This is a genomic window from Actinoplanes sp. NPDC026670 (assembly GCF_040638175.1).
Classification (GTDB): Bacteria; Actinomycetota; Actinomycetes; order Mycobacteriales; family Micromonosporaceae; genus Actinoplanes.
Genome location: NZ_JBEZXU010000042.1, coordinates 1 through 57,671 on the forward strand (window position 1 = coordinate 1; position 57,671 = coordinate 57,671).

Genomic DNA, 57,671 nt, shown 5'->3' on the forward strand with positions numbered 1-57,671 from the left:
TATCTCTTCCCGTTCCGCCACACTCAACCGCGCCGCCATCACAGCATCCCATCAAGATCCATCGACAGTGATGCAACGAAGTATTGACTCCGCCCGGGACGTGGAAAGGGCTGCAAGATCGGCGCGAGGGTGAAGATTCGTGCAAGATCGGCGAGCGGCGAGCGGCGCGCCACGAGCCGGGACGACGAGCCGGGACGACGAGCCGTGGCGAGGCGTCGCGGGCGAGGGGATGTCCTCCGTCTGAGGGCTGTCCCTCTCAAGCTGAGGCGGCCGTCAAGAAGTCTCACGGGTGTGCCCGAAGTCAACAAGATCGCGGGCAGGCGGACGTGGCCATGCGGTGTCGCTGGCCGCGCGGTGGCGGGGCGGGGAAGGCCGAACCGGCCAGCCCTTGATTCCGGAAGGTGCCTAGCGGCTGTCGGTGAACCAGCGGGTGGCGATCATCGTGTGGATGCTGAAGCCCAGCTCGGTCGGGCCGTACAGCACCTCACGGCTCAACGTCTCGTCGTCGTCCGGTGGGGGCGGCAGATGCCCTGTGCTCGGCAACGGCGGCAACAACCCGAACACCAGGATCGTGCCGTCCGGGGCACTGATCGTGTCGTAAAGGCGTACCCCCGAGGGGTCTGCTTTGACCCCGGTCTCCTCGAACAGCTCGCGAACCGTGGCGGCCTGCCACGTCTCCCCGACGTCGATGAAGCCGCCCGGCAGGGCGAGTCGGCCGCGGGCCGGCGCGATGCCGCGCCGCACCGCGAGCAGGCCGTGACCGACCGGCTGGACGGCGACGGCGACCGGGCTGGGGTTGAGATAGCTGGTCTCGCCGCACGCCCCGCACCGGCGCGGCCAGGGCTGACCGGACGGGAACCGGGCGCCGCAGAACGTGCAGTGCGCGTAGCGGTCCTGCACGGGCGTCACGGGTGCAGCGGGGAGTTGCAGGCCGCGACCAGCGCCTGGCGGCACGCGGCGGTGAGCGGGCGGAGCGCCTCGTCGCGCTGCTGGGCCTCGTAGCCGTTGACGGCGCCGCCCGGCGCGTTCGTCCCGGCGAGGGCGAGCACCTGGTCGAGGACGCTGGCGCGGGCGAACAACCGGCGCGAACGCGGGTCGAAGCCCGGCGGCAGGGTCTCCGTGCTCTCCGGGCGGCGCAGCGCCTGCAACGCCCCGGCGAGCTCCGGTTTCCACTGGGCGACGTCCAGTTTGGTGAGCCGCGCGGTGGCCTCGCCGAGCGCGGCGGTCAGCTGTGCCTCGGCCTCGGCGGCACCCATCTGGAACACCGGCCGGTGCTCGGGGGCCGGCAGCACCCGCCACAGCACGGTCTCGAACTCCACACCGGAACCGGACGTGTGCCGCCGCACCTCGGGCACCACCCCGAACGTCGGCGTCATCACCGCCTCGCCGGCCAGCAGCGCCGCGCCGGTCAGGTCGCCGGGGCCGGGCAGGCCGCGCGGGTCGCCGGGCACCGGCAGCACCAGGCGGATCTCGTCGGGCCGCAGCTTCGCGAAGATCGGCAGCCCCTGACTGAGTGGAACGTCCGTCCAGGTGCCGGGGGCGTCGGCGACGAGGTGTTCCTCGTCCGCGGCGATCTCGTCGGCCAGCTCGTCGAACGGGACGAGGCCGGCACGCCAGGCGCGCACCCAGGTGACGAACCTGGTGGACCGGCGTGCGGTACGGGTGGCCGCATCGGCTGCGGGTGACATGCGAGCAAGGGTACGTGGCGGCACAGACAGTTGTCTCGGCTCGGAGAGTCACCGAGGGTGTGTCCGTGATCGCGCATACAGTGCGGGGCATGTATGGGGAGGATGTGATGGCGGGCAACTGGCGCCGCCGCAAGGTGATACCGGAGGTGGAGGCCGAACCGGATCTGGTCGTCGAGGACGCCGACTCCGGGTTCTGCGGCGCTGTCGTCGGGTTCGAGCTCGGCGCGGTGGTGCTGGAGGACCGGTTCGGGAAACGCCGTAACTTCCCGCTCGCGCCTGCTGCGTTCCTGCTCGACGGCGAGACGGTCACGCTGGTCCGGCCCGCGCCACGGCAGCAGCCGCAGCAGCGCCGGGTGACCGCGTCCGGATCGATCGCCGTCGACAACGTGCGGGCGCAGGTAGCGAAGGCCAGCCGGATCTGGGTGGAGGGCATCCACGACGCGGCGCTGGTCGAACGGATCTGGGGCGACGACCTGCGGATCGAGGGGATCGTCGTGGAACCGCTCGACGGCATCGACGACCTTGCCTCGGCGGTCGCGGAATTCCGTCCGAGTGGCCGTCGCAGACTGGGCGTTCTGGTGGATCATCTGGTCTCCGGGTCCAAGGAGAGCCGGATCGTCGCCGCCGTGACCGACCCGAACGTGCTGGTCACCGGTCATCCCTACGTGGACGTCTGGCAGGCGGTGAAGCCGGAACGGGTCGGCCTGCGGGCCTGGCCGGTGATCCCGCCGGGCCGCCCGTGGAAGGAGGGCGTCTGCGAGGCGGCCGGTGTCCGGGAGCCGGCCGACATGTGGCGGCGCATCCTCGCCTCGGTCAGCTCCTACAAGGATGTCGAGACCCCGCTGATCAACTCGATGGAGCGCCTGATCGACTTCGTGACGGTCCTGGACGACTGAGGGTGAGGGCGCGGCCGATCCGGGCGGCGGCCTCGGCGAGGCGGTCCGGCGGGTGCGCGGCGTAGCCGATCACCAGGCCGGGCGGTCCGGGACGGCGCCGATGCCAGGACAGCGGATGCACCTGTACGCCGGTGGCCGCGACCCGTTCGGCGAGGACGGTGTCGTCGGCCGGGCCGGGGAGCAGCACCAGCACGTGCAGCCCGGCCGCGACGCCGGCGATGCGGGCCTCCGGCAGATGCGCGCGCAGACCGGCGAGCAGGGCGTCCCGGCGGGACCGCTGGCGGGTACGGACGGCGCGCAGATGCCGGTCGTGGTCACCTGAGGACAGCAGTTCGGCCAGCACGAGCTGCGGCAGAGCCGGATTGCCCAGATCGGACGCGTGCTTGGCGGCGAGCAGCCCGGCCTGTAGCCGGCGGGGCGCGATCAGCCAGCCGGTCCGCATCGCCGGGGCCAGTGACTTCGACACGCTGCCCAGGTAGGCGACCCGCTCCGGGGCGGAACCCTGGAGCGCGGCGACGGGCGCCCGGTCGTACCTGTGCTCGGCGTCGTAGTCGTCCTCGATGACCAGCCCCGGCCAGGCCAGCAGTTCCCGCCGCCGCTCCGGGGACAGCACCACCCCGGTCGGGAACTGGTGCGCCGGCGTGAGCAGCGCCGCCTCCGCGCCGGTGGCGGCCAGGTCGGCGATCCGCATGCCGTGCTCGTCGACAGGCACGCCGGCCGGCCGCATCCCCCAGAACACCATCTGGTCGACGGCGCCCCGCGATCCCGGGTCCTCGACCGCGAGCAGGTCCCGGCCGTCGGCCCGCAACACCTGCGCGAGCAGGGCGAGCCCTTGCGCGACACCCGCGGTGACGACGACGTCGTCCGCTTCACATCGCACTCCGCGGGTACGCGCCAGCCAGCCGACCAGAGCCGCGCGCAGCTGTGGGGCGCCGCCGGGGTCGCCGTACCGCAGGTCGGCCGCGGTCACCCGGTCGAGGACGGCCCGTTCCGCCCGTAGCCACGCCGCCCGTGGGAACGCCGACAGGTCCGGCACGCCCGGCGACAGGTCGATGTCGACGCCGTCCGGCGTGGAGATGGGCAGCCGCAGCTCGTCGAGGGTCCGCCGCCGGTCGCCGGCCGGCCGGGCCGCCCGCCGCACCCCGCGCCCGGTGACCACCGTCCCCGACCCGGTCCGCGCCTCGGCCAGCCCTTCGTCGACGACCCGCTGGTAGGCCTGCACCACCACGCCCCGGGACACGCCGAGCTCGGCGGCGAGCTGCCGGGTGGCGGGCAGCCGTGAACCCGGGGCCAGCCGCCCGGCCGCGACCGCCGCCCGCAAGCCCTCGGCCAGCCACGTGGTCAGCCCTTTGGCCGGCGCCTCCTCGGCCCGGAGCTGGAGGAAGTCCGATCCGGAAATTGGTCCACCTCATCGCCGTCGAATTGGCCCTCGAACCGGACCATACTCCGTCCGAGCATCGACGTATGAAAGCTCTCCCGGTCCTCGCCGGCGCCACCGGCATGATCTTCGTGGGCGGCAGCGTCGCCGTCTCCGGTCACCTGGCCGACGCCCCGGTGCACACCGTCCAGGCGCTCCGCTATGCCGTGGCCTGCCTCCTGCTGCTGGCCTGGGCCCGGGCCGGTGGGTCGCCGGTGCGGCGGCCGCGCGGCCGGGAGTGGCTGTGGCTGCTCGGTGTCACGGTCACCGGCCTGGTGATCTTCAACGTGGCCCTGGTCCAGGGCTCGGAGCACGCCGAACCAGCGGTGATCGGCGTGGCCGTGGCGTGTGTCCCGATCCTGCTCGCGGCCGTCGGCCCGGTCCTCGAAGGACGCCGCCCGGCGGCCCGGGTGCTGGCCGCCGCGACGGTGGTGACGATCGGCGCGATGCTGGTGCAGGGCCTGGGCCGGACCGATGCGACAGGCCTGTTCTGGGCGGCCGTCACGTTCGGTTGCGAGGCCGCCTTCACCCTGCTGGCGGTCCCGGTGCTGGGCCGGCACGGTCCGCTCGGTGTCTCCGTGCACGCGACGTGGCTGGGCGCCGCGATGTTCGCCGTGCTGGCCCTGACCGTCGAGGGCCCGGCCGCGCTGAGCCGGATCCAGCTGGACGACCTGCTGGCCGGCGCCTACCTGGCGGTGCTGGTGACAGCCGTGGCGTTCCTGCTCTGGTACACGTGCGTGGCCCGTCTCGGCCCCGGCCGGGCGGGCCTGCTGACCGGCCTGACCCCGATCGCGGCCGCGGCGACGGGAGTGGCCCTGGGCGGCCCGCTCCCGTCCCCGGCGGTCTGGCTGGGCATCACCACGGTCGCCGCCGGCCTGGCCCTGGGCCTGACCACCCGCACCCCGGCCACCCACCCACGTCCCGAGGACCGCCAGCCGTCGCTGACCCCTGGAATCCCGGCCCGAAAACATCCGTGAGCGACGGCTCGCGGTCTGGCGGCGGCGACCGGGACCGCCGGCCGTCGCTGGCGGCGGGAATGGCGTGCGGATAACCGCGGTGGGCGACGGCTCGCGGTCTGGCGGCGGAGACCGGGACCGCCGGCCGTCGCTCACGGCGGGAATGGCAGGCGGATAACCGCGGTGGGCGACGGCTCGCGGTCTGCCGGCGGAGACCGGGACCGCCGGCCGTCGCTGGCGGCGGGAATGGCGGGTCGAATACCGCGGTGGGCGACGGCTCGCGGTCTGGCGGCGGAGACCGGGACCGCCGGCCGTCGCTGGCGGCGGGAATGGCAGGCGGATAACCGCCGTAGGCGACGGCCGGCGGTCTGCGGTGACCGGCGGATCAGCCCGGCGGGCGCTCTGGAGGCCGGGAGCGGGCAGCCACGTCGCGGTGTGACCACGGGAGGGGTGGTTGCGGTCGAGAGCGGCCCACGCCGTACCGAATGATCAGGCCAGATGCATGGGGTCGCGGCTGAAGCGGAAGGTCGCGATGTCCAGGCGTTCGGCCGTGCCGTCCGGATCGCGGAGGATGCGCAGGACCTCGCCCTCGTTGGGTCCGGAGAGGCCGCGCCAGCGGTCCGGGGCTTCCCGCGCGTAGCGCGTCTCGGCGAACGGCCCGGACATCAGCAGCGTGTCGCCGTCCGGGGTGATCGAGTGTTCGCGGCCCATCCACCACCAGCGGCCGCAGATCTCGGCGGCCTCACCGTGCGGCGCGGCGGCCGGGCGCCAGACCGGGACCGGAACCGGTTCGCTGTCCACGGCGGCGGTCAGCGCGTCCAGGCTGACCTGCTGGATGCTGGTGTTGTCGAGGCCGTAGGCGTTGGCGAAGACGACCGCGCCGAGCCGGCTGCCGCGATGCACCGCGACGTGCGCGAGATAACCGGGCATCGAACCGCCGTGCCCGACGTAGACGCGTTCGCCGACCCGGAACAGCTGCGGCCCGAGCCCGTGCCCGGCGGTCCACGACTCCAGGTCGCTGATCACCACCGGCGCGCACATCTCGTCGACGGTCTCCCGGGCCAGGACCGCGGGCGCCGGGTCGGCCAGGAACCCGGCCCACTTGGCCATGTCGGTGACCGTCGACCACAGCTGCCCGGCCGGGGCCATCGCGCCGGTGTCCGGGCGCGGCTCCTCGTGCAGGGCACCGGTGAGGGCGTGCACGACGTAACCGCGGGCGTACGGCTCCATCGGGTGGTAGCTGGTGCGTTTCATGCCGAGCGGGTCGAGGACCCGTTTGCCGGCGAGCTCGCTCCAGGTGGCGCCGGTGACGCGTTCCAGGACGGCGCCGAGCAGGCCGTAGGCGAGGTTCGAATAGCGATAGCGACGGTACGGCGCACCGGCCAGCTTCTCGTAGGTCAGCTCGGCCAGCAGCGCGTCCACGTCCCCGCCCGGGTGGCGTTCCCACCACGGGCCGTCGGGTTCGCGCTGGAGCCCGGACACGTGCCCGAGCAGCTGGCGCAGGGTGACGCCGCCGATCGGGGTGCCCGGCAGATGCCGGTAGAGCAGGTCGTCGAGGGCGAAGAACCCCTCGTCGCGCAATTGCATCACCATCGTCGCGGTGATCGTCTTGGTGATCGAGCCGAGCCGGTACTGGGTCTTCGGGTCCGGGTGCGGTTGTTCCCCGGCGCCCGCGAAGTGCAACACCACACGGTCGCGGACGACGGCGAGCGCGAGTGACGGCACCCGGCCGGTGGACTGCGCCCGGGTGGCTATCTCATCGATGCGGCGGCACGTCTCCGGAAGCAACGTCACGGTGTGTCCTCTCCTCCTGACGAACTCATGGGTCTAACTGTTCGGAGCGTGCGCGGACGTGCCACGATCGGGGAGTGGAAGCCGTGTTATGGGTCGTCCTCGCCATTGGTCTCGCGATCGCCGAGGCCTTCACCACCACGTTCCTCGTCATCTTCTTCGCCGCCGGCGCTCTCGCCGCGGCCGGTGCGGCGGCTCTCGGCGCGGGCCTGCTGGTGCAGTTGATCGTCTTCGCGGTGGTCTCCGGCATCTCGGTCGCGGCGCTGCGCCCGGTCATCCTGCGGCACGCGAAACCGGCGGTGGAGACGGGGGACCGGCCGTTCGGCATCGAGGCGATCGCGGGCTCACTGGGCACCGTGATCGACGAGGTGACGGCCGACCGCGGCATGATCAAGATCGACGGGGAGTTGTGGCAGGCCCGCTCCGCCGACGACAAGGAGACCTTCGCGCCGGGCGACCGTGTCCGGGTCGTGGAGATGCACGGCGCGACTCTCCTGGTGTGGCACGACGACCTGCCCAATATTTAGGAGCGACGTGATGGAAGTGGTTCTGGCGGTTCTAGGCATCGCGATCGTCCTGTTCGCGGTGATCACCCTGGCCAAGTCGGTCCGCATCATTCCGCAGCAGCGGATGGACGTGGTCGAGCGGCTCGGCAAATATCAGCGCACCCTGTCTCCCGGCCTCAATCTGCTGGTGCCGTTCATCGACTCGGTCCGGACCAAGGTCGACATGCGTGAGCAGGTCGTCTCGTTCCCGCCGCAGCCGGTGATCACCTCGGACAACCTGGTCGTCTCGATCGACACGGTGCTCTACTTCAAGGTCGTCGACCCGGTGCGGGCCACCTACGAGATCTCCAACTTCCTGCAGGCGATCGAGCAGCTCACCGTCACCACGCTGCGTAACGTGATCGGCTCCCTCGACCTGGAGCGTGCCCTGACCAGCCGTGACCAGATCAACAAGCACCTGTCCAGCGTGCTCGACGAGACCACCGGCCGCTGGGGCATCAAGGTCACCCGGGTGGAGATCAAGGCGATCGAGCCGCCGCCCAGCATCCGCGACTCGATGGAGAAGCAGATGCGCGCCGAGCGGGAGCGCCGGGCCACCATCCTGAACGCGGAGGGGCACAAGCAGGCGCAGATCCTCACCGCCGAGGGTGAGAAGCAGGCCGCCGTGCTGCGTGCCGACGGTGACCGGCAGGCCCGGATCCTGCAGGCGGAGGGCCAGGCCAAGGCGATCCGGACCGTCTTCGACGCCATCCACCAGGCCAACCCGTCGCAGAAGGTGCTGGCGTACCAGTACCTCCAGTCGCTGCCGCAGATCGCCAACGGCACCGCCAACAAGGTGTGGATCCTGCCGACCGAGCTGACCAAGGCCCTCGAGGGTCTCGGTGGCGCGCTCGGCGGCCTGGCCAACATGGCCGGCGACCTGCCACGCGAGGCGGAGCCCGTTGCGCCTTCCACCGAGGTGGAGACGCGGGCACTCGACGACGAGCCGGCCACCGAGGTCCTGACTGCTCCGGTTCCGCCGACCGCGGCTCTGGGCGGCGCCGACTACGACGGAGCGGAGCACATCGAGAAACGCTGAATATGTGAGATCGGCCGCAATCCAGGCGCGTCGTTTGGCATGCTCGCAGCAGGATTCCGACCGGTGCCCCCGGCCGCTCGGCTTGTTGCCCCTGCTACTGAGGCGGAGCCATGAGCATCAGCCATCGTCAGACGGCGAGCGGGCGGCCCCTGCGGGTCGCCCCAGCCTGGGTCGGCGCACCGACCCCGGCCGAGTCGGACGGGCATCCGCTGCCGGTCCGGGACGCGATCTGGATCTGGTCGGTCCGGCGGTACGCCAGGCTCGCCCTGTGGGCGCTGCCGGCCGCCGCGGTCCTCTACGGCTGGCTCACCCTCGGCGTGCAGAGCCAGCCCGGCCCGCTCGTGGTCGGGCTGCTCGCCGGCTGGCTCGCGGTGATCGCCGTGATCGCGCTGGCCGGTCTGCTCGCCGGTTCCCGGACCAGGCGGTGCGCGCTGGCCGGCCTGCTCGTCTCGCTGGCCGGCGGCACCATGCTGGTTCCGCTGGCCGGCCTGCCCGAGGGCGCCGTCGAGGAGAGCGCTCCGGTGGCCGCCGGCCGGGTTCCCGACCTGCTCACCGCGGCCGTGGTCATCTCGGCGGCGGGGCTGCTGCTGCTCGGCTGGGCGGTCTTCCGGTCGAAGCTGGTCAACCCGGCCGACGGGGTGCTGCTGATGCTGGCCGCCCTGGCGATGGGCGCCGGCACCACGATGGCCCAGCCGGTCCCGACCGTGGGCGCGTTGCTGCTGCTCGCCGCCGGGATGGGCCTGGCCTGGACCGGCGGCCGGCTAGTCCCGCGCTCCTAGTTCGTAAAACGCGACCGCGGCGGCGGTCGCCACGTTCAGCGAGTCGACGTTGTTGTGCATCGGGATGACCACCCGCACGTCCGAGGCTTCCAGCGCGCTCCGGGTCAGCCCCGGGCCCTCCGCGCCGAGCAGCAGGGCCGGACGCTTCCGCTGGGCCGGGGTGAGCGCGCGCAGCGACACCGCGTCCGGGGCGGGCGTCATCGCCAGCAGCGTGAACCCGGCCGCCCGGATCGCCTCCAGGGTGGCCGGCCAGTCCTCGGACTTCGCGTACGGAATGGCGAACACCTCACCCATGCTGACCCGGACCGCCCGCCGGTACAGCGGATCCGCGCAGTTCGGCGACAGCACCACGGCGTCGATGCCGAGAGCGGCCGCGCTCCGGAACAGCGCGCCCAGGTTGGTGTGCGTGTTCAGCCCCTCCAGCACCGCGATGCTGCGCGCTCTCGCCAGCAGATCCGTCATCTCCGGCAACGGCCGCCGGTGGAACGACGCCAGGATCCCCCGGTGCACGTGGAACCCGGTGATCGACTCCAGAACCCCGGGCGGCGCGGTGTAGAGCGGCGCGCCCTCCGGCAGCCCGGTCAGCTGGTCCACGCGTTTCTCGTCGACGAGCGCCGACCGCATCCGGTACCCGGCCCGCAACGCCCGCCCGATCACCAGCTCACCCTCGGCGATGAACAGGCCGTTCGGCGGCTCCCAGCGGGTCCGCAGTTCGACGTCGGTGAGGGCGCGGTAGTCGCCGATCCGCGGATCGTCCGGGTCGGTGATGGTCAGTGCTGGCACAACGGCATTATTCGCGGCGTGCCCGGTGGGGCCTGCGGGTAGGGTTCGGTTGTGTCGTCTGGTTCGGGTCCGGGGTCAGATCCGCATCTGCTGTCGCTGCTGCGCGCCATCCGGCTGCGCCAGAACGCTCCGGACGCTGCCGCCGCCGGTGCGTCCGACGCCGCCGCCGCGCTCTCCGAGATCGCCGCGAAGAAGAAGGAGAAAGAGGACCCTGAGCCGGAGAAACCCCGCCCCGCCGGTGCCGGTCTGCTCTGGGGCGACCCGGGTGGCTCTACGGGGCGTGCCCGCATGAGGGCCATTCCCCCGGTCGGCGGGGTCAACCCGTCCGGCCCCGCGACGCCGGTGCCGCACATCCCGCCGCTCGCCGGGGCCCGGCCGATCGGCCCGCCCGGCACCGAGTTCCCGTCCGCGCAGAACTATCCGTCGATCCCGCGCCGCTTCCCCGGCCGCACCCTGCCCGGCGCCGGTTCCGGCCCCGGCCGCGACGGGATGGACCCGGCCGACGACGCCGCCCTGCGCGACACCCAGCGCCTGCTCAGCACCAGCCTCACCTTCGCCGGCGGCCCCGACGAGGTCGCCGGCCGCCTGTGGCACGCCCTCCAGCAGGCCCAGCCGGCCCTGCTCGACTCGCTGCCCGGCGCGCCGGACGGCCAGCGCGCCCAGCTCGCCCGGGCGATCACCTGGCTGATCCACACCATGGACGATCCGCCGGCCCTGGTCACCGGCTGTTCCGCGGTCGGCGCCGCGCTCGCCGAGTGCGGCATCCAGTGGAACCAGCTGCACCTGGTCGGCGCGGCCCTCGCCGAGTCGATGCGCACCGGCATGGCCCCCGGCGCCTGGCGGCAGGACTTCGATCACGCGTGGCGCTGGACGTGGCAGCACACCTACGAGTGGATCGTGCACGGGGGGACGCTCACCGCCTACCAGCCGACCGTCTGGGACACCGAGGTCGTCGAGCACGACCTGCGCCGCGACGACCTGGCGGTGGTCCGGCTGCGCCCGTTCCTGCCGATGCCGTACCGGCCCGGCCAGTACGCCCGCTTCGAGGTCCCCGGCGTGCCCGGCATCTGGCGGCCGTACTCGCTGGCCGGCGCCCCGCACCGGGACGACGTCATCGAGCTGCACGTCCGCGCCAAGACCGAGACGGGCGTCAGCGGCACCCTGGTCCACCGCACCCGCCCCGGCGACCGGATCCGCGTCACCCGCGCCGAGGGCGAGATGGCTCTGCCCGCCGAACCCGGCCGCGGCATCCTGATGATCGCCGGCGACACCGGGGTGGCCCCGATGAAGGCGATGCTCGCCGAACTCGCCGCCACCGCCGACACCCGCCAGGCGGTGCTGTTCTGGGGCGTCCGCGACCTGACCGAGCTCTACGACATCGAGGCGCTCACCGCTCTCGCCGCCGAGTGCCCGCGCGCCACGGTCATCCCGATCGTCGCCGAGGGCGACCCCGGCCCGTACCCGTCGGGCCTGGTCACCGACGCGGTAGCCGCCTACGGCGAGTGGTCCCGCCACGAGATCTACCTGGCCGGCCCGCCGCTCATGATCGCCGGCACGAGCGCCGCCCTCCAGCAGCTGGGCGTTCCCCCCACCCGAATCCACCACGATCCGCCGGAGTGACCCCTCACGGTCTTTCCCAACCCCGCTGCGGTACGCCCCACAACCGCCCCGACCGCATCACCCGGTCCCGCCGGCGCCACGCGACGAGGCCGTACCCTCCCGGCCGAAACGCGCCCGCCGGGCCGAATCCGTCCCTCACCGCCCCGACCGCGAGCCGTCGTTCAGCGCGGGAATGCGGGCGGCTTTACCGTGCTGGGCGACGGCTGATGGGTGTTGGGTGGGTGGGGTTCCTGGCGGACGGCGTAGCCGGGGATCGACGGCCAGCGCACGGTCAGGACCACGGACTCCTCGGCGGCGAACCAGGAATGGTCGACTCCGCGCTGCCAGACCACGTAGTCGCCCTGCTTGTCGAGAACCACGGTGCGCTCCGGGAACTCCATGTGGAAACAGCCGCTGATCAGCACGAGCAGCGCGGTCCGGTCCTCACCGCGGACCCATTCGGCACGCCGGTCGCCCTTCGGGTGCCGCCCCCACTTGATCTCGACGTCGGTGCTGTGCCGCGGGTCGCCCGCCGGCTTGAAGTGCCCCAGCAGCCAGCCCCGGTCGGCCAGCGCGTCGGGATCAGCGTTCCCCACATAGATCTCGTCACCCATGCCGGTTCCTCTCCATGACCATATAGTCACCTATGTTGACTGTTACCATCTCGCGAATGCGGCGCAGTGAACGGAAACAGCAGGACCCGGACCTCGGGGTGCTCGCCAGCCGGCTCCTCTTCGCGGTGCAGGGTGAGCTGTTCGCCACGCTGGCCGAGCAGGGCCACGCGGGCCTCCGGCCGCAGCACGGGGCGGTCCTGGCGTACCTCGACGCCGAGGGCAGCCGGGCCACCGATCTGGCCCGGCAATCCGGCCAGCACAAGCAGGTCGTCGGGAAACTCATCGACGAGCTGGAGACCCTGGGGTACGTGGAACGCCGCCCCGACCCCAGCGACCGCCGCGCCAAACTGATCGTGCCGACCGCCCGCGGCCTGGATCAGATGGAGTGCTCCGACGCGATCGTGGCCGGCATCGAGGAACGCGTCGCCGCCACGGTGGGCGAGGCGGCGTACGCATCCTTCAAGGGCCTGTTGGGTCAGGTGGCCGCCGCGTCCAGCAGCTTGCGGTAGGCGGCCGGGATGTGGTTGGGCCCGCCGGGCGTGAAGACGTTCGAGTGGGAGGCGTCGGCCCACGCCGAGTCGGGGACGGCGGCCCGCAGCGCGACCAGCACCGGCGCGTCGTCGGTCAGCAGCGCGAGGGCGACCAGGCACTCCTCGGCCTCGCCGACGCACTCGAACGGCTTGTGCGCGTCGACCCCGAGCAGCTCCAGGAACCCGGGCGTCTGAGCCGGGTCGGCGAACAGGTCGTGCCCGAAGATGTGCGCCAGCCGCTCCCGGGACATGTGCGGCGCCATCGCCAGGAACACGAACCGGCACTTCGGACAGTCACCACACCAGCGGGCCGTCGGGTCGTGCAGCTTGAACGCCTTGTTACAGCTGGTGACGACGTCATCGTACGCAGTGTGACCGGCGAACAGCTGCGCGATGTGCAGCTCGGAGAGCGGCCGGAGCAGCGAGAAGTACGGGTCGGCGAGTCCCGCGCAGGCCGCCACGGCATCCCGGAGCAGCCCCTCCGCCTCGACTCCCTTGGACCACTGGTGGTTGACCTCGTGACCGTTCCAGATCAGGTTGGGGTCGGAGGCGGACCGCTCGTTCGACATCACCACCGGCCCGAGCCCGTGCCAGACCGCGGTGGCGATCGCGATCAGCGAGTTGATCGCGGTGACCGGGATGTGCCCGTTCAGCGCGCCGGCCTTGTTCAGCTCGAAGAGCCGCGGGTCGAGTCGGCGGCGGGCGGCCAGCGCGGGCAGGCCGGAGGCGGCGTTCACGTTCTCGATCACCGGGTTCGGGTTGACCGAGAACGGCACCGGGTCGAGCCCGGCGGCCCGCAGGATCTCCAGCGTGACGATCGAGTCCTTGCCGCCGCCGACGGCGGAGAGCGGCCGGCCGGTGGGCGCGTCGGACGGCGTGGCGGCGGGCAGCACCCCCGGCGTCTCGACGGTCAGCTCCAGCACGTGCGGCAGCTGGTTGCGGTACGCGTACTCCGCCATGCCCTTGGTGTAGACCGCGGTGAAGAAGGCGGCCGCCTCGGCCGGCACCGGTTTCGGCGCGACCACCCGGGCCGGCGCGCCGACCTTGAAGTAGCTCACCCCGGCCACCACGTGCAGCAGGTCGAGCACCCTGGTCAGCGCCTCCGGCACGGCCGGGTCGGCGGGGACCGGAAGGGTGATCGTCTCGGTGAACCGCAGCGGCGACGGCCCGTCCAGCAGGTAGTCGAACGTCGCCACCCCTGTCGCCGGATCGAACGCGTACGAGGGGAAGCGCATGACGTCGAACTGCACCCGGAACTCCTGTCGTGAAGGTCGAGGGGCAATATTAGTGCGTCCGAGGACGGCGCGACCCGAGGAGACTGACGTGCGCCTGGCAGACCTGCGGGGCCGATCGGTGGCGGTGTGGGGGACCGGCCGGGAGGGCCGGGCCGCGGTGATCGCGATCGCCCGCCACGAGCCGTCCCGCCTGATCGCGGTCGACGACAGCGCCAACTACCTGTCCGTCGAGTGGACCGGGGAGCTGTCCGAGCTGGCCCCACTGGCCGGTGGCGAGCATGCCTTCGCGGCTCTGGCCAGCGCGGACGTGGTGGTCCGCTCGCCCGGCGTGCCGTCCACCCACCCGTACATGATCAAGCTCCGCGAGCGCGGGATCCCGGTGACCGGCGGCAGCGCGCTGTGGATGGCCGAGCACGCCGCGACGACCGTCGGGGTGACCGGCAGCAAGGGCAAGAGCACCACGTCCAGCCTGATCAGCCACCTGCTGACCGCGGTCGGGCGGCCGAACGCCTACGGCGGCAACATCGGCGTCCCGCTGCTCGACATGCCCGAGGCCGAGCTCTACGTGCTCGAGCTGTCCAGCTATCAGTGCGCCGACCTGACCGATTCGCCCCGGGTGGCGGTGGTCACGTCGCTGTTCCCCGAGCATCTCGACGCGCACGGCGGCGAGCGCGAATATTACCGGGACAAACTAAACCTTCTCGGGTACGGACCTGAGCTGATCGTGGTGAACGGGACGGACCGGCGGCTGCGCGACGAGATCCGCGGGGTCCTCGACGCGAACCACTTCCCGCCGGTCGCCGCGGCCGCTGCCGACTCCCGGTTCCGGGTCGAGGACGGGCGGGTCTGGTGCGGTGACGAGGCGCTGTTCGAGCGGGCCGCGCTGCGCCTGAAGGGCCGGCACAACGAGGGCAACCTGTGTGTGGCGCTGGCCGTGCTGGACGGCATGGGCGTCGACGTGCCGGGGGAGCGGGCGGTCCTGGAGGCGGCCGTGCGCGACTTCGCGGGGCTGCCGCACCGGCTCGCCGAGATCGAGGACCCGTCCGGGCTGACGTTCGTCGACGACACGCTGTCGACCAGCCCCTACGCGGCGATGCACGCCATCGAGGCGTACGAGAACCGGCCACTCACCGTACTGGTCGGCGGCACCGATCGCGGCCTCGACTACTCACCGTTACGCGAGTTCCTCGCCGATCGGGAACTCACCGTGATCGGCCTGCCGGACAGCGGCCCGCGGATCCTGGAGGCGCTGGCCCGGCTCCCGCGGGTCCGCACCGAACCGGCCGAGGACCTGGTCGACGCGGTCCGCCTGGCCCGCAAGGTCACCCCGGCCGGCGGCGTGGTGCTGCTGTCCCCGGCCGCCCCGAGCTACGGCCGTTTCCGCAACTTCGAACACCGCTCCGAGGTCTTCGCCCAGGCCGTCCGCGAAACCGCCGAGTAACCCGCCCCGCAGGTCACCACGTTCGGGTGGGGGAAGTAGGCCTGGATGGAGCCGAACTCGGCGGACAGGCCGGTGGTCACGGTGGTGTTCAGGTACTTCGCTGAACGGATGTCGCCGCCTCTCTCGTCGGGGCAGGGCAGGCCGGGCTCCGGGGCCACGTCGATGCTGGAAATGCCGCTGCTGGCGCCGGTGATCCGGAAACCGGCGACGGTGCTGGTGGCGCGAGTTCGGGTGACCACGGCGGTCAGGCCGGTGCTGGTGCTGCCGGGGTTGTGGCCGGCTTCCACGTGGATGCCCTTCTCGCAGGTCACGGCATAGGTCGCGGTCTTGCCGACGTGGTAGGTGAACCTGACCTCGGGCGCGTTGCGGGCCAGGTCGGCCGTGTTCCAGCCGAACGCCTTGCGGACGTCCTCGCCGTCGATGAACCCGGTGTTGGTGGCCGGGTCGAACCGGATCGCCGCGTGGGCCGCGGCCGGGGCGAGGACGCTACCGGCGACGATCGCGCCGATGAATACGGGAAGCAGTCGCATGCCCTTTTCTCCTGATTTGTGAAGCGATCATTCGATGCTTTCACGGCCCTCCGCAAGCACTGACCAAAGGGCAGAATTCCGGCCATTCGGATGAGCCGGATCGCCTCTTTCGTGGGCTGAGCAGCGCGTAGCCCGTACCGGAAATTTTTTTGATCTTGTTTCGTGCGTGACGACGAGGTTTCGCCGCGTCATGGAGATCGGCTGAATGGCCTACCTCGCGTTGGCCGAATGGCCATCTCGCGCTCAACCAACGGATGGGTCGAAAACGGCCGTAAATCGGACATGTGATGGCGGTCACGTCGTAACGGCCATTTGTGGATCGATGGCTGTCATCCGCCTGCGCCGAAACATCCGGTCATTCGGCCTGGCTGGTAACGGTTTTGAAAACTTCCTTCACAGTCTTGACAGTGGGGGCCTCTTAGTAAGAACTTTTACCGCGACAGTAAACAGTCCTTCCTGAAAGGGTGACCGATGGCTGAGCCGGAGATGGACGGCACCGCGAGTACCGCGGTCGCCGACTCGCTGGTTCGCGGCGCCGCCCGGATCGGGAGTGACCACGGGAGCGAGCGAATCACCACGAACGGCGTGAACCGTGCACCGGTCGACGGTGTGCTCGCTCGGGTCAGGACGCTGCTGCCGGACTTCACCGGGGCGCTGCAACGGGTCGCCGAGCAGGTGCTCGCCGATCCGGCCGCGGCCTCCCGGGCCACCATCGTCGAACTGGCCGAGCGCAGCGGAACCTCGCCGGCCACGATCACCCGGTTCTGCCGGGCGGTCGGCTTCGACGGCTACGCGGACCTCCGCCTCGGCATCGCGGCGGAGACCGGCCGGGCCCGCTCGGCCGGCTGGACCGTGGACATCGGCCGCGAGATCCAGCCGAACGATCCGCTGGAGCGGGTCCTCGGCCAGATCATGGCGGCCGACACGCGGGCCATGCACGACACCGCCACGCTGCTGGACCTGGGCGAGGTGGAGCGGGCCGCGGTGGCGATCGCCGCCGCGCAACGCGTGAACATCTTCGGCGCCAGCGGAAGCGCGCTGGTCGGCGAGGAGATGCAGTTCAGTCTGCATCGCATCGGCATCCCGGTGTGGGCCTGGACCGACGTGCACAACGGTCTGGCCAGCGCCGCGCTGTCGCGGCCCGGCGACGTCGCGCTCGGCATCTCGCACAGTGGCGAGACCGGCGAGACGATCGAGCTGCTCGCGGAAGCGAACAGCCGGGGCGCCACCACGATCGCGCTCACCAGCTTCCCCCGATCCCCGCTGGCCGAGTTGGCGGACATCGTCCTTCTCACCGCAACCCAGGCGACGACCTTCCGGCCGGACGCGCTCAGCGCCCGGCACCCGCAGCTGGTCGTTCTCGACCTGCTGTACGTCGCCGTCGCGCAACGAACCCACGAACGTTCGCACGCCGCGTTCCAGCGCACCGCGCAAGCGGTGCACGGGCACAAGGCCGCGAAGGACAGCTGATGAACCCCTTTTCAAAGAATGAAATCCCTTCGGGAGGAAAAGTGAAGCGCAAGATCGCGGTCGCCGCGGCGCTCGCCGCGTCGCTCTTCGGAACCGCAGCCTGCGGCGGCACCAGCGACGAGGGCGCGACCTCGGCCACCGGCCAGGTCGACGGCAAGGGCAAGACCATCAAGGTCTGGCTCATGGTCGACGCCGAGACCTCCTGGAAGGCTGTCGTCGACGACGCCTCCAAGCGGTTCACCGACGCCACCGGCGCGCAGGTCACCGTCGAGTACCAGCAGTGGGCCAACCACCTCACCAAGCTGGACGCCACCCTGGCCGGCTCGGACGTGCCGGACGTGGTGGAGCTCGGCAACACCGAGTTCTCCAAGTACGTCTTCTCCGAGGGCTTCGCCGAGCTGAACAAGAACGACTTCGAGAACTCCGGCACCTGGCTCTCCGGCCTCTCCGGCGCCTGCGAGTCCGAGGGCAAGGTCTACTGCGTGCCCTACTACGCCGGCGCCCGCGTGATGATCTACCGCACCGACCTCTTCCAGAAGGCCGGCATCACCGACGCCCCGAAGACCTACGCCGACCTGCTGTCGGCCGCGGACAAGCTGCAGGCCGGCAACGCCGCGGACAACAAGTTCAGCGCCTTCTACATGCCGGGCCAGTACTGGTACGCCGCGATGTCCTGGGTCAAGTCGACCGGTGGCGAGATCGCGAAGCAGGAGGGCGACAAGTGGGTCGGCCAGCTCTCCACCCCGGCGTCGCTGGAGGGCCTGCAGAAGTGGGTCGACCTGACCAAGAAGTACTCCAAGGCTGACGTCACCAAGAACGAGAACGAGCAGGCCGGCATCTTCTCCCAGGGTTCCGGCGGCATCTTCTACGGCAACGCCTGGGAGCAGGGTGTGGCCGAGGAGGTCCGCAAGGACCCGAACGACCCGACGTCCCCGCTGGTCCCGACCAAGGTCAAGGGCAAGCTGGCCGCCGCGCCGCTGCCGGAGGTCCCCTCCTTCCTCGGTGGCTCGAACCTCGGCGTGACCGCCAAGAGCCAGAACAAGGAGCTCGCCGCTCAGTGGATCAAGGCCTTCACCGACAGCAAGTCGATGGAGGGCCTGGTCAAGGGCGGTGCGCTGCCGAACGCCACGAGCCTGCTGGACAAGGCCGCGACCGACAACCCGAAGATCGCCCCGGCCGCGCTCGCCGCGAAGAGCAGCTGGTTCCCGCCGAACGCTCCCAAGTGGGCCGACGTGGAGAAGGCCTCCATCCTGCAGACCATGCTGACCGACATCCTGACCGGCAAGAAGTCGGTCGCCGATGGCGCCAAGTGGGCTGACGAGCAGATCGCCACGACGCTCAACGAGGCCTGATGACCCGTGCCGCCCGCCCGTCCTTCTGCCGGGCGGGCGGCACACCCCCCTCCTCACGGTGGAAGAGGATCTTTGATGCACGCCGTCGACTCCCGGCCGAACCCGGCGGAGGCGCCGCAGGCACCGCCGCCGCGGCACGTGGCCCGGGTACGCAACCGAAGCCAGCGCGACTCCCGGGTGGCGTGGCTGCTCTCCCTGCCCACGCTCGTGATCCTGATCGCGATGCTGGCCTACCCGCTCTACCGCATGATCGTGCTGTCCTTCCAGAACATGCGGCTGAAGGAGCTGTTCTCCGGTAAGACGCCGCCGTGGGCGGGTGTCGACCAGTACACGAAGGCTCTGACCGACGGCGTCTTCTGGGGCGTCGTGGGCCGTACCGCCGCCTTCACGGTCGTCTCGGTGACCCTCTCGGTTCTGGCCGGGCTCGGCATCGCGCTGCTGATGCGGCGGGTGCACGCCAAGGTCCGGCTCTTCATGATGATCGCGATGATGTTCGTCTGGGCGCTGCCCCAGCTGGTCGCCGCGCAGTCGTTCCGCTGGCTGACCGACTCCGACTTCGGCGTCCTCAACTACGTGCTCACCGAGCTGGGCTTCGACTACGCGACGCACAGCTGGTTCGTGAATCCCTGGGAGGGCTGGGCGGTGATCACCACGCTGGTGGTGTGGGCCGGCATCCCGTTCCTGGCGATCTCGCTGAGCGCCGGTCTCACCCAGGTGCCGAAGGAGCTGCTGGAGGCGGCCACGGTCGACGGCGCCTCGGCCTGGCAGGCGCTGCGCAACATCACCCTGCCGATCCTGAAGCCGCTGCTCACCATCGTCACCACGCTGTCGGTGATCTGGAACTTCGGCCTCTTCACCCAGAACTGGGCGCTGCGCGACGGGCATCCGGAGCCGGTCTACCAGACGCTGGCGACGTTCTCGTACACGCAGGCCTTCGGGCGGTCCAACTACAGCTACGGCTCGGCGATCTCGGTGATCACCGTGCTGCTGATGCTCGGCGTGATGATCTTCTACATCCGCCAGATGTTCAAGATCGGGGAGGTGGACTGATGGCGAAGCACGACGACGGCGTCATCACCGTCGGGCGTAGCCGTATCGGTACGTTCTTCGCGAACTCCACCGGTATCGTCTTCGGCCTGGTCATGATCTTCCCGGTGTACTGGGTGCTGAACACGGCGTTCAAGCCGGACTCCGAGGTCCGCAGCTTCACGCCGACGTTCTTCCCGAACGAGTTCACGCTGGACAACTTCAAGTCGGCGCTCGGTGAGGAACTCTTCATCCCGAGCATGATCAACGGTTTGATCATCACGGCTATGGCGGTCGCCGCCGCCCTGGTCGTAGGGTTCCTGGCGGCGCTCGCGATCGCCCGGTTCAGCTTCTACGGGCGCAAGGCGATCATCCTGGTCATCCTGGCCGTACAGCTGGTGCCCTTCCTCGCTCTGCTCATCCCGCTCTTCCTGATGTTGCAGGGCGCCAACCTGACCAACTCGCTGGTCGGTGTCGCACTCGTGTACCTGGTGCTGCTGCTGCCGTACACGGTGTGGACGCTCCGCGGTTTCATCTCCGGCATCCCCCGGGAGCTGGACGAGGCCGCGATGATCGACGGCTGCACCCGGGCCCAGGTGTTCTGGCGGATCATCCTGCCGCTCACCGGCCCCGGTCTGGTCGCCACCTCGGTCTACGGGTTCATCCAGGCGTGGAATGAATTCATCATCATCAACACGCTGAACAACCCGCAGAAACAGAACCTGATGGCCTGGCTGCTCTACAACCAGACCGAACGCGGTACCGCCTGGGGTCCCCTCATGGCCGGTGCGATCATCACGTCCATTCCCGTGGTGGTCTTCTTCCTGATCATTCAGCGCAACATCGCCACCGGTCTGACGGCCGGCGCCGTCAAGGGTTGACCCGAGAGGAATATCGATGTCTGACATAACGAAATCCGAGCTGGACCGTCGTAGCCTGCTGCGCCGTGCCGCTGCGGTCGGCCTGGCGGCGACCCCGGCGGTGGGCATGCTCAGCGCCTGTGTGGGTGGCGGCTCGGAGGAGAAGAACGACCAGGCCACCGGTACGAAGTCGGCGGACAACCCGCTCGGCATCGACACCAAGGCCCCGGTCGAGATCGTGATCTTCGACGGTGGTCTGGGCACCAAGTACGCCACCGACGTCGACACCCCGATGTACAAGAAGAAGTGGCCGGAGTCCGAGGTCAAGTACTCGGCCACCGAGCAGATCGCCACCACGATCAAGCCACGGCTGAACTCCGGCACCGCCCCCGACATGATCAACAACTCGGGCGCCGACATGATGGACTTCGGCGCCATCGTCAAGGCCGGCCAGGCGGCCGACCTGACCGACCTCTTCGCCGCGCCGTCGTTCGACGTCGCCGGCAAGACCGTCGCCGAGACGCTGGTCCCGGGCGCGATCGAGCAGGGCACCTACGACGTCGAGGGTGGCCGCAAGCCGTTCGCGGTGAACTACTCCTTCACCGTCTTCGGCATGTACTACAACAAGAAGCTGTTCGACAAGAACGGCTGGACCGTGCCGACCACGTGGGCCGACTTCACCGCCCTGTGCGACAAGATCAAGGCGGCCGGCATCACCCCGTTCGCCTACGCGGGCGCCAACGCCTCGTACTACATGGTCCGCGCGATCATGACCAGCGCCGCCAAGATCGGCACCGAGCAGGTCCTCAAGGACCTCGACAACCTGAAGCCGGGAGCCTGGACGGCGCCGGCCATCAAGCAGGCGGCCGAGGCGTGGGGCCAGATCGGCGTCAAGTACATGAACAAGAGCTTCCTCGGCCTGCGTCACACCGAGGTCCAGCTCCAGCAGAACCAGGACAAGGTCGCGTTCTACCCGTGCGGCTCGTGGCTGGAGAACGAGCAGGCCGCCAGCATCACGCCGAACTTCGAGTACGCGGTCGCGCCGTACCCGAGCGTCACCACCTCGGACCAGCTGCCGGCGACCGCGATCAACGCGGCCGCGGGTGAGATCTACTTCGCGTCGACCAAGGGCAGCAACGTCCAGGGCGGCAAGGAGTACCTGCGCGTCATGCTCTCCAAGGCTGCCGCGCTGGAGTTCACCAAGCTCACCAAGTCGCTCACCGTGGTCGCCGGCGCCGCCGACGGCCAGACCATCTCGCCCGGCCTGACCAGCGGTAACGACATGCTGACCAAGGCCGGCAAGGACATCTTCATGGGTTACCTCTGGGACACCTGGTACAAGAAGATGAACGACGCCTCGCTCGAGGCCGTCAATGCCCTGATGTTCAACGGCGGCGACGCGCAGAAGTTCTGCGACACGATGGAGAAGGTGGCCCAGGACGTGGCCAAGGACTCCTCGATCTCCAAGAACACCCGCGCCTGAGCGGCCCGGTAACCCCGCACCCCGAGCAGTAGGACGGTCGAGCGCCATGCGGCACGGCAAGTATCCCTTCATCATCGGTTTCCTTGCCGTGCCGGTGGCGCTCTACGCCATCTTCGTGGTGGGTGCCTATCTACAGATGTTCCAGCTGTCGCTGACCGACTGGTCCGGCTACGGAACGTTCAAGAACGTCGGCTTCGACAACTTCGTGAAGCTGTGGAACGACGAGGTCGTCTGGACCGCGCTGCGGCACAACGGCTATCTGCTGCTCCTGCTGCCGATCGTCACGATCGTGATCGCGCTGGTGTTCGCCTTCCTGCTCAACGTGGGCGGCGGGTCGAAGGGCGGAATGACCCAGGGCGTCTGGGGCTCCAAGGTCTACCGGGTGGTCTTCTTCTTCCCGCAGCTGCTGGCCCTGGCCCTGGTCGCGGTGATCTTCCAGCGGGTCTACGGCCCGGACAAGAGCGGCATGATCAACGGCCTGCTCCCGGACTCGTGGGAGCCCTGGCTGTTCCTTGCCGACGAGAACTGGGCGCTGACCTGCATCCTGATCGTGCTGATCTGGCAGGCGGTCGGCTTCTACGTGGTGCTCTTCTCGGCCGGCATGGGCTCGATCGGGCAGGAGATCTACGAGGCGGCCGCCCTGGACGGCGCCACCCGGATCACCCTGTTCTTCAAGATCACGATGCCCCTGCTCTGGGGCAACATCCAGGTCGCCTGGATCTACCTCGGTATCGCGGCCTTCGACGCCTTCGCGCTGGTCAACATCATGACGGTGAACCAGGGTGGCCCGAACAACTCGACCCAGGTGCTGAGCATGCAGATCTACCTCAACGCCTTCAAGTACTCCCAGGCCGGTTACGCCTCGGCGATCGGCGTCGTGTTGTTCTTCCTGGCCCTGAGCTTCGCCTGGCTGACCCTGCGGGTCACCCGCCGCGACAACGTCCAGGCCTGATCGGCCGAGAGGAGAGAAACGATCATGAAAACCACCACCCTCTCGGACGCGGCCCCGGTCGCGGAGACCCGGAGCGCGACAGGCGCCCCCGGTGAAGGCCGGCGGGTCAACCCGCTCGGCGGCGTGGCGCACCTGGCCCTGTTCCTCTGGGCGCTGGTCACCGTCGGGCCGCTGATCTGGGTCTTCCTGGCCTCGTTCAAGAGCAACGAGGAGATCTTCCTCGACGAGCCGTTCGGGCTGCCGCAGAGCTGGGCGCTCAACAACTTTGGTGACGCCTGGAGCGAGGCGCACATCGGCCAGTACTTCCTGAACAGCGTCTTCGTCGTGCTGATCAGCACGGCCGGCACCATGCTGCTCGGGTCGATGGCCGCCTATGTGCTGGCCCGCTACCGGTTCGCCGGCAACCGGTTCATCTACTACCTGTTCGTGTCCGGGCTGGCCTTCCCGACCTTCATGGCCCTGGCGCCGCTGTTCGGCATCGCCCAGTCGATGGGCCTGCTGGACTCGTACGTCGGCCTGATCCTGATCTACATCGCCTACTCGCTGTCCTTCACGGTCTTCTTCCTGGAGGCGTTCTTCCGGACGCTGCCGCACGAGATCGAGGAGGCGGCGACCGTGGACGGCGCCGGGCACATGCGCCGGTTCTTCCAGGTGATGATGCCGATGGCGAAATCCGGCCTGGTCAGCATCGCGATCTTCAACATCGTCGGCCAGTGGAACCAGTACCTGCTGCCGGTCGTGGTGATGCAGAGCGAGTCCAAGTACGTGCTCACCCAGGGCATCGCGAACATCAGCGTGTCGGCCGGTTACCAGGCCGAATGGGGCCAGCTGTTCGCCGCGCTCACGCTCTCCATCCTGCCGATGATCGTCGTCTACGCGATCTTCCAGCGGCAGATCCAGGCGGGTCTGACCTCTGGGGCGGTCAAATAACCGGTCGCAGAACTTGTCATACCCCCGGGTGACAATGGCCCGGTGCTGATAGCTGTGGTGCCCGACCCGGACGGCCCTGGTGGCCGTCTGGGTCGCGCCGTTTCGGGGGAGCTGTGGCACGTTCCCGACCTGGCCGCCGAGATCACCCGGCTGGAGGCCGCCGAGCAGCCACGCTGGCTCTGGGCCTCGACCGCCGGTATCTACCCACCCCTGCTGCGGGCCGGGGCCCGGGTGGCCCGCTGCCACGATCTGGAGCTCACCGAGGCGCTGCTGTCCGGCCATGCCGGCCGGTGGGGCGAGCCACGCGGTCTGGCCGCCGCCGTCGCCCGCCTGCGCGGCCTGCCGGTCCCTCCGGACCGGCCACGGCCGGATGCCGAGCCGCCCGGTTTCGCGCAGGTCGCCCTCTTCGATGCGGTCCCGGCCGATCATCCCGAGGTCAAAGACCTGATCGAGGTGTACGAGGAGCAGGCTCGCCGGATAGCCGAGACCGTCCATCCCGGCCGTTTCCGGATGCTGGTGGCCGCCGAGTCGGCAGGCGCCCTGATCGCCGCCGAGATGGGGCGCACCGGCCTGCCCTGGCGTCCTGATGTGCACGACGAGCTGCTGCGTGAGCTGCTCGGCCCGCCGCAGCCGATGGGCCCGCCCCGCCGTCTGGCCGAGCTGACCGCCGAGATCAACGCCGCGTTCGGCACCCACGGCCTGCACCCGGATCTGCCGGCCGAGGTGGTGAAGGCGTTCCACCGGGCCGGCATCGAGATCCCCAACACCAGGCGCTGGGTGCTGCGCCAGGTCGACCATCCGGCGGTGGCCCCGCTGCTGGAGTTCAAGGAGCTGTACCGGATCTGGACGGCGCACGGCTGGGCCTGGTGCGACGCCTGGGTGCGGGACGGCCGTTTCCGCCCGGAGTATGTGGCGGGTGGCGTGGTGTCCGGCCGCTGGGCGACCCGGGGCGGCGGCGCTCTGCAGGTGCCCAAGGTGGTCCGCCGGGCGGTGATCGCCGATCCGGGCTGGCGGTTCGTGGTGGCCGACGCCGGTCAGCTGGAGCCACGGGTGCTGGCCGCGGTCTCCGGTGACGGGCGGCTGGCGAAAGCGGCGGCGGCCGGCGATCTGTATGCGGCGCTGGCCACCGACTCGTTCGACGGTGACCGGGCCAAGGCCAAGATCGCCCTGCTCGGCGCCATGTATGGGCAGACCGGCGGCGACGCCATCCCGGCTCTGGCGGTGCTGCGGCGGCACTATCCGACGGCGTTCGAGTATGTGGAGGCCGCCGCCCGGACCGGTGAGGCGGGTGGCCTGGTCCGTTCCTGGCTGGGCCGCACCTGCCCGCCGGCGTCCGGCGCGTGGCGAGACGCCGGGTTGGACCCGCCGGACGAGGTGGCGCCCCCGCCGGGCCGGGCCCGGGGCCGCTTCACCCGCAACTTCGTGATCCAGGCCACAGCCGCCGAGTGGGCGCTGGTTCTGCTGGCCACGTTGCGGACCAGCCTGGCCGGCACCGAAGCGGAACTCGTCCTGTTCGTGCACGACGAGGTGGTGGTGCACTGTCCGGCGGACCAGGCCGAATCGGTGGCGGAGGCGGTCCGGGAGAGCGCGCTATCGGCGGGCCGGTTGCTGTTCGGCGACACCACGGTGCGTTTTCCTCTGGACGTCTCAGTGGTTGGTGCCTACGCCGACGCCAAATGAAAGAGTCGGTATCGTTGACGGTCCGGCCGAGAGGCGCTGCAGCGGGCCCGACACCCGTCACGCTCGACCGGTGAACCACCCGAAACAAGGGCGCCTCCGACTCACTATCGGAGGTGTTGGCGTTGACTCAGACCGTCACTCAGCTGCGCGAGCTGCTCGCCGAGCGGATTCTGGTGCTGGACGGCGCGTGGGGCACGATGCTCCAGGGCGCCAAGCTCTCCCCGGCGGACTACCGCAACGAGCTGATCCCGGCGGACCACCCGAAAGACGTCACGGGTGACCCTGACCTGCTCATCCTGACCCGGCCCGACGTCATCCTCGACGTCCACCGTCAGTATCTGGCGGCCGGCGCCGACATCACCACCACCAACACCTTCACCGCGACCAGCATCGCCCAGGCCGACTACGGGCTGGAGCACCTGGTCCGGGACATGAACGTGCAGGGCGCCCGGCTGGCCCGGCAGGCCGCCGACGAGGCTCAGGCCCGTGACGGGCGGCCCCGGTTCGTGGCCGGTTCGGTCGGCCCGCTCAACGTCACCCTGTCGCTGTCGCCGAAGGTCGAGGACCCGGCGTTCCGTGCGGTCACCTTCGACCAGGTCAAGGCGACCTACGCGGAGCAGATGTCGGCGCTGGCCGAGGGCGGCGTCGACCTGTTCCTGATCGAGACGATCTTCGACACGCTGAACGCGAAGGCGGCGATCGCGGCGGCCCGTGAGGTGGCGCCGGAGATCCCGCTGTGGATCTCCGTGACGATCGTGGACCTGTCCGGGCGTACCCTCTCGGGTCAGACCGTGGAGGCGTTCTGGCGGTCCATCGAGCGGGCCGAGCCGCTGGTCGTCGGGGTCAACTGTTCGCTCGGCGCGACCGAGATGCGCCCGCACGTGGCCGACCTGGCCCGCCTGTCGAACGTCTACGTGGCCTCGCACCCGAACGCGGGTCTGCCGAACGCGTTCGGCGGTTACGACCAGACCCCGGCCGAGACCGGTGAGCTGCTCCGCGGGTTCGCCGCGGACGGCCTGGTCAACCTGGTCGGCGGCTGCTGCGGCACCAGCCCGGCGCACATCGCGGCGGTCGCCGACGCGGTCCGTGGCGCGGCGCCGCGGGTGATCGCCCCGCCCGCCCCGACCACCCGGTTCAGTGGCCTGGAGCCGTTCGAGATCGGCCCGGACACCGGGTTCGTGATGATCGGCGAGCGGACCAACGTGACCGGTTCGGCCAAGTTCCGCCGGCTCATCGAGGCCGACGACCACCAGGCCGCCGTCGACGTGGCCCTGGAGCAGGTGCGCGGCGGCGCCAACCTGCTCGACGTCAACATGGACGCCGATCTGCTCGACAGCGAGCAGGCGATGGTCACCTTCCTCAACCTGATCGCGACCGAGCCCGAGGTGGCCCGGATCCCGATCATGATCGACAGCTCCAAGTGGAGCGTCCTCGAAGCCGGCCTCAAGTGCGTGCAGGGCAAGGGCGTGGTCAACTCGATCAGCCTCAAGGAGGGCGAGGAGGTCTTCCTCGAGCACGCCCGGCGGATCCGTGACTTCGGCGCCGGCGCGGTCGTGATGGCCTTCGACGAGCAGGGCCAGGCCGACACCACCGAGCGCAAGGTGGAGATCTGCGGGCGGGCCTACGACCTGCTGGTGGCCGACGGGTTCGACCCGAACGACATCATCTTCGACCCGAACGTGCTCGCGGTCGCGACGGGCATCGCCGAGCACAACGGGTACGCGAAGAACTTCATCGACGCGCTCCCGCTGATCAAGGCACGGTGCCCGGGCGCCCGTACCTCCGGTGGCATCTCGAACTTGTCCTTCGCCTTCCGCGGCAATGACATCGTGCGCGAAGCCATGCACTCGGCGTTCCTGTTCCACGCGGTCCGGGCCGGGCTCGACATGGGCATCGTCAACGCCGGCCAGCTCGCCGTCTACCAGGACATTCCGGCCGAGCTGCTGGAGCTGGTCGAGGACGTGATCTTCGACCGGCGCCCGGACGCCACCGACCGGCTGGTCACCTTCGCCTCCACGGTCACCGGCTCGGGCGCCAAGCGTGAGGTCGACCTGTCGTGGCGGGAGGCGCCGGTCGAGGAGCGGCTCAGCCACGCCCTGGTGCACGGCATCGTCGACTTCATCGAGGCCGACACCGAGGAGGCCCGGCTGAAACTGCCGCGCCCGCTCGACGTCATCGAGGGCCCGCTGATGACCGGCATGGGCGTGGTCGGCGACCTGTTCGGCTCCGGCAAGATGTTCCTGCCCCAGGTGGTCAAGAGCGCCCGCGTGATGAAGCGGTCGGTCGCCTACCTGCTGCCCTTCATGGAGGACGAGAAGGAGGCCGGCTCCCGCGGCCAGGGCAAGGTGGTCCTCGCCACGGTCAAGGGCGACGTCCACGACATCGGCAAGAACATCGTCGGCGTGGTCCTGGGCTGCAACAACTACGAGGTGATCGACCTCGGCGTGATGGTGCCGACCGCGAAGATCCTGGAGACCGCGATCGCCGAGGGCGCCGACGCGATCGGGCTGTCCGGCCTGATCACCCCGTCGCTGGACGAGATGGTCGCGGTCGGCGCCGAGATGCAGCGCCGCGGGATCAAGCTGCCGCTGCTGATCGGCGGCGCGACCACGTCGAAACAGCACACGGCGGTCCGGATCGCGCCCGCCTACGACGGATCGACGGTGCACGTGCTCGACGCGTCCCGGGTGGTCGGCGTGGTGTCCGACCTGCTCGATCCGGAGCGCGCGGTCAAGCTCGACGAGGCCAACCGCGACGAGCAGCAGCGCCTCCGCGAGCAGCACGAGCAGCGCCACTCCAAGCCGCTGCTCACCCTCGCCCAGGCTCGCGCCAACCGCGAGCAGATCAACTTCGAGGACCTTCCCAAACCCGACTTCACCGGCGTACGGGAGGTCGCACCCACCATCGCCGAGCTCCGTTCCATGATCGACTGGCAGTTCCTGTTCCTGGCCTGGGAGCTCAAGGGCAAGTACCCGGCCATCCTGGAACAGCCGGTCGCGCGGGAGCTGTTCGACGACGCCAACACGCTGCTCGACCAGATCATCGCGCAGGGGTCGTTCCAGGCCCGTGGCCTGTACGGCTTCTGGCCGGCGCACGCCGACGGCGACGACATCAAGCTGGACAACGGGACGTCGTTCCCGATGCTGCGCCAGCAGACCGAGAAGCCGGCCGGGCGGGCCAACCGCTGCCTCGCCGACTACATCGCCCCCTCCGGAGACCACCTGGGCGGGTTCGCGGTCGCCATCCACGGCGCCGACAAGCTGGCTGCCAAGTATGAGGCCGAGCACGACGACTACCGGGCCATCATGGTGAAGGCGCTGGCCGACCGTCTCGCCGAGGCGTTCGCCGAATACCTGCACCTCAAGGCCCGCCGTGAATGGTTCGAGCCGGACGCCCAGCCGCTGCTGGCCGACCTGCACGCCGAACGGTTCCGGGGCATCCGGCCGGCGCTCGGCTACCCGGCCTGCCCCGACCACAGCGAGAAACGCGACCTGTTCGAGCTGCTCGGCACGTCCGCCATCGGGGTCGCCCTCACCGAGTCGTACGCGATGACCCCGGCCGCCGCCGTCAGCGGCCTGATCTTCGCCCACCCGGAGGCGAAATACTTCACCGTCGGACGGCTCGCCAAGGACCAGATCGAGGACTATGCGGTACGCCGTGGCGTCCCGGTCGCCGAGGCCGAGCGCTGGCTGCGCCCCAACCTCGCCTACTCGATCGACTGAAACGTCGCGCCCGGTGGGCGCCTGCTCCGGGGTTCGCGCTCACCGTCGCTCTCCGCCTGGGCGCTCGCCGGTTTCCCGGGCTGGTCGTCACCGCTGTCTGGAGCGTTCTGAGACAGCGGTGACGACCAGCCGGTGTTCGGGGTGGCGGGGGTGTGTGAAGGTGAGGCGGTGATCGAGAACCGGGAGGTGCTGCGCCGCCTGCGGGAGCACGCCGAGCAGGTCGACGCCGGGCCGGAGACTGTCGAACGGATCACCGGGGTGGTGGCCGGGAATGCTGGACGGCTGGCCGACGCGCTACGGGAACTGCTCGGGAGTTTCCTGGACGAGCAGGACCACGACGGCCGGGACGTCACCGGCCTGCTGCTCGCTGACGTAGCCGGGGCGGCCGCACTGCCTGACCTGACGATGGCCGATGATCGGGATCTCGGTGACACCCCCTACCACCTGCGGGAACTGATCGACCAGATGCTCCGGGCCGAGCGGCCGGCGGCTCGGGAGGCGCTGCTCGGCATGATGACCGGCGGATCCGTCGATCAGTGCCGGGTCGCGCTGGACTGGATCGGGCCGGTGCTGACCGCCGCCGACGTCCCGCTGCTCGCCGCCTGTGCCACCCGGCCCGAACCGGAGATCCGGGTCCTGGCCGTCGAGGCGGTGCCCGAGCCGGGTACCGACGATCGGGCATATCAGCTGCTCACCGGCGCACTCCGGGACACCGATGGCGCGGTTCGTCTCGCCGCGGTCAGCCGGCTCGGAGAGGCACTCCGGCCCGAGAGCGTCGGGCCGCTCGCAACTCTCACCGCCGATTCGGATCCGCGGGTCCGTGCCCGGGCCGCCTACGCTCTGGGCCGGATCGGTGCGGCGTCAGGAGGTCGCACCGGTTCGGCGTCGGTAAGGGGCGGCCCCGGTTCGGTGGCCGGCGAACGTGGCTCTGGTTCGGTGGCGGCCGGAGGTGGCTCTGGTTCGGTGGCGGGCGGAGGTGGCTCTGGGGAGGCGGTGCTGCTGGCTGCGCTCGGGGTGTTCCTGCGGGACGAGGACGAGCGGGTCCGCGGGCGGGCCGGAGAGGCCCTCGGGGCGATCGGCGGTGATCCGGCCGTCGGCGTGCTGCTGAGCGAGGCGGTCGCCGCGGATCCGCGACAGCGGGTTCGTGCCGCGAAGGGGCTTGCGTACGTGGTCGACGACGACCCTCGGGCCGAACCGGTGATCCGGGGACTGGCCGCGGACCCGGACGCGTCGGTGCGGGCGGCCGTGCTCAGTGGGCTGGCCACCGTCGGTGACATCACTGGGCGGTGGAGCTCGCTCGTCGACGGGCTGGCGACGGATGCGGACGTGACCGTCCGCCATCGCGTCGTGGGAACTGTGGCGCACCTTCACCCGTACCCGCGGAAGGTTTTGAACGTGCTCGTCTCGGACCCGAGCGGGTTCGTGCGGGAGGCCGCTGTGACGACCCTTGCCAAGCTGCGCTGACGCCGGAGGCATCGAAGGCGTCACCGGCCCGGGGCGGTCCAGAACCGGTAGAGGTGATCGCCCGCGAAGTCCGTGCGGCGCCACCGCCCCGCCGACCGGCTCACACCGGCGGATCGGCTGCCGATCGGCCTGCGCCGGCGGCGGCCGTCGGCCTACTTGCTGGCCCAGACGTCCAGGTTGAAGCGCTCCAGGACGCTCGGGATGAACAGTCCGGCGATCGACAGCAGCGAGATGACCGTGAAGGCGGTGCGCAGGATGACCACCTCGACCTTGCCGCCGACTTTCACGGCCATGCTGTTCGGAATGCCGACCATCATCCACATGCGGCGCTTGATCGGGATCGGCCAGAGGATCGGCACGCCGTTCTTGGTGATCATGTCGCCCAGAATGTGCACGAAACAGCCCACCCCGACCGCCAGTCCCAACAGCGGATAACCGCGGCCGCTGGGCAGGTTGGCGGCGGTGAACCAGGCGATCGCCGCCGAAGCCAGGGTCACGATCACCCAGCCGGCCCGCTCGGCCCAGTCGTCGAACAGGCCGCGCAGCGCGAGACCACTCATGAAGAAGACGATCCCGATGACCGCCCAGTAGCCGTACTTGTCGGCCAGCGCGGTCGTGCCCCAGGCGAGCAGCGCGCAGAACGGCAGCGTGTGGGTGAACGTGCGGTGCCCGTTGTCACGGCGCGGGTCTCGCTTCAGCTTCGTCGCCGTGTAGACGCCGAGCGAGAACTTCTCCACCACCTCGGCCACGAACAGCGACGCCACACCGAACGTGCGGGCCACCGTCGCGCCACCCTGGTTGCGGGTGACCTTGCCGGACATGTCCAGGTCGGGCAGGAGCGCGCCGCCGGCACAGATCGCCGTGCCGACCGCCACCTCCAACGGCGACTGACTGATGTTGGCGAACTGGTCGAGCGCCCAACTGCCTGCCAGCCAGGCGGCCGCGCCGGATAGCGCGTGCGACGGACCCATCATGTGCGTTGTCCCTCCCCGAACAAAACTCGGCCACTGTGGCAGAGAGAACGGAGAAGATCAACGATCCGGTTGGCGTGTCGCGCGTGGGGTCGGCCACCCGACAGCGGCGATCAGTGCCGGTGGTGGTGGCCGAACGTGTACTCAGGGCGCCAGCGGCCGTAACGCGCGTGCTTGAACAGGCCCATCACCAGGAACGCCAGCGGGATGACGGGCCAGAAGAACGTGGAGTTGGACAGCATCCACACTCCGGTGAGGACGCCCGCGATGATCAGGATGAAGCTCGCGTGACGGCTCAGCGAACGGCGTGTCGCAGCCCGCCGCGCCGGGGTGCGGGCCAATGCCTGGCGGCCCCCGAACGGCAGGTCGGCGGTGAGCGGCGCCAGCTCGTCACGGAACTTGGAGGCGTACGCGATGGCCAGCCTCTCCTCGCCCTCGGACAGGTCGAGCCGGCCTTCGGCCATGGCCGCCCGCAGGATCTCGGCGGTCTCCTCCCGTTCCGCGTCGGACGTCCGCAGCCGGGCAGGTCCCTGGGTTTGCATGGCATCTCCTTCGACGGTTCTCTCGGGTACCGCTCCAGCATCGGCCGGTCAACGGCCGCCGGCGTCGGCCCGGGGAGGCATCCTTCCAGCGCATTCCGCGCCGTTTTTGATCTTTCTGGTACGCCCGGAGGAGTACGCGGGGATGCCGATGTGACACCAGGGGAGTACTTGCGATGCCCGCCCACGGGCCGATGCCGGGGCCGGGGCGGCTGACGTAGGTTCGGCTCATGAGGAATGTTGGCTGGTGGTGGGCGTCCGGTGACCCGGCGTGGCACTGGCGTCCCTCATCCCGGCATTCCCATCCGCGGCACCCCCATTCCCGGCGTTCCTCTTCCTGGCCGGCCGGGCAGCCGTGGCGGCGGTCCGTGCCGGAGCCGTGTGACGAGGCGGAGCCGTTCGCGACGTCCGGGCCGCCGTGGCGTCGCTCGCGGCGCAGCGGGCACAACGGCTGGCCGCCCGGCGCGGTGATCGCCGCCTCGATCTTCCACCTCGCCGGGTCGAATGATCTCGCCGACCGCGGCGGGGTCCACCTCACGTCGCCGGTGCTGTATTACCTGTTGCTGATCGCCGGCCCGGTCACGCTGTTCTGGAAACGCCGGGCCCCGCTCGCTGTCTTCGTGATCGCCGCGGCTGCCTCGCTCCTGTTCGCCACCCACGCCGATCCCTACTGGATGTATGCGGTGGCCCCCGCCCTGGCCCTGTTCGCGCTGGCCAAGTCCGGCCGGCGGACCGAGGCGGCGATCGGCGCGGCGGTCGCCTGGATGCTCTACCTGCTGCTCGACGTGGTCCTGGCCGGCCCGCTCGGCCTGCCCGCCGGGGTCACGCCCAGCCTGCGCGAGGCGGTCCTCGCCGGGGTCGGGCTGGGCGCGCCGGTGCTGGCCGGCACGGTGTCGAAGGTCCGGCACGAGCAGCTCGCCGCACTGGCCAGCGCCCGCGAGGAGCAGGAGCGGGCCAGCGCCGAACAGAAACGCCGCCAGGCGTCCGAGGAGAGGTTGCGGATGGCCCGGGAGTTGCACGACGTGCTCGGCCACCACCTGTCGCTGATCAACGTGCAGGCCGGAGTGGGCCTGCACCTGATGGACAGCCGCCCGGAACAGGCCCGTGAGGCCCTGTCCGCGATCAAGACGGCGAGCGCGGAGGCACTGCGTGAGGTGCGTTCCGTGCTGGGCGTCCTGCGGACCGAGGGGGAGGCGGCGCCCCGCCAGCCCGCGCTGGGCCTGAGCCGCTTGAGCGACCTGACCGCGGACGCCGGTTTCCCGGTCCGGACCGAGATCCTCGGCGAGCCCCGCGACCTGCCCGCCGAGGTCGACCGCGCCGCCTACCGGATAGTCCAGGAGTCCCTGACGAACGTCCGCAAGCACGCGGGCCCGGCCCCGGCCGCGTTCGTCGAGATCAGGCACACCCCGGCCGCCCTGCACCTGTCCATCACGAACACCGGCGCCCGCAGCGACGTCCCGCCCGCGGAGGGCTCGAGCGGCCTGACCGGAATGCGAGCCCGAGCCGAAAGCCTGGGTGGCTCCTTCACCGCCGGCCCGCTGGAGAGCGAGACCACCGGCTACCAGGTGACCGCAGTCCTCCCCATCCCGCCGATCCCTGCCGTCCGCACCCCCACGCTCCCTTCCACACCCACCCCGTCTCCCACCCCTGCCTCCGGGCGTGAATCGCCTGCCGTCCCCTTCCCTGCGCCCGCCGCCGAGTCGAGGCCAGGATCAGCTTCCGGGTCCTTCCCTCCTTCCGCTGCCGGTTCCGGGTCTGGATCGGCTTCCGCACTCACCGTTTCTCCCGCCCTTGATTCCGGATCTGGATCGGCTTCCGGCCCCTTCCGTTCTTCCGCTGCCGGTTCCGGGTCAGGATCGGCTTTCGCACCCCGCCTTTCTCCCGCCCCTGATTCCGGGTCGGCTCCGGTGGGTGGGAGTGTGGGGCCGGGGACCGGGCGGACGGGGGAGGCCGGATGATCTCGGTGGTGCTGGCGGATGATCAGGCGCTGGTCCGGGCCGGCTTCCGGGCGCTGCTCGACGCGGAACCGGGCATCGAGGTGGTCGGCGAGGCAGCTGACGGCCTGCGTGCGGTCGAGGTGGTCCGGGCCACCCGGCCGGATGTGGTGCTGATGGACATCCGGATGCCCGGCGTGGACGGGCTGGAGGCGACCCGCAGGATCGTCGCCGACCCGGATCTGGCCGCCACCCGGGTGGTCATCCTCACCACGTTCGAGCTGGACGAATACGTGTTCGAGGCGTTGCGGACCGGGGCTTCCGGGTTCCTGGTGAAGGACACCGAGCCGGTGGACCTGCTGCGCGGAGTGCGGGCGGTGGCCGCAGGCGACGGGCTGCTGTCGCCGAGCGTGACCCGGCGGGTGATCGGTTCGTTCACGGCCGAGGCCGTCGCACACGGCCGCCCACCCGAACCACCCCGCGACCTGGACCAGCTCACCGACCGGGAACGCGAAGTCCTGGCACTCGTGGCCGAGGGCCTGTCCAACGACGAGATCGCCGCCCGCCTGGTGATCAGCCCCGCCACCGCGAAGACCCACGTGAGCCGCACGATGATCAAACTAGGCGCTCGAGACCGGGCCCAACTGGTCGTCTACGCCTACGAGGCGGGCCTGATCCGCCCAGGCTGGCTAGGTTGATCAACGCAGCATTCGACCTGCCACCCTGGTGGAATCGGTGAGGCACTGATTGAGCGGCGGTGAGCCTCCACCGGTCCTGGGGGTGCCTTCCGTTACTTCGGAGCCTGTTGGAGAGCATGCGGAGTCGAGATCTGCGCCCGCCCGTCCCGGTCACGCCGGTTCTTGTTGATCGCGCCGGAGTTTCTTGGGTCAATTCTTGACCAGTCACGATGCAAGCTTCACTTCGGATGCGGCCAGCCCCGCAAAGCCGTGCCCCGAAACGACGAAGCTCGAGGGGCATGTCCGGCGTCGGCAGCGTCGATCAGCGCACACAGTCGCTGATCGTGGGCTTTTGTGATCGTCGGAGCGAGGGCGAGCGCATACGTTCGGCCGATCGTGGGCGTTCATCCATGCCGGGGCGACGACAGGAGCACGCACAGCGCCAACGTGTGCGCCTATCACCGTTCGACCCGCCGGACCTTGTCCGGCCGGCGTGTCTTCCTCATCGACGTTGTCCACCCGCGACCTCACCAGCCCGGCGGCGACGGCCCGTGACCCAGCCCGGCGGCGATGGCTCGTGCCGCTGGCCGTCGCTCAGCACGGTATTGCCGTGCGTATTCCAGTGGTCAGCGACGGCTGGCGGTGTCGGTCGTTGCCCGGCTAGGTGGGGCCGTGCGCTTTGGTCTCGGCCGTCGCCTGGCGTGGTAAAGGCGTGTGCATTCAGGTGCTGAGCGACGGCTCGTGGTCTTTGGCGTGATCGGGCTGGCAGGCCCTGACGCCGAAAGGTGCTCCAGACAGCGGGTGCGGGTCGGGTCGGCTTCAGGGGGTGGTGGTGCCGGCCAGGATGGAGCGGTTGCGGCCGGCTGCCTTCGCCGCATATAGGGCCTGGTCGGCGGCCCGGATCAGGGACTCCGGTTCGGTGCAGACGGCTCCGGTGGGGGCGGCCGACGAGGAAGCTCCGGCGCTCGTGGGGGAGGCGCTGGCGGCGGCTGCGGCTGTGGAGGTGCTGGTGGCAGCGGCTGCGAGGGCTGGGGCTGTGGGGGCTGGGGCTGTGGGGGCTGTGGCGGCGGCTGTGGCTGTGGAGGCGGAGCCGGTGGTGGTGGGCGGGGTGGCTTTGGTGGTGGGCGGGGTGGCTGTGGGGGGAAGAGGGCCGGTCGGGGTGGTGGCGGCCATGGGGGTGGTGGCGGCCATTGGAGTGGCAGGGGTGGTGGTGGCCATGGGGGTGGTGGGGATGGGGGTGGCCATGGTGGGGGCGGGGATGGTGGTGGCGGCGCCTACCGAGACGGTTACCGAGAGCAGGTCGCCGCCGATGTCGATGGGGAGGTCGGCCACCTCGGAGCGGAGGCGTTCGGCCATGGCGAACAGGTCGGTGGGGGCCGTGTGCGGGGCCAGCACCACGAACTCCTCGCCGCCGTATCGGGCCACCACCGCGCCCGCCCGGACCGCGGACGTCAAGCGGCGGGCCACCTCACGCAGGACCTGGTCGCCGGCCGGGTGGCCGTACCCATCGTTGATCTTTTTGAAGTGATCGACGTCGATGATCAGCAAGCCCAGGCCGTGGCCGGTCCGCAAGGCGCGGCGGCATTCGGTGGCGAGCGCCTCGGCGAAGAAGCGGCGGGTGCGCAAGCCGGTCAGGCCGTCCGTGACGGCGGCCCGGCGCTGGGCCGCGACCAGGCCCGACATCCTGGCCAGGACCAGCAGGAACATGACCGCGCAGGCGCCGCTGATCAGCGGCACGCTGGGTGGCTCGCCGCGCAGCCATTCGATGAACTGGACGCCCGGCGCCATCAGCACCGCCACCGCGAGGGCGCCGAGCCGGGACGGTGACGCGTCGGGCAGGGCGGTGGCGGTGCGCCTGTCGAAATGTCTGATGCCCGGGTGCAGGCCGGCCAGGCCGAGCAGGCCCAGCGAGAGCATCCACACGGCGTCGAGGTAGGCGTCGGTGACCGCCCCGCCGTCGGCGATCGCCGTGGCCAGGTAGGCGGTGTCCACGCCGAGCATCAGCGCCATGCTGGTGAGCAGCAGGTACAGGACCGGGCCGCGGGTTCCGGCACCCATCACGAGACGGACCGCGAGGATCAACAGCATCAGATCCAGCATCGGGTACGCCGACTGGGTGAGCTTCGCATTGAGCGGCAGCTCCGAGTCGGAGGTCAGTGGCTGGAGGATGTAGATCCAGCTGAGCAGCCCGGCGCTGATCGCGATGACCAGCGCGTCGATGGCGCTCGGCCCGTCCCAGCCGGGGGTGCGGCGCCGGATGAAGATCAGCACGGCGGCCGCGAACAGCAGGTAGTAGGCGAAGTAGACGATGTCGGCCGGGGTGGGTTCGAGGAACTCGCCGGACAGGTAGTCGTCGGCCACGCTCAGGCCGTCCGCGACGGCGTACAGCAACTGGGCGGCGGCCAGCAGGAACCAGCCGGCCCGGTGCGGCGGCCGGTGCCGGATCGTGCCGTAGAGGATCACGAGCGGCGTCGCCACGCTGATCACCATGTACGGCGCCACGGTCAGCAGGTACTCCGACTCGGACGTGCCGAGGAGGACACGCAGCACCACGCAGCCCGCCAGCACCACGAGCCACGCGACCCCGGTCCACCGATCACGTCCCATCAGTGGAGCATCCCCGGAGTCGGGTGCGGTACGGGTGCGATCGGCTGACCCGCAGGTGTCAGAGCCGCCGGGCGCGCAGGTGCTCGGCCACCGACCAGGCCTGGAACGGGCAGCCGGTGGCCCGGTGCGGCGGGTCGCCGTCGGCGGTCTCCGAGATCGAGCCGAGGCCGTGCTCGGACAGGTGGCCCTCGATGTCGGCGAGCACGTCGGCGCCGCTCGCGCCGACCCGGTGCAGCGCGGTCACCCAGGGCCCGGTCAGCCACGGCCAGACGGTTCCGGTGTGGTACGCGGAGTCCCGCTCGCCCGGGGCGCCACGGTGCCGGCCGGTGTACCCGAGTTCACCCGGCGCCAGGCTGCGCGGCCCGAGCGGGGTGAGCAGCGCCGCGCCGAGCCGGTCGAGGGCGGCGTGGTCCGGGCGGGCCGGGGCGTGCGGCAGCGACCAGGCCAGCAGCTGGTTGGGGCGCAGCACCGGATCCTCGCCGGCGCCGCCGACCACGTCGTGCAGCAGGCCGCCGGGCGCCGGATAGTGCCGGCTGAACCCCTCCCGGGCCTGCGGGCAGGCGCGTTCGGCCGGGCCGGGCGGGATCCCGGTACGGGCGGACAGCTCCAGCACGGTCGCCAGCCCGTTGATCCACAGCGCGTTGACCTCGACCGGCTTGCCCGTGCGGGCGGTCACCGGAACCCCGTCGACGCGGGCGTCCATCCAGGTCAGGGCGTGCCCGGGGGCGCCCGCGCGGAGCAGCCCGTCGGCCGGGTCGGCGCGGATCCCGAACCTGGTGCCGGACAGGTGGTAGGTGACCACGTCGCGCAGCAGCGGCAGCATCTCGGCGGCCAGGTCGTCGTCGCCGGTCTGTGCGACATGCCGCCCGATCGCGTGCAGGAACCAGAGCGTGCCGTCGACGGTGTTGTACTCGACCTTGCCGGTGTCCGCGGTGTTCGCGAGCATCCCCTCGGAGAGCGTGCCGGCGTAGGCGCGCAGCAGGTCGCGTCCCTGTTCGGCCCGGTTCGTGGCCAGGAACAGCCCCTCGTAGCTGATCATCGTGTCCCGGGACCACGACCCGAACCACGGGTACCCGGCCACCACGTCCGGCCCGTTCGAGGTGTGCACCACGAACGCGTCGGCGGCCAGCGCCAGTGTCGCCTGTGTCCCGTCGGCGGGTTCGGCGGCCGCGACGACGGCCCGGTTCCGGGCGCGGGCGGCGGTCACGGCCGTGCCCGCCGGTGGTGGCTGATCGTCCAGCTCGCCGGCCCACGCGGACACCTCGGCGATCTCTCCGGGACGGCGTAGTTCGGCGTGGAAGCTTCCCGCGTACCACAGGTCCTCGGTCGAATTGAGGCCTCGCTCGTCCTCGGTCCGGTGACGGACGTCGCGGAACCATTCGCCGCGCGGGGTGAAGCCGGGCCCGCTGAGACGGTAGGCGTCCTCGACCACGCAGCCGTCGGCTGTCGCGGCGACCGCCGGAGGCGGGCCGTCCGCGGTCCGTTCGCCGTGCGCGTCCCGCCAGGTGCAGAGGGCTTCCAGGGTGAGCCGGACCGGGCCGCCGGCGACCAGCCGGTGGGTGATCGCGATCGCGGGCCGGCCGTGCACGGCGGCGATCTCCCGTTCGATGACCACCCCGCCGAGCCGCCACCGCCACCGGGGCACCCCGTCGATCAGCGTGAAGCCGGCCAGCAGCCGGTGCCCGGCCGGGGCGATCGCGCCGTCCGCCCACTCGTGCACGGCGAGCCGGACGACCGCGCCGGACGGCAGGGTGACGACCGGATCGAGGGAGGCGAGTCCCATTCTCCGGGAGGCCGGTGTGTCCCCGGCCACCACCAGCAGGCCGTGATAGCGGCGGGTTCGCAGGCCGCTGACCGTTCCCATGGCATAGCCGCCGACCCCATCGGGTACCAACCACTCCCGTGTGGCGCCCTCGTTGAGGCGGGCGCAGACCTGAGGACCGAAAGTGATCGGGTGGACCGTGGACACGGAGAAACCCCTAATCGCGCGGAGCCTTACACACTTGACACATCAGCGTGACAGTCTCAGTGTGATCGACTCCGGGATTTCGGTTAGTGGGGGTGAGAACGGACGTGTCGGAGCGGGTTCGCTTGGGCCAGGCCGATTCCGGAGAGCAGCCCTGGCGGGCGTGGGGTCCATACCTCGCCGAGCGCGCCTGGGGCACGGTCCGCGAGGACTACAGCGAACACGGCACGGCGTGGGACTACTTCCCGCACGACCATGCGCGCTCCCGGGCGTACCGCTGGAACGAGGACGGCATGGCCGGCCTCTGCGACGACCGGCAGACGTTCGCCTTCGCCCTGGCTCTGTGGAACGGTAAGGACCCGATCCTCAAGGAGCGGATGTTCGGCCTCGGCGGCGACGGCGGCAACCACGGCGAGGACGCCAAGGACTACTGGTGGTACCAGGACTCCACACCCACCCACTCGTGGATGCGCTGGCGTTACCACTACCCGCAGGCCGCGTTCCCGTACGACCAGCTGGTCCGGGTCAACGGCGCCCGCACCCGCAACGAGTCGGAGTACGAGCTCGTCGACACCGGCATCTTCGACCACGACCGGTTCTGGGCGGTCACCGTCGACTACGCCAAGGCCGGGCCGACCGACATCTGCATCGCCATCACGATCAGCAACCGCGGCCCCGACCCGGCGATCCTGCACGTGCTGCCCACCCTGTGGTTCCGCAACACCTGGTCGTGGGGGCTGCCCAACCGGCAGGCGCCGACCATGACCGGCACCCCCGGCCGGCTCGACGGGCGGCACCGGTCACTCGGCCACATCACCCTCGACGGGCAGGGCGCGCCGGTCGCGCTGATGTGCGACAACGAGACGAACGCGCAGCGCCTGTGGGGGCTGCCGGGGCGCAGCCCGTACCCGAAGGACGGCATCAACGACCACCTGATCCACCGCACCCCGACGGTCAACCCGAACGGGGTGGGCACCAAGGGGGCGCTGCACTACCGACTGTGGATGGGGGCGGGCGAAACCCGTACCCTCCGATTGCGGTTGACCCAGAGTGACCGCCCGATGCCTCCCGCGGACCTGGGGGACGGCTGGGCCGAGGTGATGGCCGCGCGCAGCGCGGAAGCCGACGACTTCTTCGCCGAGGTGCTGCCGGACGCGGCGACCGACGCCGAGAAGGACGTCGCCCGGCAGGCCGTCGCCGGTCTCATGTGGGGCAAGCAGTTCTACCACTTCGACGTGAAGCAGTGGCTGCACGGCGATCCCGGCAACGCGCCGCCGCCACCGGGCCGGCGCTACGGGCGCAACAACAGCTGGTGGCACATGAACAGCTTCGACGTCATCAGCATGCCCGACCCGTGGGAGTACCCCTGGTACGCCGCGTGGGATCTGGCGTTCCACTGTGTCAGCATCGCGCGCGTCGACCCCGGATTCGCGAAGTCCCAGCTCCTGCTGCTGCTCCGCGAGTGGTACATGCACCCCAACGGCCAGATTCCGGCGTACGAGTGGTCGTTCTCCGACGTCAACCCGCCCGTGCACGCGTGGGCGGCGCTCCAGGTGTTCCAGATCGACGGCGGCCGGGACTTCGACTTCCTGTCCCGGGTGATGCACAAACTGCTGCTCAACTTCACCTGGTGGGTCAACCGCAAGGACGTCGGCGGCAACAACGTCTTCGAGGGCGGCTTCCTCGGCCTCGACAACGTCGGCCCGTTCGACAGGTCGGCGGCGCTGCCCGTCGCCGGTGTGCTCGAACAGTCCGACGGCACCGGCTGGATGGCCATGTACGCGCTCAACCTGCTCGACATGGCGATCATCCTGGCCCTGCACGACCGGGCCTACGAGGACATGGCCACCAAGTTCTTCGAGCACTTCACGTACATCGCCGAGGCCGCGTACCGGCAGGGGCTCTGGGACGACGAGGACAGCTTCTTCTACGACGTGCTGCGCCTGCCCGACGGCCACAAGGTGCCGCTCAAAGCGCGCTCCATCGTCGGCCTGCTGCCGCTCGCCGCCACCACCCGGCTCACCTCGGAGACCCTCAACCGGCTGCCCGAGATCAGCGCCCGGGTCCGCTGGATGCTCCACCACCAGGGCGACTTCGGCGACGTGATCAGCGCGCGGCGCCTCGGCGGCGCCGACCGGCGCCAACAGCGCCTCCTCAGCATGGTGGGCCAAGACCAATTGCTGCGGATCCTGGCCCGGCTGCTGGATCCGGAGGAATTCCTTTCGCCGTACGGCCTGCGCACCCTGTCCCGAGCGCATCTAGACAAGCCGTTCACCGTGTCGCTCGGCGGCTCGGATTTCACCGTCGGCTACGAGGCGGCCGAGAGCACCAGCGGGCTGTTCGGCGGCAACTCGAACTGGCGCGGGCCGGTCTGGATGCCGGTCAACTACCTGCTCATCCAGGCGCTCCGGGAGTACGCCGAGTTCTACGGCGACGACCTGAAAGCCGAATACCCGACCGGATCACAGTGTAAGGCCGGGCTCACCGAGATCGCCGACGACCTGTCCCGGCGGCTGATCGGCCTGTTCGTGCCCGACCCGGAGACCGGGCGGCGGCCCATCTACGGCGCCACCGAACTCTTCCAGACCCACCCGGACTGGAAGGACCTGATCGTCTTCCCGGAGTACTTCAACGGCGACAACGGGGCCGGGCTCGGAGCCTGGCACCAGACCGGCTGGACCGCGCTGGTCATCGACCTCGTCTTCAATCTCCGGCGGCCCCCGGGCGAGTAAAGATCGACATTTGTCGCTAAAGTGGCCCACTCGTACGCCCGGCCGGTGCCGGGTCTCAACGGGGAGGCGACCTTTGAAGAAGCTCATCGTGCTCATCGCGGCCGGAGTGCTGGCGGCGTCCGGCTGCGCGAACTCGCCGGGCGGTGACTCCGGCTCCACCTCGGGCGCGGCTCCCGGAACCGCCCGGAAGGACGCGGCCGCCGCGCTCACCTCGGCCGCAACCGAGCTGCAGAAGGACACCTACAAGACCACCGTGAACCTCGGTGACCAGGGCACGATGACCGGCGTCGCCGACCCGGCGAGCAAGAACGCCGAGTTCGTCATGGAGAGCACCTCGGCCGGCGCCGAGGGCACCACCACCCTGCGGGTCGTCGACGGAGTCACCTACATCAAGATCGCGCTGAAGGAATCGGGTGGGCTGCCCGGCTTCGACGGCAAGAAGTGGCGCAAGCTGGACAGCTCCGGCGAGCTCGGCACCCTCGGAAACTTCGACGCCACCCAGATGACCAAGAGCCTCGACTCGGCGGCCGAGGTCGCGTGGGTCGACGACGACACCGTCAAGGGCACCATCGACCTGGCCAAGTCGGCCAAGCAGCTCGGCCTCGGCACCGAGGTGCTCGGCAAACTGCCCACCACGAAACTGCCGTTCCAGGCCGACATCGACGGCGACGGGCGTCTCGTCGCCTACAAGTTCACGATGCCGGCGGTCGGGTCGCAGGCGGCCTACGACTTCGACATGAAGTACTCCGACTTCGGCACCCCGGTGAACCTGAAGGCCCCGGCCGCCAAGGACATCATGGCCTCCTGACGACCCGGCCCGGGCCCGCGGGCTGTCGGCCGGCGGGCCCGGGCTTTCGGTCGGCGGCGCAGGCTTTCGGTCGGCGGCGCGGGCTTTCGGTTGGCGGCGCGGGCTTCGGCCAGCGGGTGCGGGCTCCTGTCGGCGGTGCGGGCTCCGCGGTCAGCGGGCGCGGGTGACGATCACCTCGGCCACGTGGCGCAGTTGCGCGGGGTCGGGGCTGAAACCGGCGGCGATGTCCGGGTGCAGGCCGGCCTTCGCCTGCTCCAGGAGCATGGCGGCGACCTGCTCGACGCTCTCCCCGCGATAGTGCTGTTCGACCTTCACGGTCGCGGCCTGCAGCGCGGAGCTGAGCTGGTCCTCCAGGGGCCCGCGCAGCTTCTGCTCCACCGGATTGAGCGTCCGCGGGTCCAGGGTGATGTGTGGCTCGGCCAAGGTTGTCCTCCGGAGGTCAGCGACGCCAGCCGGATACCCGTCACTCCCGCGACGGTAAACCCGCCACGGCCACCCCGTCCCCGTTTCACCTCGAAGAGGGCGTTGATCCGCCGAGTTCTTCCCGTCCGGATGGACGGCGGAGGCGGGAAGAACTCGGTATCCCGGGCCAGCCGGCGGCCTCCAGCGCGGCACGCACGTCGGCGATCACCTCGCCGGGGCGGTGCCGCATCGCCCAGCCAGGGAAACGCAGCAACCGCACGCCGCTGATGGCGATCTCGTTGCCCGAGCGCATGTCGGCGTACCACCCATGGGTCTCCATATGCTGCGAGCCGTCGATCTCGACCTGTACCTGCCAGGGATCGAAGAACACATCGCGATAGCGGTTCCGCCCGGAACGATCACGGCGCACCGACTGCCGCGAGGGCGACGGCAGGCCGGCGAGCCGGCAGAGACGGAGGAACTCGATCTCGTACGTGGACTCCGAGCCGCCACCCGCATCATCGACCGCCGCCTCGATCACCGAACGGCGCCGCAGCCGACGGAACCCGCCGAGCACCGTGCGAACCTGGTCCAGGGTGACCAGCCGCTGCTGGAACGTCGCCGCGACAAGCGCGACCGCGGTCGTGTCGTCGAGTGCCCACTGCGCCGCGTCGACAAGCGAACGTGCGGCAGTCGTGCACGGCGGTGACACATCGAGGCAGGCGTCATCGCGGGTGAGGCACCGGGTCCGGTGAACCACTACGCCAGCCGGCGGATCCCGGTCGGTCAGATGCGTCGGCAGGATGAGGTGCACCGGTTCGGCTGTCTCCGGGCGTCGCAGCCCGTGCACGCGCAACGCGGTCAGGCCGGCGAGCAGGGCCGGGCGCCCGTTGCCGACCGCGAGCGAGGCTGTCCACAAGCGCTGCACGGGAGTCACCGGCCCGCCGTAGGCCAGGTAGACCCCGAGATACAGCCGCCGCCAACGACCTGTCGCGATCCGATGATTCACGGCGCTCTCGGTGAGATGCCGACGCGCCTGACGCCAGGAGACGACACCGTGCTGTCGTCGGAACAACTCGGCGAGTGACGCATCCGGATCCGGCTTGGAAGTAGGCACCGCCCCAGCATTCCCAATTTCCGCAGCTCACCTCTGCCCCCTGTGGACAGCCCGGCCCACCCTGTGGACAACAGTCCCGCAGACGAGCCCGCACAGACCAGTTTCCGCAGGCCGGCCTATGCCCGAGGCTCCCGCTTCAGCACGCCGGCTTCCGTGTCTCGCCCGGTGTTTCGATCCACAGCATCTCGGCCTACGCGCGTTGGCCGTGACGGCCGGCGCAACGTTGAAAGTTGTCGGAGCGCCCTCGCTCGATCAGGCCAGCATGTTCGTGTTTGCTGGTAGTCGTTCCGGCGCCGGGCCAGCGCGTTTGAGGTCGCACGTTGGCGGTTTGTGAGCGCTGGTTGTGGTGGTGGCGTGGCTGGGGTCGCACGTTAGCCGGTATGTGGGCGTTCGTTGTCGTGATGGCGTGGGTGAAGTCGCGCGATCCGGGATTGTGTGCGCTCGTTCTCGTGGGTGCCGTGGACTCCGAATCGTGGGCCGGGAACGACTGGCTCGGGAGCGATGGTGGCCCTGCGGGTAGCGATCTGTGGCTGGGGGAACGGGTCGGTGGTCCAAGGTGAGGCTCTCGATCACCTTGGACCACCGACACTGTTTCGCTACCCCGGAATCGCGGGGCTAACCGCTTCGGTGAGAAGTGGGGGGAGTAGTTCCTGGAGGATCTCCACTCCGTCCCGGCTCAGGACTGACTCCGGGTGGAACTGGACTCCGGCGAAACCTCGGCCCCGGAGGGCGTGGACGGTGTCGTCGGCCGGGTCCACGGCCAGGGTCACCGGGCCGTAGGGGGTGGCGGCCGCGGTCTGGCCGGCCACCGCCGAGAAGCTCGAGTAGAAGCCGACCCGCCGGGAGGTGCCGAAGAAGTCGATGTCGCGGGCCAGGCCCTGATACGGGGCGTCCCGGCGGCGCAGCGGGAGACCCAGCAGCGACGCGAGGATCTGCTGGCCGAGGCAGACCGCGAAGAGCGGCTTGCCCGCCGCGAGCACCGAGGCCACGAGCCCGTGCAGCGCCGCCATCTTCGGGTCACCGAGGTCCGACGGGTCACCGGGGCCGGGCCCGAACACCACCAGATCCGCCGCGGCGAGAACGTCCGGCATAACGGGAATGCCGGACATTGAGACGCGAGGGGCTGCACTTGACGGGCTGGAGGAGGGCGAAGCGGCGAGGGAAGGGGAAGGGGCGAGGGAAGGGGAAGGGGCGAGGGAAGGGGAAGTGGCGAGGGAAGGGGAAGGGGCGGTGAGGGAGGGGCGACTGGTCCAGGGGAGGACGGTCACCGACAGGCCCAGGGCCTTCAACTGGTGGGCCAGCATCGCGGTGAAGGTGTCCTCGGCGTCGACGATCACCGCCTGCCGTCCGGCCAGTGCGGGGACCGTCAGCGCGCCCGGGGCCCGCGAATCGAGCCAGAAGCGGGCCAGTTCGTCGTTTCGGGACGCCAGCAGGCGCTGGATCTCCGGGGACTGTGCGGTTCCCCGTACCGCCGCGGGTTGGGAAGGAACCGCGCCCAGCGCGGACAGCAACCCGGCCGCCTTCGTGTGGGTCTCGGCCACCTCGCCCGCGGGTGTCGAATGGCGGACCAGCGTGGCGCCGACCGGAACCCGCAGCAGACCGTCCGGGGTGATCTCGGCGGTGCGGATCAGGATCGGCGCGTCCAGGGTCTGACGGCCGGATTCGTCGTGGTCGAGGAGGGCGAGGACGCCCGCGTAGTAGCGGCGGCCGCGGCGTTCGTGGCGGGCGATGACGCGGCAGGCGTTCTCGATGGGGCTGCCGGTGACCGTGGGGGCGAACATGGTCTCCCGCAGGACCGCCCGGACGTCGAGGGAGCCGCGCCCGGCCAGCAGATATTCGGTGTGGGTGAGGCGGGCCATCTCCTTGAGGTAGGGCCCGGCGACCTGACCGCCGTGTTCGGCGACGGTGGCCATCATCTTGAGTTCCTCGTCGAGGACCATGTAGAGCTCCTCGATCTCCTTGGGGTCGCGCAGGAAGTCGAGGATGTCGCCCGATCCGTGCCGGAACGTGCCGCTGATCGGGTTCATCATGACGATGCCGTCGAGGACGCTGACGTGCCGTTCGGGGGTGGCGCCGATCAGGATCCGGTTGCCGGTGTCGACCAGGAACGTCCAGTAGGTGCCCTGCTCGCCGTGCAGCAGCCGGCCGAACGCGGCCCGCGGGTCACCCTCGAACCTCGCCTGATAGGTGCGGTGGATGACGAAGTTGGCGCCTTCGCCGTGCCCGATCTCGTCGCGCAGCACCTCCTCGACGACCCGCGCGTACTCGTCGTCGGACAGATCGAAACCGCCGTCACGAAGGGTGATGTCACCGGGCGGGAAGTTCGACAGCGGCTCGGTGTGACGTGATCGGACCAGCAGACATTCGAGCGGCGCGCCGTCGTCGACGCATTCGAAACCACGCTCGGTGATCTGCCGGTAGGGGATGACGGCGAGCACCGGCGTGCCGGGCGTCATCGGGATGTCGTCGAGCGTGGCCACGGTGACGACGTCGCCGGTCAGGACGTCGACGTGGTCGGCGCCGTCGCGGTGCAGCAGGGCGAATGGCATGGTCCCTCGTTTCGGGTGGGCGAGGGCCACCGGCCGAGATCCGGCCACGAAAAAGGCCGCCTCAGCGAGGCGGCCGCGGGGTACGCGCGGGAAGATGGCCGCCTGTCAGGCGGGCCACCACATGGTCAATCGTGCGCGCATGGCGGCTAGCTTACGGACGGCCGGCCGGTCGCGCCAGACCTCTTTCGTGTACGGGCTACGCGTGCCCCGTACACGAAAGAGGCCGTCAAGCCGCGAATGCCAGCCGGATGGCGTCGCGTGCCCACAGCATTCGCAGGATCGCGCAGTCCGGGTGCTCCCCGAACTCCTGTGCGACCAGTTCAGCGCAGCCGTTCTCGCCGATCCGGTCCACCACGTCGGTGACCGCGGCCCGGATCAGCTCCGCCGTGGGCGCCCAGGAGCGCTGCAGGTCGGATGCGAACAGGGCTTCGCAGCGGACATCGTCGATCGTCGCGTTCATCGGTTCCTCCCCAGCCGTTGTGGTGCGCGGTGGTGGTCTGGACATCAGCACACCGTCCGTCGGCTGCAAAGAGGTCGCCCGCCGGTTGCGGCCTGGTTGCGGAGCAGATTTACGAAGATCACCGACATGCAGGTGTTTATCGGTATATGGTCCGGACAAACGTCTGTTACGGAATCGGGGGAAGGCGCGTGACGACCGTCCTGGTGGCTGACGACGACGCCGACATCCGCGACCTGGTGGCCTTCAAGCTGGAGCAGGCGGGCCTGGAGGTTCTCGCGGTCGGTGACGGTCAGGCCGCGGTGGACACGGCACGGGCCAGACTGCCCGCGCTGGCCGTGCTCGACGTGTCGATGCCGGGGCTCTCGGGCATCGACGTGTGCCGGATGCTGCGTTCCGACCCGTCCACCGCCGGGATGCTGATCATCATGCTCACCGCCCGGGTGCAGGAGCAGGACGTCGAGGGCGGCTTCAGCGCCGGCGCCGACGACTACGTGACGAAACCGTTCAGCCCGCGCGAGCTGGTGTCCCGGATCCAGGCACTGCTCACGCGGGCTCGGACGTGATTCCCTAGTTGGCGGCCTCCACCAGCTTCTCCAGGTCACCGGCGTTGAGCGGGCTGCCCGGGAAGGCGGCCATCCGGCTCAGCGGCAGGCTGCCCAGCATCATCAGCATCTCCGGGTTGGCGGTCATCGACGCCATCAGCCCCTCGGACTGGCCCGCGGCCGACGCGAACGCCGCGCCCAGCACCTCGGCCCCACGCGGGTCGGCCATCCACTCACCGACGCTCGACTCGCTGGTCAGCGGCACCCGCGCCGGGTCGCCGGCCACGTGCACGGTCACCGCGGCGCGCACGTCCCGCGACGACGAGCCGACCTCGATCAGGTATTCGCCGTCCTCGACGATCCACCGGCCGAGCCGGGTGTCCCAGTAGGCGAGGTCCTCCCGCTCGACGGTGAGCCGCACCTCGGTGGTGTCGCCGGCGCCGATCTCGGCACTGGCGAACGCCTTCAGCTCGCGCGGGGCCCGCTGCACCTTCGAGCCGGGCCGGCTCACGTAGACCTGCACCACCTCGCGGCCGTCCCGCCCGCCGGTGTTGGTGACCGGCACCCGCACCTCGACACCGGCCGCGGTCGCCGACGCGTGGGCCGCGCCGTAGCCGAACGTGGTGTACGACAGCCCGAACCCGAACGGGTACGCCACCTCCTGCCCGCGCGCGTCGAAGCCCCGGTAGCCGACGTGCAGGCCCTCGCCGTACCGGACGTGGCCGTGCTCGCCCGGGAAGTCCAGGTAGGACGGGTGGTCGGCGAGCTTGACCGGGATCGTCTCGGCGAGCCGCCCGGACGGGTTGACCCGCCCGAACAGCACGTCGGCGATGGCGCTGCCGCCGGCCTGCCCGAGCAGCCAGCCCTCGACCAGGGCCGGCACCCGCTCGTCCCACGGCTTCGTGGCGATGACCGCGCCGTTGGAGAGCACCACGATCGTGTTCGGGTTGACCGCGGCGACCCGCTCGATCAGCGCGAGCTGCGGCGCGGGCAGGTCGATCGACTCCCGGTCGGCGCCCTCGGTCTCGTGCACGCTGCCGACGAACACGATCGCCACGTCGGCCGCCCGCGCGACCGCGACCGCCTCGGTCAGCAGCGCCTCGTCGGCCTCGCCCTGGACGGTGTAGCCGGGCGCGAACGTCGTCCGGCTCGCCGACGAGGTGATCTCGGCGAGCGCGTTGTCGAGCCTGGTCGGGGTGATCTGCGAGGAGCCGCCGCCCTGGTAGCGCGGGGTCCGGGCGAACTCGCCGAGCACCGCGATCCGCTGTGTGCCGTCGAGGGGCAGCAGGTCGCCGTCGTTCTTCAGCAGGACGATCGCCCGTCCGGCGATCTCCCGGGCGAGCGCGTGGTGGGCGTCCGCGTCATAGCTTCCGGCCGGCCGGTCCCCGGCCTTCGCCACCAGTTTGCGTACGAGCTCCGCGCTCTGTTCCAGCAGGGCCGGGTCGAGGCGCCCCGCCGCGACCGCGTCCACCAGAGCCTGGTCGCCGGCCGCGTCCGGCCCCGGCATGGTCAGGTCGAGCCCGGCCGCGATCGCCGCCACCCGGTCGACCACGGCGCCCCAGTCGGACACGACCAGCCCCTCGAAGCCCCACTCGCCGCGCAGCACCTCGGTGAGCAGCCAGTGGTGCTCGCTCGCGTACACCCCGTTGACCTTGTTGTAGGCGCACATCACGGTCCACGGCTGGGCCCGGGTGACCACCTTGTGGAAGGCCCGCAGGTACATCTCCCGGAGGGTGCGCTCGTCGAGGTCGGCGCTGATCCGCATCCGGTCGGTCTCCTGGCTGTTGACCGCGAAGTGCTTGAGGGACGCCCCGACGCCCCGGCTCTGCAGGCCGCGCACCCACTCGGTGGCGAGCAGGCCGGTGAGGATCGGGTCCTCGGAGAAGTATTCGAAGTTGCGGCCGCCGAGCGGGCTGCGTTTGAGGTTGACCCCCGGCCCGAGCAGCACGGCCACGTCCTGTGCCCGGCACTCGTCGCCGAGCGCCGCACCCATCCGGCGCAGCAGCTCCGGGTCCCAGGTCGAGGCGCTGGCCACGGCCGGCGGGAAGCAGGTGGCGGGCACGCCGGCCAGCATGTCCTCGCCGGACGCCTGCATCCGCACCCCGTGCGGGCCGTCGGTGACAGTGACCGAGGGAAGGCCCGCGGACTCGACGCCCTCGGTGTGCCAGAAGTCGCTGCCGCTGGTGATCGCCGCCTGTTCCGAGGTGCTGAGTCCCATCGTTCCCGCCCTTACTGAGTACCTACTAGGTATTAACTACCCAGAAACATAGCCAGGTCAGAAGCGGTGTCGCAAGGGGCTGCTGGTAGGAAAGAGCTGTGCAGACCACCCCTGGAATCCGCCGCGACCGTGCTCGGCTACCCGCTGCCGAACGCCGTCGGCAGATCCTCGAGATGACCACGAAACTGATCGCCGAGCGCGGCTTCTGGGGCCTGTCGATGCAGGACGTCGCCGACGGCTGCGGGCTGACCGTGCCCGGCATGCTGCACCACGTCGGCTCCAAGGACAGCCTGCTGGTGGCGGTTCTGGAGTACCGCGACGAACAGGACTCCCGCTCACTCGCCGAAAAACTGGGCCGGCCCGCCCACCAGCTCTGGACCGACGGGCGGATCAGCCTGGCCGAGGTGTGCGATGCCGTGGTCCGGCGCAACGCCGAGCAGCCGGAGATCGTCCGGCTCTTCGCCGTGCTGGAAGCCGAGTCGCTGGCACCCGGCCACCCGGCGCACGCCTACTTCAAGACCCGCCAGCGGCGCACCCTGGAGGAGTTCGCCGCCCTCGCCGAGGGCGTCGTCGACGACCCGCGTGAGCTGGCCGCCCAGGTCGTCGCCCTGATGGACGGCCTGCAGATCCAGTGGCTACGCGAACCGGAGACGGTCGACCTGGTCAGCGCCTGGCAGGCGGCCGCCCGCCGCCTCTTCCCGGTTTAGGCCTTCGGGTCGGGGGCGCCCAGCCAGGAACGGACCTCGGCGCACTCCTCGTCGGTCAGGGCGATCGCGGCCGCGTCGGCCCGGTTCAGCACGTTGTCGGCGAACGCCGTGGCGATCTCCTCGGCATCAGGCGGCGGCTGCCGGTAGAGCGGCGCCCCACCGAACGCGGTGCCCCGGGTGACGAACGCGATCGCCGACCGGCTCACGTCCACCCCCTGCTCGGCCAGCAGATCCCGGGCCCAGCGGGTGGCCTCGGTCAGGTTGAAGTGGTGCGACGCCGCGTACTCGGCGAGCGCCCGGTAGACCGGCGGCCACATCTCCCGCGGCAGCCGCGGCAGACCCAGCGGAGCGCTGAGCCGCACCACCGAGTCGGGCGCCGGCCCGGCCGCCCCGGTCGACTCCGGCGGCCCGTGCCGGCTGTCGTCCCAGACGAAATGATTCGAGAATTTGGCGTACGGCAACCGCAGGCTCTCCAGCGCACGGACGAAGCCGCCGAAGCCGAACCAGTTCGTCGAGTCCACCCCGGTGCCCAGCTGCCGCCGCAGGTCGTGAGCCAGCGACGCCAGGTTGAGCGGGCCCGGAGCCGCGGTGAACCGCCAGGTCACCAGGTCACGGAACTGCTCGTAGGACGCCTCGGACTCCGGCTCGCCCGGCACCACCGCCGGGACCTCCTCGCTCTCCACCGGCTCGCCCTGCACCAGCTCGAGCAGCTCCTGGCTGGTGATCAGCCGGTCCGCGATCGAGGTGAACGCCAGCGCCGCGTCGGCCGGGGAGACGATCGTGGTCCGCCGGTCCGAGCGCCGCAACCGCACCAGCAGCGGAGTCATGTCCGAGTCGCCCGACGCGATCACGAACTCGTCATACGTCACCGAGTCGGCCAGCGCGTCCACCGCGTCGACCACCATCCGGATGTCGGCGGCGTTCTTCGTGTGGGTCAGCCGCGGACAGTCGATCACCTCGAAACCGGCGTTGACGAAGAACGGCCGGAACCGCGAGTAGTACAGCCGCTGGAGCCCGCTGGCCGGGTCGGGGTGCGGCACCCAGCCCCCTGGATTCATGTAGCACCGCAGGATCAGCCAGCGCCGGGGCCCCTCCACCGTCAGCGAGGTGGTCAGCCGGGACAGCCAGGCGCCCGGCTCCTCGGCGAACTGGACGGCGACATCCGGGTCCTGCCTGATCAGTGCGCTGAACACGTTGTCGAAGTCCAGGTACAGCGCGGCACGTACGCGTTCCATGTCCGAAACCTACCCCGCGTCGCACAGCGTGGGCGGTCAGCACGCCCCGAAAGCCGGTTGACTGCGGCGACACCGCCCGACGAACGGAGCCGCCGTTGCACCTCAGCCAGGTCCTCGACGTGATCGGCAGACTGCTGCGGAACGCCGCGCACCCGGAGATCGAGGCCGTGGAACGCTTCGGCACGGACTCGGCGCCCGGTGGCCCGTCGCCGGCGGGACTGCGGATCCGGTACGTGAACGGCGCTCTCGCGTACCTATGGGGCGCGATCTGGCCGGGAGAGACCGATCTGCCGGCGCCGGACCGCCTGCCGCCACCCCGTGGGAACCGGCCGGACCGCGCCGCGGTCCTGGTCGCGCTGCTGCTGGAGGCCGCCCGGCCGGCCGAGTTCCGGTCCTGGCAGCTGGTCGCGCTGCCGGACCTCGGGCCGACCGGGCAGCGTGGCAAGGTGCCCCGCGGCCTGCGGATCGTCGCCGCCGACGGCACGTCGCTGCTGCTCCGGGCCACCGCGGCGGGCGGCCCGGACCGCGACCCGCCGGACGAGCCGTTCCCCGAATGGACCGTCCCCGCGCAGATCAGCGCAGACCTCGCCGTGGGCCTCGCGGGCGGGCTCAGCGCTGGCCTCGCGGGCGGGCTCAGCGCAGGCCTCGCCGGCGGGCTCAGCGCAGACTGAAGACCGGGCCGCGCGGGGTGAACGGCAGGCGGGCGCCGCGCGGCATCAGGTACGCGTGCGGCCGCCGGATCCGCAGCACGTCGCACTCGCCGTCGGTGATCACCAGGATCGGGCCGTTCGGTGGGAAGTCCCCAGCGCGTTCCAGCAGGTCGACACCGGGCTGGAGGACGGTGCCGCCGCGGCCGCGCACCCGGACCCGGCCGGCGATGTCGGCCACCGGCAGGTACCCGGCGTCGTAGGCGGCCGCGTCGCAGAACACCACACGCGCGGCCGGCACGTCCCGGGCCGTCGCGTACGACGCGATCGCGCCGAGCGCCTTGCCCATCAGCTCCGTGCTCATCGACCCGGACGTGTCCACCACCACGCCGAACGTGCTGCGCCGCACCGCCTCCTCCGGGTGGTGCCGGCCGGGGCGCGGGATGTCCGGGGTCGCGGCCTGACGACGGGACGGCCGGGCGTACGTCCGGACCGGCTCCACCAGCGGCACGAACTCCTCGAACCAGCGGGCCAGCCGTACGTCCCACGGCACCGGCGGCTGCTCCAGCACCCGGATCTCGGCGACCAGCCCGGACGGCAGCAGGCCGCGCCCGCTGCTCTGGTGATAGGCGAAACCGGTCAGCAGCGCCCGGCGGCAGTACTCGTCGAGGTCCACGCCACCGTCCCGCCGCCCGGCCCACGGCAGCGGCTCGCCGAGCATGTCACCGGCGCCCTGCCCGCGCAGCGTCGACAGCTTCCGCATCCGGCGCAGGTCACCGGCGATCCGGTCGTAGACCTGCTCGGCCGAGCAGCCGGCGAACGCCGGATCGTGCAGCGTGCCGTCCGGCAGCACCCCGACACCCATCTCCACCAGCCAGCCGTTGATCACGAAGTCACAGGCGACGTTCCACAGGTACGGATCCCGGCCACCGACCCGATCGGCGTGCCGCAGCGCCACGTGCAGCAGCTCGTGGGCCAGCACGAACCGCCACTCGTCCTCGCTCAGCGACCGCCACGGGTTCACGTAGATCTCGCCCGCCTCGGCCGACACCGCGGCGATCGAGATGCCCCAGGCCCGGGCCAGCGGGCCGTCGGCGACCAGCGTGAAACCGGCGGCCACCCCGCCGAGCAGCGGATACGACCCGATGAACCAGCTCATCGCCAGCTCCCACGGCGAACGCTTGAGGGGACCGTCGGTCACCGCCTCACGGGCGCCGCCGGCCACCTCGACACCGGCCGTCGCGGCCGCCGACAGGCCCAGCGCGAACCGGTCCGGCCAGCACGGCTCGTGGCCCGGCCGGAACCGGTACGGGCTCAGGTCCAGGTCGTGGGCGGCGGCCAGGTCCGGCGGCACCCCCTCGCGGCGCCACCGGGCCGCCAGGTCGTCCTCCTCGGCCGACGGCAGCAGATCCGGCAGCGGGTCCGGCTCCCGGCCGAGTTTCACCGCCCGCTGGAACCGGGCCACGGCGAGACAGGCGGCCGCCCGGAACGCGTCGTCGCCGGCGCTCCCGGCCCCCGTCGTGAGGTGGTCGAAACCCAGGTGCAGCAGGCAGTGGGCGAGCACCCAGCGCCACTCGTCCTTCGTCAGGCGGCGGGTCCGGCTCACCGTGATCAGGCCGCCGGCCGCCACCCGGGCCAGGGCCGGCAGCGGCTTGTCGACGAATTCCACCGTGGCGTGCGGGCGCGGATAGTCGAACTCGGTCATCGGCTCGAACAGTGGATGGCCGGCGAGTTCGTGCCAGGCCGCCTGGAAGGCGAGCCTGTTCGGGTCGCTCTCCGCCTCCCGCTTCGGCTTGCGCGCCATCCGGATCCCTCAGGCCCGGGCCGCGACCAGGCGCGGCAGGTCGCGGCTCACCTCGACCAGGAACCAGGCGGGCAGCACCGGGTTGCCGTCGTTGTCCGGGGCGATCACCAGGCGGCCGCACTCCAGCGACAGCTCGGCCAGCTCGACCAGCATCGCCTTGGCCCGGTGCGCGAACTGGCGCAGGTTCGCCGAGGCGTGCACCTTGCCGGCCGGCAGGTCCTTGATCAGGCGGGCCCGGAACGCCTCGGCCAGGAAGTAGAGCAGATCCCGGTCGTCCGGGCGGGACGGCCAGCCGGCGTCGCCACGAACGATCGCGTCCAGCCCGTACCGATGCCTGACGATCTTGACGTAGCCGCCGAAGGCGGTCGCGTGCGCCGGGCTGAGCGTGCCCGCCGCCAGCAGGCCCAGCGTCTCCTCGCTGATGCCGTCGCCGTAGGAGCGCAGCGCGTCGGAGAGCATGTGCCAGCTGCGCGGGGTGGAGAACGCCTCCTCGACCTTGGGCGGCGCCGACCACAGGTGATCCGGGCGCTCGGTCAGGTAGCCGGTCACCCACTGGTGGATGCCGGAGCTCTGCGCCCACGCCGCCCAGTCCGCCCAGGACGCCCGCAGGTGCACATGGATCAGGCGGTTGACCAGTGCCGACGCCATCGGGCGGGCGAGCGCGTTGTCGCTCGACCGGTTGCCCGCGCCGATCACGATCGACCCGGCCGGCAGCTCGTAGTCACCGATCCGGCGGTCCAGGATCAGCGAGTAGAACGCCTTCTGCACATCCGGGCTCGACGAGTTCAGCTCGTCCAGGAACAGGCAGTACGGCTCGTCGCGCGCGATCGACTCGGGCGGCGCGAACCGGCTGCGGCCGTCCCGCAGTTCCGGCACCCCGATCAGGTCCTCGGCGGCCAGCTGGGTGCCGACCAGGGTCACGCAGGTGAGTCCCAGCGAGTCGGCGAAGTCACGGACCAGCGAGCTCTTGCCGATCCCGGGGGCGCCCCACAGGAACACCGGCCGGGCCACCGCGACATGCAGGAGCAGGTCGGGCAGCTGGGCCGGGGTCACCGTGATCGCGGAGTGCATGGCGATCAGTGTGACTTTTCGTTTCATGCACGCGCATCTGTATTACCCGCCGGACATTGATGCCCCGATGCCGTTTCCGGTCGCCAGATAATCGGTTCCGGGCAGTTTCCCGGCCGCGGTCCGCGCGCCCTCGGCAACCGACGAATCGGTGGAGCCGAACGCGAACCCGTCCACCTGCCAGCTGTTGTTGTTCGGCTTCGCAGCAGCCGAGAGTGCCTGCTCACCACGGGTGTTGCCGAGGGCGGCGTTGTTGCGCAGCACCGCCGGGGCGGTGGTCATCGAGAAACCCACACCGCTGTTCTGGAACGCGGTGTTGTTGCCCAGCTCGATCGCGCCGGTGTTGCCCTCGTCGACGAAACCGTGCCCCTGATTGCCCCAGGCCGCGTTGTGCCGGACCGAATGCGCCGCCGCCAGCGCCCCGGTCCCGCCGCCGAGCGCGAAACCGTTCGAGCCGTTGCGGTACGACCAGTTGTACTCGACCGCCACCCGGCTGCGGAACGAGCCGAGATCGATGCCGTCCTGGCGGTTGTCCCACGCCCGGTTGCCACGCACCAGGTTCCCGCCGCCGTCACCGAACTGCACCGACAGCCCGGAACCCTGATTGGCGTAGAAATCGCTGTCCAGCACCTGGTTGCCCGAGGTGCCGGCGTCGCGCAGCATCAGCCCGACCCCCGCGTTGTCGTGCACGGTGAGCCGCTGGAACACGTTGTTCGTGCAGGACAGGCAGGTCCAGGTGGCGTTGCGGGCGCCGGTCACCTCGATGCCCCGGACCGTCCAGTAGGAGGCCCTCTGGGTGATCGCCCACTGGTCGGCCGGGATGCCCGACGCGTCGATGATCGCGCGCTCCCCCTGGTAGGGGCTGATCGTCACGCGTTTCTCCGCGGTGCCGCTCGTGGTGATCGAGATCGGACTCGTCGGGCGGTAGGTGCCGGCCCGCAACGCGATCGTCTGGCCCGGTTTCACCACCGAGACGGCCTTGGCCACCGAGGCGTACGGGTTCGCTGCCGTGCCGTCACCGTCGTCGTCGCCGTCCGGTGCCACGAAAATGTTTGAATTATCAGGTATTGCTGCTTTTGTGGTTTTGGTCGACGCGGCCGCACTCGGGCCGGGCGCAGCCGTGGCGGTCGCCGGGGTCGTGGTGACACTGACCGGCGGCGCGACGGCCTGTGAGGTGTCCGGCTCGTTCAGCACCGCGAAGGACAGCCCGCCGCCGACCGCGACGGCCGCCACCACCGCTGCCAGGGCCTTGTACTGCACCGCATGCGCCGCGAACGTCGCGGTGGCGACCAGCGGGGGAGCGGTCACCCCGGCCTGGAACGCGGACTGGATGCCGGCCCACAGCGCCACCGGAACCGGCAGCGCCGCCACCCCGAGCAGCAGTCGCTCCGGCGACACCATCCCGGCCTGGTGGAAGTGGCATTTCGGGCAGTCCCGTACGTGCCGGGCCAGGCGCTTGCGCCACACCGAGTCGACGGTCCCGTCCCAGAACCGGATCGTGCTCGACAGCTCCGGGCAGATCGGTTTCGCCCGCAACGCCCGCACCACCCCGCGGGAGAGCTCCAGCTGCGCCTTCATCCGCTGCACCTTGACCGCGGCGTGTTTCGGCGTCACGTCGATCGCGGCGGCCAGCTCGGCCCGCGAGAGGTCGCCGCGCGCCTCCTGCCACCAGAGGCCGAGCAACTGCCGGTCGGCGTCCTCCAGCCAGCGGGTCGCCTCGGCCAGCTCCCGCCGCTGATCGGCGACGACCAGCTCGGCGGTGGTCCGCTCGGCGAAATCGCCGACCGGGTCGGGCACGTCGACAGGTTCCGGCAGATGGCGCAACAGGGTCATCTTCCGGGTACGCATGTGCATCTGCACCCGCCGGAACGCGATCGCCACCAGCCACGACCGGAACCGCTCCGGG

General features: G+C 70.7%; 46 protein-coding genes (1 of these 46 running past the window's edge). 25 read left to right on the forward strand and 21 right to left on the reverse strand.

Annotated features, from left to right (window positions below; translation table 11 throughout):
- Positions 1–405: 405 nt before the first annotated feature.
- Both AB0E94_RS33455 and AB0E94_RS33460 read right to left on the reverse strand, forming a co-directional pair.
- The gene (locus AB0E94_RS33455) at positions 406–900 is read right to left on the reverse strand and encodes an NUDIX domain-containing protein (protein WP_360334916.1); all 495 of its coding nucleotides are present in this window, start codon (positions 898–900) and stop codon (positions 406–408) included.
- Positions 901–905: 5 nt separating this feature from the next.
- On the reverse strand, positions 906–1,688 hold the full coding sequence (locus AB0E94_RS33460; RefSeq protein ID WP_360334719.1) for a hypothetical protein: 783 nt from the start codon (positions 1,686–1,688) through the stop codon (positions 906–908).
- 89 nt (positions 1,689–1,777) lie between these two features.
- Here AB0E94_RS33460 and AB0E94_RS33465 point away from each other — a divergent pair, with 89 nt between their 5' ends.
- Entirely contained in the window at positions 1,778–2,584 is an 807-nt protein-coding gene (locus AB0E94_RS33465) for a DUF3097 domain-containing protein (protein WP_360334722.1), read from the forward strand.
- Here the strand turns inward: AB0E94_RS33465 and AB0E94_RS33470 are convergent.
- Positions 2,535–3,905, reverse strand: a complete 1,371-nt coding sequence (locus AB0E94_RS33470; protein ID WP_360334725.1) for a PLP-dependent aminotransferase family protein — start codon at positions 3,903–3,905, stop codon at positions 2,535–2,537. The two genes, AB0E94_RS33465 and AB0E94_RS33470, sit on opposite strands and share 50 nt — an antisense overlap.
- Positions 3,906–4,048: 143 nt before the next feature.
- Between AB0E94_RS33470 and AB0E94_RS33475 the strand changes: the two genes are divergently transcribed.
- Entirely contained in the window at positions 4,049–4,978 is a 930-nt protein-coding gene (locus AB0E94_RS33475; RefSeq protein ID WP_360334728.1) for a DMT family transporter, read from the forward strand.
- A gap of 468 nt (positions 4,979–5,446) precedes the next feature.
- Here AB0E94_RS33475 and AB0E94_RS33480 read toward each other — a convergent pair whose 3' ends face one another.
- Entirely contained in the window at positions 5,447–6,751 is a 1,305-nt protein-coding gene (locus AB0E94_RS33480) for a serine hydrolase domain-containing protein (RefSeq protein ID WP_360334731.1), read from the reverse strand.
- Between the two features lie 74 nt (positions 6,752–6,825).
- Here AB0E94_RS33480 and AB0E94_RS33485 point away from each other — a divergent pair, with 74 nt between their 5' ends.
- The 3 genes from AB0E94_RS33485 (at position 6,826) to AB0E94_RS33495 (ending at position 9,111) form a co-directional block, all read left to right on the forward strand.
- Positions 6,826–7,275, forward strand: a complete 450-nt coding sequence (locus AB0E94_RS33485) for an NfeD family protein (RefSeq protein ID WP_360334735.1) — start codon at positions 6,826–6,828, stop codon at positions 7,273–7,275.
- A 10-nt stretch (positions 7,276–7,285) separates the two neighbouring features.
- Positions 7,286–8,332 carry an SPFH domain-containing protein gene (locus tag AB0E94_RS33490; protein ID WP_360334738.1) on the forward strand — a complete coding sequence of 349 codons (1,047 nt, stop codon included), beginning with the start codon at positions 7,286–7,288 and terminating at the stop codon, positions 8,330–8,332.
- A 110-nt stretch (positions 8,333–8,442) separates the two neighbouring features.
- Positions 8,443–9,111, forward strand: coding sequence for a hypothetical protein (locus AB0E94_RS33495; RefSeq protein ID WP_360334741.1), 669 nt, complete (start codon positions 8,443–8,445; stop codon positions 9,109–9,111).
- Here AB0E94_RS33495 and AB0E94_RS33500 read toward each other — a convergent pair.
- A complete protein-coding gene (locus tag AB0E94_RS33500; protein WP_360334744.1) occupies positions 9,094–9,894 on the reverse strand; it encodes an RNA methyltransferase in 801 nt (266 codons plus the stop codon). The two genes, AB0E94_RS33495 and AB0E94_RS33500, sit on opposite strands and share 18 nt — an antisense overlap.
- 51 nt (positions 9,895–9,945) lie before the next feature.
- Between AB0E94_RS33500 and AB0E94_RS33505 the strand changes: the two genes are divergently transcribed.
- On the forward strand, positions 9,946–11,514 hold the full coding sequence (locus AB0E94_RS33505) for a flavohemoprotein (RefSeq protein ID WP_360334746.1): 1,569 nt from the start codon (positions 9,946–9,948) through the stop codon (positions 11,512–11,514).
- A 161-nt stretch (positions 11,515–11,675) separates the two neighbouring features.
- Here the strand turns inward: AB0E94_RS33505 and AB0E94_RS33510 are convergent, their stop codons facing one another.
- Complete coding sequence (locus AB0E94_RS33510) at positions 11,676–12,107, reverse strand: signal peptidase I (protein ID WP_360334749.1); 432 nt, start codon at positions 12,105–12,107, stop codon at positions 11,676–11,678.
- A 56-nt stretch (positions 12,108–12,163) separates the two neighbouring features.
- On the opposite strand from AB0E94_RS33510, the gene AB0E94_RS33515 reads away from it, so the two are divergent.
- Complete coding sequence (locus tag AB0E94_RS33515) at positions 12,164–12,616, forward strand: MarR family transcriptional regulator (RefSeq protein ID WP_360334752.1); 453 nt, start codon at positions 12,164–12,166, stop codon at positions 12,614–12,616.
- On the opposite strand, the gene AB0E94_RS33520 is transcribed toward AB0E94_RS33515, so the two are convergent.
- Complete coding sequence (locus AB0E94_RS33520) at positions 12,583–13,872, reverse strand: hypothetical protein (protein WP_360334918.1); 1,290 nt, start codon at positions 13,870–13,872, stop codon at positions 12,583–12,585. The genes AB0E94_RS33515 and AB0E94_RS33520 overlap by 34 nt on opposite strands.
- Positions 13,873–13,960: 88 nt before the next feature.
- Between AB0E94_RS33520 and murD the strand changes: the two genes are divergently transcribed.
- Positions 13,961–15,313, forward strand: coding sequence for a UDP-N-acetylmuramoyl-L-alanine--D-glutamate ligase (gene murD / locus AB0E94_RS33525; RefSeq protein ID WP_360334755.1), 1,353 nt, complete (start codon positions 13,961–13,963; stop codon positions 15,311–15,313).
- On the opposite strand, the gene AB0E94_RS33530 is transcribed toward murD, so the two are convergent.
- Positions 15,241–15,843, reverse strand: a complete 603-nt coding sequence (locus AB0E94_RS33530; RefSeq protein ID WP_360334758.1) for a hypothetical protein — start codon at positions 15,841–15,843, stop codon at positions 15,241–15,243. The two genes, murD and AB0E94_RS33530, sit on opposite strands and share 73 nt — an antisense overlap.
- A 471-nt stretch (positions 15,844–16,314) precedes the next feature.
- Here AB0E94_RS33530 and AB0E94_RS33535 point away from each other — a divergent pair, with 471 nt between their 5' ends.
- The 10 genes from AB0E94_RS33535 (at position 16,315) to AB0E94_RS33580 (ending at position 30,782) form a co-directional block, all read left to right on the forward strand.
- Entirely contained in the window at positions 16,315–17,313 is a 999-nt protein-coding gene (locus tag AB0E94_RS33535; protein WP_360334761.1) for a MurR/RpiR family transcriptional regulator, read from the forward strand.
- A 41-nt stretch (positions 17,314–17,354) separates the two neighbouring features.
- Positions 17,355–18,665, forward strand: coding sequence for an extracellular solute-binding protein (locus tag AB0E94_RS33540; protein ID WP_360334764.1), 1,311 nt, complete (start codon positions 17,355–17,357; stop codon positions 18,663–18,665).
- 75 nt (positions 18,666–18,740) lie between these two features.
- Positions 18,741–19,715, forward strand: coding sequence for a sugar ABC transporter permease (locus AB0E94_RS33545; RefSeq protein ID WP_360334768.1), 975 nt, complete (start codon positions 18,741–18,743; stop codon positions 19,713–19,715).
- Complete coding sequence (locus tag AB0E94_RS33550; RefSeq protein ID WP_360334771.1) at positions 19,715–20,572, forward strand: carbohydrate ABC transporter permease; 858 nt, start codon at positions 19,715–19,717, stop codon at positions 20,570–20,572. The genes AB0E94_RS33545 and AB0E94_RS33550 overlap by 1 nt, the downstream gene beginning before the upstream one ends.
- A gap of 16 nt (positions 20,573–20,588) precedes the next feature.
- Positions 20,589–22,034 (forward strand): N-acetylglucosamine/diacetylchitobiose ABC transporter substrate-binding protein, encoded by a 1,446-nt coding sequence (gene ngcE / locus AB0E94_RS33555; protein WP_360334774.1) that lies wholly within the window; start codon positions 20,589–20,591, stop codon positions 22,032–22,034.
- A gap of 46 nt (positions 22,035–22,080) precedes the next feature.
- Positions 22,081–22,986, forward strand: coding sequence for a sugar ABC transporter permease (locus tag AB0E94_RS33560; RefSeq protein ID WP_360334777.1), 906 nt, complete (start codon positions 22,081–22,083; stop codon positions 22,984–22,986).
- Positions 22,987–23,010: 24 nt separating this feature from the next.
- A complete protein-coding gene (locus AB0E94_RS33565; protein ID WP_360334780.1) occupies positions 23,011–23,916 on the forward strand; it encodes a carbohydrate ABC transporter permease in 906 nt (301 codons plus the stop codon).
- 42 nt (positions 23,917–23,958) lie between these two features.
- Complete coding sequence (locus AB0E94_RS33570) at positions 23,959–25,596, forward strand: bifunctional 3'-5' exonuclease/DNA polymerase (protein ID WP_360334783.1); 1,638 nt, start codon at positions 23,959–23,961, stop codon at positions 25,594–25,596.
- A 122-nt stretch (positions 25,597–25,718) separates the two neighbouring features.
- The gene (metH, locus tag AB0E94_RS33575) at positions 25,719–29,318 is read left to right on the forward strand and encodes a methionine synthase (RefSeq protein WP_360334786.1); all 3,600 of its coding nucleotides are present in this window, start codon (positions 25,719–25,721) and stop codon (positions 29,316–29,318) included.
- A gap of 168 nt (positions 29,319–29,486) precedes the next feature.
- On the forward strand, positions 29,487–30,782 hold the full coding sequence (locus AB0E94_RS33580; RefSeq protein ID WP_360334789.1) for a HEAT repeat domain-containing protein: 1,296 nt from the start codon (positions 29,487–29,489) through the stop codon (positions 30,780–30,782).
- A 152-nt stretch (positions 30,783–30,934) separates the two neighbouring features.
- Here the strand turns inward: AB0E94_RS33580 and AB0E94_RS33585 are convergent, their stop codons facing one another.
- Positions 30,935–31,756 carry a metal-dependent hydrolase gene (locus AB0E94_RS33585; RefSeq protein ID WP_360334792.1) on the reverse strand — a complete coding sequence of 274 codons (822 nt, stop codon included), beginning with the start codon at positions 31,754–31,756 and terminating at the stop codon, positions 30,935–30,937.
- Between the two features lie 110 nt (positions 31,757–31,866).
- Positions 31,867–32,295, reverse strand: coding sequence for a DUF1707 domain-containing protein (locus tag AB0E94_RS33590; protein ID WP_360334795.1), 429 nt, complete (start codon positions 32,293–32,295; stop codon positions 31,867–31,869).
- Positions 32,296–32,660: 365 nt separating this feature from the next.
- On the opposite strand from AB0E94_RS33590, the gene AB0E94_RS33595 reads away from it, so the two are divergent.
- Positions 32,661–34,250 carry a sensor histidine kinase gene (locus tag AB0E94_RS33595; RefSeq protein ID WP_360334798.1) on the forward strand — a complete coding sequence of 530 codons (1,590 nt, stop codon included), beginning with the start codon at positions 32,661–32,663 and terminating at the stop codon, positions 34,248–34,250.
- A complete protein-coding gene (locus AB0E94_RS33600; RefSeq protein ID WP_360334801.1) occupies positions 34,247–34,924 on the forward strand; it encodes a response regulator transcription factor in 678 nt (225 codons plus the stop codon). The genes AB0E94_RS33595 and AB0E94_RS33600 overlap by 4 nt, the downstream gene beginning before the upstream one ends.
- A 798-nt stretch (positions 34,925–35,722) precedes the next feature.
- Here AB0E94_RS33600 and AB0E94_RS33605 read toward each other — a convergent pair.
- A complete protein-coding gene (locus AB0E94_RS33605) occupies positions 35,723–37,510 on the reverse strand; it encodes a GGDEF domain-containing protein (RefSeq protein WP_360334804.1) in 1,788 nt (595 codons plus the stop codon).
- A 58-nt stretch (positions 37,511–37,568) separates the two neighbouring features.
- On the reverse strand, positions 37,569–39,479 hold the full coding sequence (locus tag AB0E94_RS33610) for an amylo-alpha-1,6-glucosidase (protein WP_360334807.1): 1,911 nt from the start codon (positions 39,477–39,479) through the stop codon (positions 37,569–37,571).
- A 104-nt stretch (positions 39,480–39,583) separates the two neighbouring features.
- Here AB0E94_RS33610 and AB0E94_RS33615 point away from each other — a divergent pair, with 104 nt between their 5' ends.
- Complete coding sequence (locus AB0E94_RS33615) at positions 39,584–42,208, forward strand: glucosidase (protein WP_360334810.1); 2,625 nt, start codon at positions 39,584–39,586, stop codon at positions 42,206–42,208.
- A gap of 73 nt (positions 42,209–42,281) precedes the next feature.
- Entirely contained in the window at positions 42,282–43,016 is a 735-nt protein-coding gene (locus AB0E94_RS33620) for a hypothetical protein (protein WP_360334813.1), read from the forward strand.
- A 150-nt stretch (positions 43,017–43,166) separates the two neighbouring features.
- On the opposite strand, the gene AB0E94_RS33625 is transcribed toward AB0E94_RS33620, so the two are convergent.
- The 4 genes from AB0E94_RS33625 to AB0E94_RS33640 form a co-directional block, all read right to left on the reverse strand.
- Positions 43,167–43,439 (reverse strand): hypothetical protein, encoded by a 273-nt coding sequence (locus AB0E94_RS33625; protein ID WP_360334816.1) that lies wholly within the window; start codon positions 43,437–43,439, stop codon positions 43,167–43,169.
- Between the two features lie 85 nt (positions 43,440–43,524).
- Complete coding sequence (locus AB0E94_RS33630; protein WP_360334819.1) at positions 43,525–44,427, reverse strand: hypothetical protein; 903 nt, start codon at positions 44,425–44,427, stop codon at positions 43,525–43,527.
- A 704-nt stretch (positions 44,428–45,131) separates the two neighbouring features.
- On the reverse strand, positions 45,132–47,084 hold the full coding sequence (locus AB0E94_RS33635; protein WP_360334822.1) for a chorismate-binding protein: 1,953 nt from the start codon (positions 47,082–47,084) through the stop codon (positions 45,132–45,134).
- 226 nt (positions 47,085–47,310) lie between these two features.
- Positions 47,311–47,544, reverse strand: a complete 234-nt coding sequence (locus tag AB0E94_RS33640; protein ID WP_317787439.1) for a hypothetical protein — start codon at positions 47,542–47,544, stop codon at positions 47,311–47,313.
- Positions 47,545–47,732: 188 nt separating this feature from the next.
- On the opposite strand from AB0E94_RS33640, the gene AB0E94_RS33645 reads away from it, so the two are divergent.
- Positions 47,733–48,107: a response regulator gene (locus AB0E94_RS33645; protein WP_317787438.1), complete on the forward strand. Its 375-nt coding sequence runs from the start codon at positions 47,733–47,735 to the stop codon at positions 48,105–48,107.
- Positions 48,108–48,111: 4 nt separating this feature from the next.
- On the opposite strand, the gene AB0E94_RS33650 is transcribed toward AB0E94_RS33645, so the two are convergent.
- Entirely contained in the window at positions 48,112–50,304 is a 2,193-nt protein-coding gene (locus tag AB0E94_RS33650) for a glycoside hydrolase family 3 C-terminal domain-containing protein (protein WP_360334827.1), read from the reverse strand.
- Between the two features lie 173 nt (positions 50,305–50,477).
- On the opposite strand from AB0E94_RS33650, the gene AB0E94_RS33655 reads away from it, so the two are divergent.
- Complete coding sequence (locus AB0E94_RS33655; protein ID WP_360334830.1) at positions 50,478–51,011, forward strand: TetR/AcrR family transcriptional regulator; 534 nt, start codon at positions 50,478–50,480, stop codon at positions 51,009–51,011.
- On the opposite strand, the gene AB0E94_RS33660 is transcribed toward AB0E94_RS33655, so the two are convergent.
- Complete coding sequence (locus AB0E94_RS33660; protein WP_360334833.1) at positions 51,008–52,246, reverse strand: NYN domain-containing protein; 1,239 nt, start codon at positions 52,244–52,246, stop codon at positions 51,008–51,010. The genes AB0E94_RS33655 and AB0E94_RS33660 overlap by 4 nt on opposite strands.
- A 95-nt stretch (positions 52,247–52,341) precedes the next feature.
- Here AB0E94_RS33660 and AB0E94_RS33665 point away from each other — a divergent pair, with 95 nt between their 5' ends.
- On the forward strand, positions 52,342–52,917 hold the full coding sequence (locus AB0E94_RS33665; RefSeq protein WP_360334836.1) for a hypothetical protein: 576 nt from the start codon (positions 52,342–52,344) through the stop codon (positions 52,915–52,917).
- On the opposite strand, the gene AB0E94_RS33670 is transcribed toward AB0E94_RS33665, so the two are convergent.
- The 3 genes in view from AB0E94_RS33670 to AB0E94_RS33680 are tightly spaced (at most 60 nt apart) and all read right to left on the reverse strand, a layout consistent with a single transcriptional unit that may run on beyond the window.
- Positions 52,904–54,697 carry a hypothetical protein gene (locus AB0E94_RS33670; protein ID WP_360334839.1) on the reverse strand — a complete coding sequence of 598 codons (1,794 nt, stop codon included), beginning with the start codon at positions 54,695–54,697 and terminating at the stop codon, positions 52,904–52,906. The genes AB0E94_RS33665 and AB0E94_RS33670 overlap by 14 nt on opposite strands.
- A 9-nt stretch (positions 54,698–54,706) precedes the next feature.
- Complete coding sequence (locus AB0E94_RS33675) at positions 54,707–55,750, reverse strand: MoxR family ATPase (RefSeq protein WP_360334920.1); 1,044 nt, start codon at positions 55,748–55,750, stop codon at positions 54,707–54,709.
- Between the two features lie 60 nt (positions 55,751–55,810).
- A protein-coding gene (locus tag AB0E94_RS33680) for a sigma-70 family RNA polymerase sigma factor (RefSeq protein ID WP_360334842.1) crosses the window boundary here: on the reverse strand, positions 55,811–57,671 show its 3' portion. The gene runs 215 nt beyond the window's last position; the window shows 1,861 of its 2,076 coding nt (coding positions 216–2,076); the start codon falls outside the window, past its right edge; its stop codon occupies positions 55,811–55,813.

Coding starts and splice junctions, on each gene's coding strand:
- AB0E94_RS33515 (WP_360334752.1), top strand. CDS start 12,164: ATGCGGCGCAGTGAACGGAAACAGCAGGACCCGGACCTCGGGGTGCTC.
- AB0E94_RS33660 (WP_360334833.1), bottom strand. CDS start 52,246: ATGGAACGCGTACGTGCCGCGCTGTACCTGGACTTCGACAACGTGTTC.
- AB0E94_RS33460 (WP_360334719.1), bottom strand. CDS start 1,688: ATGTCACCCGCAGCCGATGCGGCCACCCGTACCGCACGCCGGTCCACC.
- AB0E94_RS33650 (WP_360334827.1), bottom strand. CDS start 50,304: ATGGGACTCAGCACCTCGGAACAGGCGGCGATCACCAGCGGCAGCGAC.
- AB0E94_RS33550 (WP_360334771.1), top strand. CDS start 19,715: ATGGCGAAGCACGACGACGGCGTCATCACCGTCGGGCGTAGCCGTATC.
- AB0E94_RS33640 (WP_317787439.1), bottom strand. CDS start 47,544: ATGAACGCGACGATCGACGATGTCCGCTGCGAAGCCCTGTTCGCATCC.
- AB0E94_RS33635 (WP_360334822.1), bottom strand. CDS start 47,084: ATGCCATTCGCCCTGCTGCACCGCGACGGCGCCGACCACGTCGACGTC.
- AB0E94_RS33655 (WP_360334830.1), top strand. CDS start 50,478: ATGACCACGAAACTGATCGCCGAGCGCGGCTTCTGGGGCCTGTCGATG.
- AB0E94_RS33490 (WP_360334738.1), top strand. CDS start 7,286: ATGGAAGTGGTTCTGGCGGTTCTAGGCATCGCGATCGTCCTGTTCGCG.
- ngcE (WP_360334774.1), top strand. CDS start 20,589: ATGTCTGACATAACGAAATCCGAGCTGGACCGTCGTAGCCTGCTGCGC.
- AB0E94_RS33545 (WP_360334768.1), top strand. CDS start 18,741: ATGCACGCCGTCGACTCCCGGCCGAACCCGGCGGAGGCGCCGCAGGCA.
- AB0E94_RS33535 (WP_360334761.1), top strand. CDS start 16,315: ATGGCTGAGCCGGAGATGGACGGCACCGCGAGTACCGCGGTCGCCGAC.
- AB0E94_RS33600 (WP_360334801.1), top strand. CDS start 34,247: ATGATCTCGGTGGTGCTGGCGGATGATCAGGCGCTGGTCCGGGCCGGC.
- AB0E94_RS33590 (WP_360334795.1), bottom strand. CDS start 32,295: ATGCAAACCCAGGGACCTGCCCGGCTGCGGACGTCCGACGCGGAACGG.
- AB0E94_RS33605 (WP_360334804.1), bottom strand. CDS start 37,510: ATGGGACGTGATCGGTGGACCGGGGTCGCGTGGCTCGTGGTGCTGGCG.
- AB0E94_RS33560 (WP_360334777.1), top strand. CDS start 22,081: ATGCGGCACGGCAAGTATCCCTTCATCATCGGTTTCCTTGCCGTGCCG.
- AB0E94_RS33520 (WP_360334918.1), bottom strand. CDS start 13,872: ATGCGCTTCCCCTCGTACGCGTTCGATCCGGCGACAGGGGTGGCGACG.
- AB0E94_RS33530 (WP_360334758.1), bottom strand. CDS start 15,843: ATGCGACTGCTTCCCGTATTCATCGGCGCGATCGTCGCCGGTAGCGTC.
- AB0E94_RS33465 (WP_360334722.1), top strand. CDS start 1,778: ATGTATGGGGAGGATGTGATGGCGGGCAACTGGCGCCGCCGCAAGGTG.
- AB0E94_RS33475 (WP_360334728.1), top strand. CDS start 4,049: ATGAAAGCTCTCCCGGTCCTCGCCGGCGCCACCGGCATGATCTTCGTG.
- AB0E94_RS33565 (WP_360334780.1), top strand. CDS start 23,011: ATGAAAACCACCACCCTCTCGGACGCGGCCCCGGTCGCGGAGACCCGG.
- AB0E94_RS33510 (WP_360334749.1), bottom strand. CDS start 12,107: ATGGGTGACGAGATCTATGTGGGGAACGCTGATCCCGACGCGCTGGCC.
- AB0E94_RS33585 (WP_360334792.1), bottom strand. CDS start 31,756: ATGATGGGTCCGTCGCACGCGCTATCCGGCGCGGCCGCCTGGCTGGCA.
- AB0E94_RS33670 (WP_360334839.1), bottom strand. CDS start 54,697: ATGGCGCGCAAGCCGAAGCGGGAGGCGGAGAGCGACCCGAACAGGCTC.
- AB0E94_RS33495 (WP_360334741.1), top strand. CDS start 8,443: ATGAGCATCAGCCATCGTCAGACGGCGAGCGGGCGGCCCCTGCGGGTC.